Annotated in this window: 55 protein-coding genes (2 of these 55 only partly in view); 37 read left to right on the top strand and 18 right to left on the bottom strand. The window is 63.5% G+C overall.

Translation table 11 applies throughout. The features are described 5' to 3' along the window. The 5 genes from DXT74_RS03395 to DXT74_RS03415 form a co-directional block, all read left to right on the top strand. On the top strand, window positions 1-886 hold the 3' portion of the coding sequence (locus DXT74_RS03395) for a polyamine aminopropyltransferase (protein ID WP_043640407.1). It extends 626 nt beyond the left edge of the window; only the last 886 of its 1512 coding nucleotides appear in the window; the start codon falls outside the window, past its left edge; its stop codon occupies window positions 884-886. Next, window positions 886-2490: an FAD-dependent oxidoreductase gene (locus DXT74_RS03400; RefSeq protein WP_194427327.1), complete on the top strand. Its 1605-nt coding sequence runs from the start codon at window positions 886-888 to the stop codon at window positions 2488-2490. Before DXT74_RS03395 ends, DXT74_RS03400 begins: the two co-directional genes overlap by 1 nt. Before the next feature lie 188 nt (window positions 2491-2678). Further along, a complete protein-coding gene (locus DXT74_RS03405) occupies window positions 2679-3017 on the top strand; it encodes a nucleotide pyrophosphohydrolase (RefSeq protein WP_043640400.1) in 339 nt (112 codons plus the stop codon). A gap of 98 nt (window positions 3018-3115) precedes the next feature. Further along, window positions 3116-3844: an NAD-dependent protein deacylase gene (locus DXT74_RS03410; protein WP_043640395.1), complete on the top strand. Its 729-nt coding sequence runs from the start codon at window positions 3116-3118 to the stop codon at window positions 3842-3844. A gap of 305 nt (window positions 3845-4149) precedes the next feature. After that, window positions 4150-4953, top strand: a complete 804-nt coding sequence (locus tag DXT74_RS03415; RefSeq protein ID WP_043640392.1) for a mechanosensitive ion channel family protein — start codon at window positions 4150-4152, stop codon at window positions 4951-4953. 61 nt (window positions 4954-5014) lie between these two features. On the opposite strand, the gene DXT74_RS03420 is transcribed toward DXT74_RS03415, so the two are convergent. The 3 genes from DXT74_RS03420 to DXT74_RS03430 all read right to left on the bottom strand — a co-directional run bounded on the left by DXT74_RS03420 (window position 5015) and on the right by DXT74_RS03430 (window position 10125). After that, window positions 5015-5548, bottom strand: coding sequence for a DUF2059 domain-containing protein (locus DXT74_RS03420; protein ID WP_194427328.1), 534 nt, complete (start codon window positions 5546-5548; stop codon window positions 5015-5017). Between the two features lie 219 nt (window positions 5549-5767). Beyond that, window positions 5768-6319, bottom strand: coding sequence for a hypothetical protein (locus DXT74_RS03425; RefSeq protein ID WP_043640386.1), 552 nt, complete (start codon window positions 6317-6319; stop codon window positions 5768-5770). Between the two features lie 329 nt (window positions 6320-6648). Next, a complete protein-coding gene (locus DXT74_RS03430; protein ID WP_194427329.1) occupies window positions 6649-10125 on the bottom strand; it encodes an indolepyruvate ferredoxin oxidoreductase family protein in 3477 nt (1158 codons plus the stop codon). Between the two features lie 590 nt (window positions 10126-10715). Here DXT74_RS03430 and rarD point away from each other — a divergent pair. From rarD to DXT74_RS03455, 5 genes are all read left to right on the top strand, one after another. After that, window positions 10716-11630 carry an EamA family transporter RarD gene (rarD, locus tag DXT74_RS03435; RefSeq protein ID WP_043640379.1) on the top strand — a complete coding sequence of 305 codons (915 nt, stop codon included), beginning with the start codon at window positions 10716-10718 and terminating at the stop codon, window positions 11628-11630. Between the two features lie 301 nt (window positions 11631-11931). Further along, on the top strand, window positions 11932-12207 hold the full coding sequence (locus tag DXT74_RS03440; protein ID WP_019100417.1) for a hypothetical protein: 276 nt from the start codon (window positions 11932-11934) through the stop codon (window positions 12205-12207). A gap of 223 nt (window positions 12208-12430) precedes the next feature. Further along, window positions 12431-12622: a hypothetical protein gene (locus DXT74_RS03445; RefSeq protein ID WP_179140781.1), complete on the top strand. Its 192-nt coding sequence runs from the start codon at window positions 12431-12433 to the stop codon at window positions 12620-12622. Then, a complete protein-coding gene (locus tag DXT74_RS03450) occupies window positions 12616-13176 on the top strand; it encodes a GNAT family N-acetyltransferase (RefSeq protein ID WP_194427330.1) in 561 nt (186 codons plus the stop codon). Before DXT74_RS03445 ends, DXT74_RS03450 begins: the two co-directional genes overlap by 7 nt. 383 nt (window positions 13177-13559) lie before the next feature. Further along, on the top strand, window positions 13560-15434 hold the full coding sequence (locus tag DXT74_RS03455; protein ID WP_194427331.1) for a M3 family metallopeptidase: 1875 nt from the start codon (window positions 13560-13562) through the stop codon (window positions 15432-15434). Between the two features lie 191 nt (window positions 15435-15625). On the opposite strand, the gene DXT74_RS03460 is transcribed toward DXT74_RS03455, so the two are convergent. From DXT74_RS03460 to DXT74_RS03470, 3 genes are all read right to left on the bottom strand, one after another. Further along, a complete protein-coding gene (locus DXT74_RS03460; protein WP_194427332.1) occupies window positions 15626-16186 on the bottom strand; it encodes a hypothetical protein in 561 nt (186 codons plus the stop codon). A 68-nt stretch (window positions 16187-16254) separates the two neighbouring features. Further along, on the bottom strand, window positions 16255-17124 hold the full coding sequence (locus tag DXT74_RS03465; RefSeq protein ID WP_194427333.1) for a D-hexose-6-phosphate mutarotase: 870 nt from the start codon (window positions 17122-17124) through the stop codon (window positions 16255-16257). A gap of 35 nt (window positions 17125-17159) precedes the next feature. Then, window positions 17160-17576, bottom strand: coding sequence for a DUF962 domain-containing protein (locus DXT74_RS03470; RefSeq protein WP_043640366.1), 417 nt, complete (start codon window positions 17574-17576; stop codon window positions 17160-17162). Window positions 17577-17733: 157 nt separating this feature from the next. On the opposite strand from DXT74_RS03470, the gene hutC reads away from it, so the two are divergent. The 6 genes from hutC to hutH all read left to right on the top strand — a co-directional run bounded on the left by hutC (window position 17734) and on the right by hutH (window position 26071). Beyond that, the gene (hutC, locus tag DXT74_RS03475; protein ID WP_019104164.1) at window positions 17734-18450 is read left to right on the top strand and encodes a histidine utilization repressor; all 717 of its coding nucleotides are present in this window, start codon (window positions 17734-17736) and stop codon (window positions 18448-18450) included. Window positions 18451-18691: 241 nt separating this feature from the next. Continuing rightward, a complete protein-coding gene (hutI, locus tag DXT74_RS03480; protein ID WP_194427334.1) occupies window positions 18692-19939 on the top strand; it encodes an imidazolonepropionase in 1248 nt (415 codons plus the stop codon). Window positions 19940-19954: 15 nt separating this feature from the next. Continuing rightward, complete coding sequence (hutG, locus tag DXT74_RS03485; RefSeq protein ID WP_114154891.1) at window positions 19955-20878, top strand: formimidoylglutamase; 924 nt, start codon at window positions 19955-19957, stop codon at window positions 20876-20878. 75 nt (window positions 20879-20953) lie between these two features. Continuing rightward, window positions 20954-22627: a urocanate hydratase gene (gene hutU, locus DXT74_RS03490; RefSeq protein WP_019104161.1), complete on the top strand. Its 1674-nt coding sequence runs from the start codon at window positions 20954-20956 to the stop codon at window positions 22625-22627. Window positions 22628-23015: 388 nt separating this feature from the next. Then, the gene (locus DXT74_RS03495; RefSeq protein WP_043640356.1) at window positions 23016-24401 is read left to right on the top strand and encodes an amino acid permease; all 1386 of its coding nucleotides are present in this window, start codon (window positions 23016-23018) and stop codon (window positions 24399-24401) included. Window positions 24402-24541: 140 nt separating this feature from the next. Further along, window positions 24542-26071, top strand: a complete 1530-nt coding sequence (gene hutH / locus DXT74_RS03500) for a histidine ammonia-lyase (RefSeq protein WP_043640353.1) — start codon at window positions 24542-24544, stop codon at window positions 26069-26071. Window positions 26072-26597: 526 nt separating this feature from the next. On the opposite strand, the gene DXT74_RS03505 is transcribed toward hutH, so the two are convergent. Beyond that, window positions 26598-27353 (bottom strand): BPSS1780 family membrane protein, encoded by a 756-nt coding sequence (locus DXT74_RS03505; RefSeq protein WP_052370748.1) that lies wholly within the window; start codon window positions 27351-27353, stop codon window positions 26598-26600. 439 nt (window positions 27354-27792) lie between these two features. On the opposite strand from DXT74_RS03505, the gene tkt reads away from it, so the two are divergent. The 10 genes from tkt to DXT74_RS03555 all read left to right on the top strand — a co-directional run bounded on the left by tkt (window position 27793) and on the right by DXT74_RS03555 (window position 38563). Continuing rightward, window positions 27793-29778: a transketolase gene (gene tkt / locus DXT74_RS03510; protein ID WP_194427336.1), complete on the top strand. Its 1986-nt coding sequence runs from the start codon at window positions 27793-27795 to the stop codon at window positions 29776-29778. A gap of 131 nt (window positions 29779-29909) precedes the next feature. Further along, on the top strand, window positions 29910-30920 hold the full coding sequence (gene gap, locus DXT74_RS03515) for a type I glyceraldehyde-3-phosphate dehydrogenase (RefSeq protein ID WP_043640348.1): 1011 nt from the start codon (window positions 29910-29912) through the stop codon (window positions 30918-30920). Window positions 30921-31106: 186 nt separating this feature from the next. Continuing rightward, complete coding sequence (locus DXT74_RS03520; protein WP_194427337.1) at window positions 31107-32222, top strand: zinc ribbon domain-containing protein; 1116 nt, start codon at window positions 31107-31109, stop codon at window positions 32220-32222. Continuing rightward, window positions 32209-33384, top strand: a complete 1176-nt coding sequence (locus DXT74_RS03525) for a phosphoglycerate kinase (RefSeq protein ID WP_043640344.1) — start codon at window positions 32209-32211, stop codon at window positions 33382-33384. The genes DXT74_RS03520 and DXT74_RS03525 overlap by 14 nt, the downstream gene beginning before the upstream one ends. 94 nt (window positions 33385-33478) lie before the next feature. Beyond that, complete coding sequence (locus DXT74_RS03530; RefSeq protein WP_043589187.1) at window positions 33479-34108, top strand: LysE family translocator; 630 nt, start codon at window positions 33479-33481, stop codon at window positions 34106-34108. 86 nt (window positions 34109-34194) lie between these two features. After that, window positions 34195-35259, top strand: coding sequence for a class II fructose-bisphosphate aldolase (gene fba, locus DXT74_RS03535; RefSeq protein ID WP_043640341.1), 1065 nt, complete (start codon window positions 34195-34197; stop codon window positions 35257-35259). Window positions 35260-35397: 138 nt separating this feature from the next. Further along, the gene (moaD, locus tag DXT74_RS03540; protein ID WP_019103633.1) at window positions 35398-35649 is read left to right on the top strand and encodes a molybdopterin converting factor subunit 1; all 252 of its coding nucleotides are present in this window, start codon (window positions 35398-35400) and stop codon (window positions 35647-35649) included. 2 nt (window positions 35650-35651) lie between these two features. Next, window positions 35652-36110: a molybdopterin synthase catalytic subunit MoaE gene (moaE, locus tag DXT74_RS03545; protein ID WP_194427338.1), complete on the top strand. Its 459-nt coding sequence runs from the start codon at window positions 35652-35654 to the stop codon at window positions 36108-36110. Beyond that, window positions 36107-36691, top strand: coding sequence for a molybdenum cofactor guanylyltransferase MobA (mobA, locus tag DXT74_RS03550; RefSeq protein WP_194427339.1), 585 nt, complete (start codon window positions 36107-36109; stop codon window positions 36689-36691). Before moaE ends, mobA begins: the two co-directional genes overlap by 4 nt. A gap of 180 nt (window positions 36692-36871) precedes the next feature. Continuing rightward, on the top strand, window positions 36872-38563 hold the full coding sequence (locus tag DXT74_RS03555) for a bifunctional metallophosphatase/5'-nucleotidase (protein WP_196783818.1): 1692 nt from the start codon (window positions 36872-36874) through the stop codon (window positions 38561-38563). A 1-nt stretch (window position 38564) separates the two neighbouring features. On the opposite strand, the gene DXT74_RS03560 is transcribed toward DXT74_RS03555, so the two are convergent. Continuing rightward, the gene (locus DXT74_RS03560) at window positions 38565-39179 is read right to left on the bottom strand and encodes a 3'-5' exonuclease (RefSeq protein ID WP_043640329.1); all 615 of its coding nucleotides are present in this window, start codon (window positions 39177-39179) and stop codon (window positions 38565-38567) included. 138 nt (window positions 39180-39317) lie between these two features. Here DXT74_RS03560 and DXT74_RS03565 point away from each other — a divergent pair, with 138 nt between their 5' ends. Beyond that, window positions 39318-39929, top strand: a complete 612-nt coding sequence (locus DXT74_RS03565) for an EAL and HDOD domain-containing protein (RefSeq protein WP_052370745.1) — start codon at window positions 39318-39320, stop codon at window positions 39927-39929. 26 nt (window positions 39930-39955) lie between these two features. Here DXT74_RS03565 and DXT74_RS03570 read toward each other — a convergent pair whose 3' ends face one another. Continuing rightward, window positions 39956-40756, bottom strand: coding sequence for an ABC transporter substrate-binding protein (locus DXT74_RS03570; RefSeq protein ID WP_196783819.1), 801 nt, complete (start codon window positions 40754-40756; stop codon window positions 39956-39958). 365 nt (window positions 40757-41121) lie between these two features. Next, a complete protein-coding gene (locus DXT74_RS03575; protein WP_194427341.1) occupies window positions 41122-42549 on the bottom strand; it encodes a DEAD/DEAH box helicase in 1428 nt (475 codons plus the stop codon). Between the two features lie 380 nt (window positions 42550-42929). On the opposite strand from DXT74_RS03575, the gene DXT74_RS03580 reads away from it, so the two are divergent. Further along, window positions 42930-43616, top strand: a complete 687-nt coding sequence (locus tag DXT74_RS03580; RefSeq protein ID WP_052370738.1) for an MliC family protein — start codon at window positions 42930-42932, stop codon at window positions 43614-43616. Window positions 43617-43938: 322 nt separating this feature from the next. After that, window positions 43939-44475 (top strand): YaeQ family protein, encoded by a 537-nt coding sequence (locus DXT74_RS03585; RefSeq protein ID WP_019103624.1) that lies wholly within the window; start codon window positions 43939-43941, stop codon window positions 44473-44475. Between the two features lie 5 nt (window positions 44476-44480). On the opposite strand, the gene DXT74_RS03590 is transcribed toward DXT74_RS03585, so the two are convergent. From DXT74_RS03590 to DXT74_RS03605, 4 genes are all read right to left on the bottom strand, one after another. Continuing rightward, window positions 44481-44636 (bottom strand): hypothetical protein, encoded by a 156-nt coding sequence (locus DXT74_RS03590; protein ID WP_019103623.1) that lies wholly within the window; start codon window positions 44634-44636, stop codon window positions 44481-44483. After that, the gene (locus tag DXT74_RS03595; RefSeq protein ID WP_194427342.1) at window positions 44633-44836 is read right to left on the bottom strand and encodes a hypothetical protein; all 204 of its coding nucleotides are present in this window, start codon (window positions 44834-44836) and stop codon (window positions 44633-44635) included. The genes DXT74_RS03590 and DXT74_RS03595 overlap by 4 nt, the downstream gene beginning before the upstream one ends. Window positions 44837-44928: 92 nt before the next feature. After that, the gene (locus DXT74_RS03600; protein ID WP_194427343.1) at window positions 44929-45540 is read right to left on the bottom strand and encodes an FMN-binding negative transcriptional regulator; all 612 of its coding nucleotides are present in this window, start codon (window positions 45538-45540) and stop codon (window positions 44929-44931) included. After that, window positions 45537-45836, bottom strand: coding sequence for an antibiotic biosynthesis monooxygenase (locus tag DXT74_RS03605; RefSeq protein ID WP_194427344.1), 300 nt, complete (start codon window positions 45834-45836; stop codon window positions 45537-45539). The genes DXT74_RS03600 and DXT74_RS03605 overlap by 4 nt, the downstream gene beginning before the upstream one ends. 114 nt (window positions 45837-45950) lie before the next feature. Here DXT74_RS03605 and DXT74_RS03610 point away from each other — a divergent pair, with 114 nt between their 5' ends. Both DXT74_RS03610 and DXT74_RS03615 read left to right on the top strand, forming a co-directional pair. Continuing rightward, the gene (locus tag DXT74_RS03610) at window positions 45951-46481 is read left to right on the top strand and encodes a GNAT family N-acetyltransferase (protein WP_194427345.1); all 531 of its coding nucleotides are present in this window, start codon (window positions 45951-45953) and stop codon (window positions 46479-46481) included. Between the two features lie 51 nt (window positions 46482-46532). Then, window positions 46533-47030: a M48 family metallopeptidase gene (locus tag DXT74_RS03615; RefSeq protein ID WP_043640245.1), complete on the top strand. Its 498-nt coding sequence runs from the start codon at window positions 46533-46535 to the stop codon at window positions 47028-47030. Window positions 47031-47239: 209 nt separating this feature from the next. Here the strand turns inward: DXT74_RS03615 and DXT74_RS03620 are convergent, their stop codons facing one another. After that, window positions 47240-48238, bottom strand: coding sequence for a sulfate ABC transporter substrate-binding protein (locus DXT74_RS03620; RefSeq protein WP_194427346.1), 999 nt, complete (start codon window positions 48236-48238; stop codon window positions 47240-47242). A gap of 211 nt (window positions 48239-48449) precedes the next feature. On the opposite strand from DXT74_RS03620, the gene DXT74_RS03625 reads away from it, so the two are divergent. From DXT74_RS03625 to DXT74_RS03650, 6 genes are all read left to right on the top strand, one after another. Further along, a complete protein-coding gene (locus DXT74_RS03625) occupies window positions 48450-49022 on the top strand; it encodes an alpha/beta hydrolase (RefSeq protein ID WP_043640241.1) in 573 nt (190 codons plus the stop codon). Between the two features lie 174 nt (window positions 49023-49196). Beyond that, on the top strand, window positions 49197-50147 hold the full coding sequence (locus DXT74_RS03630) for a substrate-binding domain-containing protein (RefSeq protein ID WP_194427347.1): 951 nt from the start codon (window positions 49197-49199) through the stop codon (window positions 50145-50147). A gap of 114 nt (window positions 50148-50261) precedes the next feature. Then, window positions 50262-50804, top strand: a complete 543-nt coding sequence (locus tag DXT74_RS03635) for a DUF2059 domain-containing protein (RefSeq protein WP_019103452.1) — start codon at window positions 50262-50264, stop codon at window positions 50802-50804. Between the two features lie 146 nt (window positions 50805-50950). After that, on the top strand, window positions 50951-51754 hold the full coding sequence (locus DXT74_RS03640; protein WP_043640304.1) for an ABC transporter substrate-binding protein: 804 nt from the start codon (window positions 50951-50953) through the stop codon (window positions 51752-51754). Between the two features lie 75 nt (window positions 51755-51829). Then, window positions 51830-52696 carry an NYN domain-containing protein gene (locus tag DXT74_RS03645; protein WP_194427348.1) on the top strand — a complete coding sequence of 289 codons (867 nt, stop codon included), beginning with the start codon at window positions 51830-51832 and terminating at the stop codon, window positions 52694-52696. A 239-nt stretch (window positions 52697-52935) separates the two neighbouring features. Continuing rightward, window positions 52936-53454, top strand: a complete 519-nt coding sequence (locus tag DXT74_RS03650) for a GNAT family N-acetyltransferase (RefSeq protein ID WP_019102489.1) — start codon at window positions 52936-52938, stop codon at window positions 53452-53454. A gap of 105 nt (window positions 53455-53559) precedes the next feature. On the opposite strand, the gene pyrI is transcribed toward DXT74_RS03650, so the two are convergent. From pyrI to DXT74_RS03665, 3 genes are all read right to left on the bottom strand, one after another. Further along, entirely contained in the window at window positions 53560-54018 is a 459-nt protein-coding gene (pyrI, locus tag DXT74_RS03655; RefSeq protein WP_043589228.1) for an aspartate carbamoyltransferase regulatory subunit, read from the bottom strand. A 20-nt stretch (window positions 54019-54038) separates the two neighbouring features. Further along, complete coding sequence (gene pyrB, locus DXT74_RS03660; RefSeq protein ID WP_043640231.1) at window positions 54039-54959, bottom strand: aspartate carbamoyltransferase; 921 nt, start codon at window positions 54957-54959, stop codon at window positions 54039-54041. Window positions 54960-55267: 308 nt separating this feature from the next. Then, window positions 55268-55769, bottom strand: partial view of a LysE family transporter gene (locus DXT74_RS03665; RefSeq protein ID WP_194427349.1) — the 3' portion only. 113 nt of this gene lie beyond the right edge of the window; the window shows 502 of its 615 coding nt (coding positions 114-615); its start codon lies beyond the right edge, outside the window; the stop codon is at window positions 55268-55270.

Consider the following 55769-nt stretch of genomic DNA (forward strand, 5'->3'; position numbering starts at 1 on the left):
CTTCCTGGCCTCCGATCACCTGACGCGCTGGAGCGAGAAAGCCGTGTACGGAGACGAGATCATCCACGCCGAGACCACGCCCTACCAGCGCTTAGTGATCACCAAGTGGAAGAGCGATTTGCGGCTTTACATCAACGGCAATCTGCAATTCTCCAGCCGCGACGAACACCGCTACCACGAGGCGCTGGTGCATCCGGTGCTGGCCAAGCTGCCATGGGCGCGCAATGTGCTGGTGCTGGGCGGCGGCGATGGCCTGGCGGTGCGCGAGATGCTGAAATACCGCAATATCCAGCGCATCACTCTGGTGGACCTGGACCCGGCGATGACCCGGCTGTTCAGCCGTTCCGAACCGCTGCGCGCGCTGAACCAGGGGTCCTTGACCGATCCACGCGTCACCGTGGTCAACGACGACGCCGCGCGCTGGCTGGAGCAGGACCACGGCAGCTTCGACGCCGTCATCGTCGATTTCCCCGATCCGTCCAATTTCGCGCTGGGCAAACTGTATTCGGTGCCGCTGTACCGGCTGCTGGCGCGCCACCTGGCGGAAAACGGCCTGGCGGTGGTGCAGTCCACCTCGCCGATGCACGCCCCGCGTTCGTTCTGGAGCGTGGACGCCACCTTGCGCGCCGCCGGCCTGCATACCACGCCTTACCACGCCTACGTGCCTTCCTTCGGCGAATGGGGCTTCATTATCGCCGCCAAGAAGCCGGGCTATACCCCGCCGGAGCGCTACTCGGTGCCGCTGCGCTTTCTGGACAAGGAGGCCACGCGCCAGATGTTCTTTTTCCCGCCCGACATGCCGCGCTGGAAAGTCTTGCCCAATGAGCTGAACAATCAGCAATTGGTGCACTACTTCGAGCAGGACTGGTCGCAGGTGCTGCGCTGATGCGGCGGCGCGAGGTCTTGCGGCTGGCGGCGGCGCTGGCCGGCCTGCCCCTGTTGTCCGGTTGCGAGCGCGTGTTGCGGCTGGGCGTGCCCTTGCGCTTGAACCGGCCGGGCATGGCCGCCGGCCACCGGCTGCGCGGCGGCATGACGCCGCCGCCGCCCCGCGACGAGCGCCGCTGCCGCGTCGCCATCGTCGGCAGCGGCGTGGCCGGCCTGTTCGCCGCCTGGCGGCTGCGCAAGGAGGGCTTCGACGATGTGGTGGTGCTGGACGGACCGGAGCCGGACGGCAACGCCGCCGCCGGCGCCTTCGGCGGCTATCGCTACCCAACCGGCGCCCACTATTTGCCGTTGCCCTCGATGGAGTCGCGCCATGTGCGCGAGCTGCTGGCAGAGATGGGGGTGATCGAGTCCGATCCCTTCGGCGCGCGGCCGCGTTTCGACGAACGCGTGACCGTGCACGCACCGGACGAGCGGCTGTGGGTGAACGGCCACTGGCAGGAAGGCCTGCTGCCGCGGCTGGGCATGGGCGCGGACGAACTGGCGCAGCAGCGGCGTTTTCTCGCCCAAACCGCCGCCTGGCGCGAACAGCGCGGCCGCGACGGCCGCCGCGTGTTCTGCGTGCCGGTGGCTTTGTCCTCGCAAGACCCGGCCTGGACCGCGCTGGACCGGCTGAGCTTCGCGGACTGGCTGCGCGCCAACGGCTACACCGCGCCGGGCCTGCTCTGGTATCTGGATTACTGCTGCCGCGACGATTACGGCAGCGCGCTGGCCGCCACCTCGGCCTGGGCCGGCCTGCATTATTTCTGCAGCCGCGGCGGGCTGGGGGCCAATGCGGAAGAAGGTGCGGTGCTGACCTGGCCGGACGGACTGAATCCGCTGATACGCCATCTGCGCGCCCGCATCGGCGCTGAGCGGCAATGGCCGGGCGTGGCTTGGCGGACGGCGCCGGCGGGGGCCGGCATGGCGGTGGATTATCTGGACGCGGCCGGCGACAGCCGGCGCCTGCTGGCCGAGCGGGTCATCCTGGCGACGCCCTTGCATGTCAGCCTGCACCTTAGCGGTCAATTGCCGGAGTTGGGCTTCGAGCGCCGCCACCTGCCGCCGCGCGCGCCGTGGCTGATAAGCAATTTCCTGATCGACCGTTTTCCGGCGGAGCCGGCCGCTGCGCCGCTGGCCTGGGACAATGTGGTGTACGGCAGCCGCGGGCTGGGCTATGTGGTATCCACCCACCAGCTGATCCGCGCCGCCAAGCCGGAGCGCAGCGTGTTCACCAGCTACCACGCCTTCGCCGACCTGGCGCCGGCGGATGCGCGTAAAATGCTGGAAGCCGCCAGCGCCGAGGATTTGTTTGCCACCGCCGCCGCCGATCTGCAGACCGTCTACGGCTGGCGTTTCCGTCAGTCGCTGCTGCAGGTGGAGCTGACCGCTCGAGGTCATGCGATGGCCAGCCCGGTGCCGGGTTTTTTGTCCAACCCTGGCTTGCAAGCCTTGCGCGCGGCCGACGGCCCGTTGCTGTTCGCCCATTCCGATCTCAGCGGCCTGTCGCTGTTCGAAGAAGCCGCGTGGTGGGGGGAGCAGGCGGCCTTGAAGGTGCTTGGCGCATGAGAGCCTGTTCAACGCAGCTGCGCTTCGTGAGACGTGATACGGCGGGAACCGCATTCGAAATGCTCATATTCCACTGATCATTCCGCTTTCTCAGCCGCAAGGCCGTGTCTCGCTCTTGTTTGCGAGTCCTTTGAACCGGCTCTGAGGCTGCAAGCGCCTGATGTTCCACGTGAAACCCGGATAGAACGATGAGCGAAACCCTGATCTCTACTGAAAAACTCACCGCCGCATTGCAGCGTTTTGCCGATGAACGCGACTGGAATCGCTACCATACGCCGCGCGGTCTGATGCTGGCCTTGGTGGGAGAGGTGGGCGAACTGGCGGAAATCTTCCAGTGGCTGAGCGACGAGGAGGCCGCCTCGCTGCGCGAGGACCCGGCGCGCTTCACCCATCTGCAAGAGGAAATTGCCGATGTGTTGCTCTATCTGACGCGGCTGGCGATGGTGACGGGCGTGGATCTGGACGCGGCGGTCCGCGACAAGATGGCCAAGAACGCCATCAAATACCCTGTGCCAACGGCCGGCTGAGCCTAGGTGATGAAAACGGCTAAGCTGAAGCCACGGTACGCGAGTACACGACGCGGCCAGCTTCTATAGTGGATTCAATCAATAGCTGGAATGCATAAATGTCCGAGCAAATCAACCGCCTGCGCCAGATGCTGGAGCAGGCGGAAACCATTGTGGCGCTGACAGGCGCCGGCATGAGCACCGAGTCCGGCATCCCCGACTTCCGTTCCGCCAACGGCCTATGGTCGCGCAGCATGAGCCTGGCCGAGGTGGTGTCCATCGATTATTTCCGCCGCGATCCGGAGTCGTTCTGGCAGGCCTTCCGCGAGATCTTCCGCATCAAGTTGATTGGCGATTACCAGCCCAACGCCGGGCACCAATTCCTGGCGGAACTGGAGCAACAGGGCAAGCGGGTGACGGTGCTGACCCAGAACATTGACGGTCTGCACGCACGCGCCGGCAGCGGCGAAGTATTGGAGCTGCACGGCAGCTTGTTGACCGCTAGTTGTCCCAGTTGCGACACCACCCACGCGCTGGATTACGTGTTGCACCATCCTTTGCCGGTCTGCCGGTTCTGCCATGACGTGCTCAAGCCGGACGTGGTGCTTTACGGCGAGGCGGTGCCCTTGATCGAATTAGCGTTCGACGCCGCCTTGAAGGCAGACCTGCTGTTGGTGATGGGTTCGTCGCTGGAGGTGTCGCCGGTCAACTTGATTCCTTTGGAAGCCGCGCAGGCCGGCGTGGCCACCGCCTTGATCAATTACACGCCCACGCGCATGGACCACGTCTTCGACCTGCGCATCATGGGCGGCATTGGGGAGACCTGCCGCGCCTTGGCCGGGGCCTGAGAATCTGTTCAAAGTCCGCTGCGCTGAGTGGAACGCCGCACGGTGAGCGCTCCTTCGAAATGCTCATGTACCGCTCGACCATTCCGCTTTCTCAACTGTTTTCGCCTTGTCCCGCTCTTGCTCGCGAGGCGTTGAACAGGCTCTGAAGGGCTGTTCGCTCCGGCTTGCGGGATTTGGACAGACGCGGAGTGCGCGGGCGGCGGAATAAGGGCGGCGAATCTTCGCATTAAAATTCATTTGGTATTTCTGTGGCAAGCTCCTATCTTTAAACATGTTGCAAAACCGTTGAAAAGGGGAGTTTACAAATGGATGCCATTAACTGGAGTCACTGGGCCGATCTGGCGGTGAAAATCGGCCTCAACATTTTGTCGGCCATCTTGCTGTGGCTGGTAGGCCGCTGGCTGATCAATTTCGCTACCCGGATGCTGGACGCCAAGCTGGCCAGCAAGTCGCTGGACCACACTATTCGTCAGTATGTGAAGTCTTTCCTGGATGTGACGCTAACCATTGTGCTGGTGATCGGCATCCTCGGTTTCTTCGGGGTGCAGACCACGACCTTCGCCGCAGTGATCGCCGCCGCCGGCGTGGCGGTTGGCATGGCCTGGAGCGGCTTGCTGGCCAACTTCGCCGCAGGCATCTTCCTGGTAGTGTTGCGGCCGTTCAAAGTGGGCGACTTGGTGGGGGTGGCCGGCGTCGTCGGCACGGTCAAGCACATCGGTCTGTTCGCCACCGCGGTGGATACGCCGGACGGGGTGCTGACCCTGATCGGCAACAACAAAATCTTCTCCGATACCATCCAGAACTTCAGTGTCACCGAGCAGCGTCGGGTAGACCTGAAAGCCCAGTTGGCCGCCAGCGCGGACCACGCCGCGGCGATAAGCTTGTTGCGGGAAACGGTGGCCAAGGTGCCCAATGTGCTGGCCAGTCCGGCGCCGGACGTGGGCCTGCTGGAGTTCACGCCCTTGGGGCCAGTGCTGGCGGTGCGGCCTTATTGCAAGCCTCAGGACTATTGGCAGGTGTATTTCGATAGCAATCGCGCGATTCGCGAAACTCTGGTCGCCGGCGGTTTCCCGGCGCCGGAACAGGCGATGGTGGTGCGTCAGAGCTGAGCGCTGCGGGAGCAATGCGACAACGGGGCCGACGGCCCCGTTTTGCTGCGTGCTTACCGGTTTAGCCGGCGCCGTTCTGGCGCGCGAATTCGTCTGTCTGCCGCTTGAGTTCGGGCAGCAAGCGCTTGCCGATGTCCTCCATCAGCACAGGGCCGGTCTCCGCCAGGATTTTGGGCATCAGCCGTAACATCTTGCTGCCGGTCGGGGTTTGGTAGAAGGCGTTCATTTCGCGGATCTCAGCGACGTTGAAATTTCTGCTCAAGGCCTGGACCTGTACTTCATTCATCAATTTGCGCGTTTCTGGGGAGCGGAAATAGGCCTGCTGGATTTTCAGAACCTGCTGCAGGAAGGCGCCGACCTTGTTTTTGCAGCCAGGCGTTTGCGCGCAGTCCGGCAGGTTTTGCCACAGCTGTTGCTCCATCTGCTGCTGCATGGTGGCCTCCATCTGCTGCATCGTTTGCACGATCATCTCGTCGTAGCGCATGGTTTGCAGCAATGCCTTGGCGGCGACGACACTGTCTTCGGCGGCGAGCGAGGGGGAGGAGTGAAGCAGGACGGCGCTCAGGCCGGCGGCGAGAAGGGGGCGAAGGCGCATGGCCGTTTCCTCATCTTGGATGAAACGGCCATGCTGATGGCTTGGGTGAGCAGCGTCAACCGGGCGGTTCGTCTCAGAACCTGTTTACGATCTGCTACGTGTCGTGGAGCGTTGCACGGTGAATACGACTTCAAAATGCTCATGTACCACCTGCGCATTCCGTTTCTTCAGCCGTTTGCGCCTTTTCTCGCTCTAGCGTGCGGGATGTTAAACACGTTCTCAGGAGGCCGGCGGGAAATCGCCCATATCCTGGCATTGCTCCACCCACAAGGTGTCCGGTCCGGAGTTGGGGATGTACACCTGATTGACCGGCGACGGCGGGTAATTGGCGTCCGGCGCGCAATCGGCGCTTTGGCCGGTGCCCACCGCCACTTGCGCCCCCACTTTGAGTTGGCAGCGCACCATGCGATTGAGCTGGCTCCAGCTTGGGCAGATGGCGTTGGCGGCGCGGTAGGCGGCCACCGAGCCTTGCGGCTGGCTGAAAGACCACCAGCGGCCCAGCCGCGAATTGACCTTATTGTTGTCGTACACGCGGTAGACCGTCACGGTTTGATCCGCCGGCTCCTGGCGTCGCACCTGGCCGGTGCACAAGCCGCCTTTGCCGGGCTGTCCCAATGCGCTGTTCAGCAGATCGGGATTGTCCACCGCGGCCATGCCGGGCAAGGCCGGCTGGATCTGGCCGACACAGCGGTCGTTGCCGGGCGTGGCCGCGCATCCGAGCAGGAGCGCGCAGGCGGAAGCGAGCAGCCAGTGGCGAGGAGTCAGGGGCATGGAGGGTCTCCTTATTGGATCGTTCGAGTTTTTGGGTTGGCGGCAGTACACCATTTTTGATATTAGAAAATGCGATTGGCATTTTCAATTTGAAACAGGCATAGCCGGCAGAAAGAACGGGCAGGAAAAAAAGAGGGCGTCGACCATGGTCGACGCCCGCAAGCTGTAGGAACACTCGGGTACTACGTTTACAGCAACTTCAATCCGTTCAACTTAGACCTGCTAACAAAACCCCTGATACTGCATTCCGCCCCCCTTGCCGTACGACTGGTATTGCCTGCGTCGGCGCGTCTTGCCTCAGCCGTAAAACTGAGTTTTGTTAGCGGCTCTTAGGCCACCTGGCGGTTCTTGCCTCCCGGCCTCAGTTCGCTCAGCAACTGCGCCTGTTTGCTCTTGGCTTGCTGGTAGTTGCGCTCCTTGATGTGGCCGAAGCCGCGCACGCCTTCCCAGGTTTTCACCAGCTCCACCGCGCGCGGCAGCGCATCCAGCGTCAGTCCGCTCAGCAAGTCTTCCACCTGCCGCTCAAACTCGCCGATCAGCCGACGCTCCAGCTTGCGGTCGGCCTGCCGGGCAAACGGGTCCAGCAGGGTGCCGCGCAGGAAGCGCAGCTTGGCCAGCCACTTCATGCCGGTCAGCAGCCAGGGGCCGAATGCCACTTTGCGCTGCTGCCCGCCGGTAATCCAGCCGGCGCCGATGTGGAAGCGTAGCTGGTAATCGCCGTCAAACTGCTGCGCCAGCTCGCGCTGGAAGCCGCCGTCTGTGTAGAGCCGGGCCACTTCGTACTCGTCCTTGTACGCCAGCACATGGTAGTAATTCTTGGCCACCGCCAGCGTCAGCGCGCTGCTTGCCGGGTTCAACGCTTCCTCGGTCTGACGCACCCGCGCCACCAGCGCCTTGTAGCGTTCGGCCAGCGCCGCGTTCTGATAGGCGGTCAGAGCGGTGGCGCGATGGTGTAGCACGGCGTCGGGAGTTTCACGTGGAACGAAGGCCACCACCGCCGACGGGCTGACCAGCGCTTCGATTCGCGCCGGATCGTGGGCGGCGTGACGGCCCCAGCTGAAGGCGTCCTGGTTGAACTTGACCGCGGCGCCGTTCAGACGCACCGCTTCCATGATTGCTTCCAGCGTCACCGGCACCAAGCCCTTTTGCCAAGCGTAGCCAAGCATGAACATATTGCTGGCGATGGCGTCGCCCAGCAGGGAGGTGGCCAGCCGGGTGGCGTTGACCTCGCTATAGCGGCCGGCGCCGACAGATTCGACGATGGCGTCCTTCATCGCCTTGCTGGGGAAGCGCACATCCGGGTTCTTAAGGAAGGCGCTGGTTGGCGATTCGTAGTTGTTGACGATGGCGTGGCTGAAGCCGTCGCGCATTTTGGCCAGCGCCTCCTCGGCGGCGGTCACCACCAGGTCGCAGCCCAGCACCAGGTTGGCGTCGCCGGCGGCGATGCGCACGGCGTGCAGCTTGTCCTGGCTGTCGGCGATGCGCACATGCGACCACACCGAGCCGCCTTTTTGCGCCAGGCCGGCCATGTCCAGCACGGTGACGCCTTTGCGGTCCAGATAGGCCGCCATGCCCAGCACCTGGCCTATGGTGACCACGCCGGTGCCGCCCACGCCGGTGACCATGATGCTGAACGGTTCGTGGAGTTGCGGGATCGTCGGTTCCGGCAGTGTGGGCATCGCGCTCAGGCTGGCGCTGCTGCCGGCGGATTTCTTCAGCTGGCCGCCTTCCACGGTGACGAAGCTGGGACAGAAGCCTTCTACGCAGGAGTAGTCCTTATTGCAGCTGGACTGGTCGATCTTGCGCTTGCGGCCCAGCGGGGTTTCCACCGGCAGCACCGACAGACAGCCGGATTTCTGACCGCAGTCGCCGCAGCCTTCGCATACCTGCTGGTTGATGAAGGCGCGCTTGGCGGGGTCGGGGAAATCGCCGCGTTTGCGGCGGCGACGCTTCTCGGCGGCGCAGGTCTGATCGTGGATCAGGATGCTGGTGCCCTCGACTTCGCGCAGTTCTTTTTGCAGCCGGTCCAGCTCGCGGCGGTGGAATACTTCCACGCCGGCCGCCAAGCCCTGGACGTTCTGGTATTTGTCCGGGTCGTCGCTGGTGATCACGATGCGCTTGATGCCTTCCGCCGCCAGTTGGCGGGTGATCATCGGCACGTCCAGATAACCGTCCACATGCTGGCCGCCGGTCATCGCCACCGCGTCGTTGTACAGAATCTTGTAAGTAATGTTGACCTTGGCGGCCACGGCGGCGCGTATGGCCAGCAGACCGGAGTGGAAGTAGGTGCCGTCGCCCAGGTTGGTGAAGATGTGCTTGGTGTGAGTGAACGGCGCCTGGCCCACCCAAGTGATGCCTTCGCCGCCCATCTGGGTGAAGGTTTTGGTGCTGTCGGCCTGAATCCAGTGCGCCATGTAGTGGCAGCCGATGCCGGCGACGGCGCGGCTGCCTTCCGGCACCTTGGTGCTGGTGTTGTGCGGACAGCCGGAGCAGTAGTGCGGCACGCGGGCGATGGATTCGCGCGGTTTGACCAGCTGGGCTTCCTTGTCGTCGTAGAACTTCAGCCGGTCGTGGATGATGGGGCTGTCGAAGATCAAGGCCAGCCGGCCAGCGATGGCGCGCGCTATCATCGCCGGAGTCAGTTCGCCGGCGGCCGGCAGCAGCCAGTCGCCGTGCGGCAGCGCCCATTCGCCTTTTTCTGCGAACTTGCCCACCACGCGCGGGCGCACGTCGTCGCGCCAGTTGTACAGCTGCTCTTTCAGCTGGTATTCGATGATCTGGCGTTTTTCCTCCACCACCAGGATTTCTTCCAGTCCTTCGGCGAACTGGCGCACGCCTTCCGGCTCCAGCGGCCACACCATGCCCACCTTGAAGATGCGCAGGCCGATGTCGGCGGCCAACGCCTCGTCTATGCCCAGATCATCCAGCGCCTGCATCACGTCCAGATAACTCTTGCCACAGGTGATGATGCCCAGCCGCGGCTTGGGCGAATCCAGAGTGATGTGGTTCAGATTGTTTTCGCGCGCGTAAGCCAGCGCCGCGTACAGACGGTGGTGCAGTACGCGTTTTTCCTGCGCCAGCGGCGCGTCCGGCCAACGGATGTTGAGGCCGTCCTCGGGCAAGGGAAAGTCTTGCGGAATCTTGAACTGCAGCCGCTCCGGCGAGATGTCGACGATGGCCGAGCTTTCGATGGTGTCCGAGATCGCCTTGATGGACACCCAGCAACCGGAATAGCGGCTCATCGCCCAGCCGTGCAGGCCGTAATCTATGATTTCCTGCACCCCGGACGGGCTTAGCACCGGAATCATGCTGGCGGCCAGGATGTGGTCGGATTGGTGCGGAAAGGTGGAGGATTTGGCCGCGTGGTCGTCGCCGGCCACCAGCAGCACCCCGCCGTAACGGCTGGTGCCGGCGGCGTTGCCGTGCTTGAGCACGTCGCCGGAGCGGTCCACGCCCGGGCCCTTGCCGTACCACAGGGAATAGACGCCGTCGTATTTGGCGCCATCGAACATATTCACCTGCTGAGTGCCCCAGACCGCGGTGGCGGCCAGGTCCTCGTTAAGGCCGGGATGGAACACAACATTGTGCTCCTGCAGGTATTTGCCGGCCTTCTGCATGGTTTGGTCTACGTTGCCCAGCGGCGAGCCGCGGTAGCCGGTGACGTAGCCGGCGGTATTCAGCCCGGCGGCGCGGTCCAGCTGTTGTTGCAGCATGGGCAGGCGCACCAGCGCCTGAATCCCGGTCATCAGCACCTGGCCGGTGGGGGCCGTGTATTTTTCTTCCAGGTCTGCGTGGCGGATCGACATGGTTTCTCCTCCTGTCATTCTCGGGCGCGTCCCGCGGGCGCTTGCGCCGCGCTGTGGACGTCCCATCGCTTGTGGCGATGGGGCCGGCCTGCGCCTTGTGGGCGCGTGCGGCCGGCCTTCTCCTTAAGTTTTAGACCCGCTGGCCCGACGCCACCGCCCCTAAGAACATATTTACGATCGTAAACAGCCTCTACCCAGGGCGGCGGCTCGGTGTGTCTGCGCCCGCCGCATGGTTGCGGTCTATGCGGCGCCGACGGCTTCTCCTTTGTTGTCAGCGGTTGAGCTCTATCTCCAGCCGGTGTTGTTTTTGATCGCCGGCTGCTTGGCATGTCGGCGCGGTCCCTGGTCCGGGGCTGGATTCTAGAGTCTTTTCTCTATTTGATCGGACTATAAGTTACGTTTACGTCAACGTCAAAGAGATTGACTGATGTGGACGTCGACTGCGGCGATTGTGCCAGCGCAGCATGCTTGCCATCTGGAAAGTCATTGTTTTAAATAATGAACAATCTGTTGATTGAATAGCGGTTTTTCCGCTGTGGCAATTTGGTTAAGCTGTCATCCTGACCCCCTCCCTTGCTGTGTGAAATTCCATGAGTTCAAATTCTTCTACTTCCGAAAGCGGCCGCGGCGTCGTTTTCACCGTTGCCGCCTTCATCTGTTGGGGTCTGTTTCCTCTGTACTGGAAGCCGCTGCACGATGTCCCGGCTTTGCAAATTCTGTGCCACCGCATTGTTTGGTCGGCGGTGTTCGTCGCTGCGGTGCTGACCGTGCGCAATCATTGGGGCTGGCTGCCGGCGGCGGTGCGCGAACCCCGCAAGCTGGGCATTTTCGGCCTGTCTTCCTTGCTGCTGTCGTTGAACTGGCTGATCTACATCTGGGCGGTGAACGCCGGCCACGTGGTGGAGGGCAGCCTGGGTTACTTCATTAATCCGCTGTTCAACGTGCTGCTGGGCAGGCTCTTTCTGTCCGAGCGTCTAAGCGGTTTGCAGAACACCGCCTTGCTGCTGGCAGCGGGCGGCGTGGCCTGGATCACCTACAGCGCCGGGGCGTTGCCGTGGATCGCGCTGTCGCTGGCGGCCACCTTCGGCCTGTACGGTCTATTGCGTAAGAAAGCGCCGCTGGCTTCGCTGGAGGGGCTGGCGTTGGAAACCTTCCTGATGACGCCGCTGGCGGCGGGTGCCTTAGTCTGGTTCGAATGGCAGGGACAGGGGGCTTTCGGTCATGGTTCCGCCGTGCAGACCAGCTTGCTGATCGGCGCAGGCGTGGTGACCGCGGTGCCTTTGTTGCTGTTCGCCGCCGGCGCGCGCCGGCTCAAGCTGGCTACGGTGGGAGTGATTCAGTACATCGGCCCCAGCATCCAATTGGCGTTGGGCGTGTTGTTGTTCGGTGAAGCGTTCGACAGCGGTCGTGCCATCGGCTTCGGCCTGATCTGGGCGGCATTGCTGTTGTACTCCATCGCCGGATTACTGCAAATGTGGCAGGGGCGGCGCGCCGCAGCGGCCTGAGTTTTCCCCCGCCAGAGCAGCCCGCGTTTCGCAAGAAACGCGGGCTGTTTTCATTAGGAGAGTTTGCTATAAACCACTCAATGGGCCGTCGCCGGGCACTTCCGGTTCCGGCCCATTGCCGAGCCGAATCCGGCCCGTGTCCGCAGTTCCATAGCTCCGAGCGCGGCCGCACCGCGCCGCCGATGCATCGTTATGATGCCGTTGCCGCCCTGATTGCCCCAAAAACAAGCATTCGCTCCGAGCCGCCTTCGTGCTGCCGGCGGCGGAGTGACATGGTCAATATTTTGCAAGGAGGCGCGTCATGGCGCTCTATCTGGTTAGCGTGGTTTTCTTTGGTTCGGACCTTTTGATCCGCTTGGCCCTGCGCGCGCGTTCCCGCGCCTGGGTGGGCGCGGCCTTGGCGGCGGGTTTGTTGCTGGCTTGCATGCTGTATCCGATGCTGAGCGATTGGGCCTTGCCCTATATGCCGGACGAGCACGGCATGCAGATTTACGCGGCGCTGGTGGGCCTGCAACTGGGGCTGACCGACGCGGCCATTTCCACGAGCCTTGCCCGTTATCTGGGCTGGTGGCGCTGAGCGACGAGGCTGGACGGCCGCGTCGGAGGGCGTGGCCGCTGCTGTTTTCTTGTCATGCCATTAGAATGTTTCACGCAGATTATGCTTGACGTCATGCCGGCCCGGTAGCAGACTGCGCAGCGTCGCCAGGCCCCACAAGCTTGACGGCGCATGCCGGACGTCTTTCCGCTCCCCGCGGGCCAGCCGTCCATGATCTTTATCGTTCTTTACAGGTTACGCCATCATGGCATTGTTCTTTATTCCCCTGTCGCGTCACTTGCTGCGCGACATCCTCGGCAACGACCACGCGGCGTCGGTCGATAAGGCATGGCAAGAAAGCCAGGCTCAGCACCAAGATCAACAAAGGCAACACCAGCGCCAGGAGCTGGAACAGCGCATTCACCGGCTGAGGCTGGAGAAGGGCGGCTTATGTTGAGCCCCTTGCTCTACAGTCGGCGCCTGATGCTGCGCGATTTCCGCCCGGACGATCACTCGGCCTACGCGATGGCGCGCAGCGGCCGCGAGTTCGCTCGTCATTACCCGCCTGAAGAAGTGACGCCGGCGCGCAGCGGGCAATTGTTGCTGCGCTTTTTGGAACAGCAGCGCGACTCCCCCCGCCGTGGCTGGCAGCTGGCCATTGTGCGCGGTGAAGACAAGGCGCTGCTGGGCTCGGTGGGCTTGCGCGGGCTGGAGCGCGGCGGCGAAGCCGGCTTCGACATCGAGCTGGCCGAATCGGCCTGGGGCCAGGGCTACGCGCTGGAAGCGGCGCGGATGATGCTGGACTTCGGCTACCGTCAGCTGGGCTGGCACCGAATCTGGGCCGATTGCGCGCCGGGCAACATCGCCATGTTGCAATTGGCGCGACGGCTGGGTTTCGTGGTGCAGCCGCTGGGCGCGGAGCCGCGGCTGAGTTTGCTGTTGTCCGCGGTGCCGCCTCCGTTCTCGGGTCCTCGGCGCGAAGTGCTGCAATGGGCCGCCGCCAGTTGTTAGGCCCGCTAAAAAACCCCTGACGCTGCGTTGCGCCGACTTGTCGCACTCATTGTACTGTCTGAGTCGGCGCGCCTGGCCTCAGCCATAAAACTGAGTTTTGTTAGCGGCTTTTAGAGCCTGTTCAAAGTCTCGCGAGCAAGGGCGAGACAAGGTGAAAACCGTTGAGAAGGCGGAGTGTGCGCTTGGTACATGAGCATTTCGAAGGGGTACTCGCCATGTAAAACTCCACAACGCGCAGCAGATCGTGAACAGGCCCTTAACGATGGGCGCGGCCTGCGCTTGACCCATGTGGAACGCTCGCGCACACTCAATGCAAATTTCATAAACAGACTGTCCCGGCCTGCCGCAAGCGGCTGATGGACAGCGCAAAGGAGAGTAGCAAGATGACAGCGATTGCCGAACTGCGCGCGGAGTTCGATCAGCTCAACCGCGATTACCTGGCGGTGCACAAAACCAAGGAAGACCTGTTCTGGGACACCTATATGGCGGTGTCCGACGACCACGACGGTTTCGCCCGCGCCGAAGCCGACTACAAGGCCTTTATCTCCAGCCCGGAGCGGCTGGCGGCGGTGCGCGCGGCCTTGGATCGTTTGCAGGCGCAGCCGGCCGGCGCGGAGCGCGACGCCTTGCTGCACGGCTATCAGGGCTGGCTGGCGCTGTTTGAAAGCAACATCATCGACAGCGCGGCGGCGCAGGAACAGATGCGCCGGCTGATCGAGATGGAGGCCGGGTTGTTCGCCAAGCGCCGCGACCTTGCGCTCAGCCACATCAACGAGCGTGGCGAGCGCGAAGAGGCGACGCTCACCATGCTGGCCATCAATATGGCCACCAACCCGGATCTCGCCGCGCGTAAAAGCTCGCACGACGCCTTGCTCGACCTGGAGCGCTGGGTGCTGGACAACGGCTTTCTCGACATCGTCAAACAGCGCAATGCGCTGGCGCGCAGCCTGGGCAGCGCCGATTATTTTGAGTACAAGGTGCGCAAGAACGAGCAGATGACGTCGGATGAGCTGTTCGCCGTGCTCGACGATTTCGAAGCGCGCACCCGCGACGCGAATCAGCGGGCGCTGCGGCGCTTGGCCGACGACAAAGGCGCGGACGCGCTGCTGCCGTACAATCTGCGCTTTCACATGAGCGGCGACGTGACTCGGCAGATGGATCCCTATCTGCCGTTCTCCAAGGCGGTGGAACGCTGGGTGCTGAGTTTTCGCCGGCTGGGCGTGCAGTATCGGCAGGCCACCATGCAGCTGGACTTGGTGGAGCGCAAAGGCAAGTATCAGAACGGTTTCTGCCACGGGCCGGTGCCGAGCTTCTACGACGACGGCCGCTGGGTGCCGGGCCGGATCAATTTCACCGCCGACGCCACGCCGGATCAGGTGGGCAGCGGCGCGCGGGCGATCAATACCTTGTTCCACGAAGGCGGCCATGCCGCTCACTTCGCCAATGTGATCCAGAACGCGCCGTGCTTCTCACAGGAGTTCGCGCCCACCTCGATGGCTTACGCCGAAACTCAGAGCATGTTCTGCGACAGCCTGCTGAACGACGCCGATTGGCTGAAGCGCTACGCCCGCAACGCCGCGGGCGAGGCGATGCCGGACGCGCTGATCCGCGCGCGCATCGAGGCGACCCAGCCTTTCTTCGCTTTCTCCGAGCGGTCCATCGCCGTGGTCGCTTACTTCGAGCGTGAGCTGTACCGGCTGCCGGAAGCGGAACTGACGCCGGAGACGGTGTTGGCGCTGGCGCGCCGCTGCGAGCGCGAGATCCTGGGCGTCGAATGCGGCCCGCGGCCACTGTTGGCGATTCCGCATTTGTTGAACCAGGAGTCGGCGGCGTCTTATCACGGCTATTTGCTGGCGCATATGGCGGTGTATCAGACCCGAGCCTACTTCCTGCGCGAATACGGCTACCTGACCGACAACCCGGCGATCGGCCCGCTGCTGGCCGAACATTACTGGGCCCCGGGCAACAGCCTGGATCACGACGCCACTTTGCTGAGCCTGACTGGCGAGCATTTCAACGCTCGATACCTGGCGGAGGCCTGCGACCTCAGCGTGGACGAGGCCTGGCGCGAAGCGGAGCGGCTGATCGCCGCCGCCGCGGAACGGAACTACGCGCGGGATTACCCGGAGCGGCTGGACGCGACGATACGGCTGGTGCACGGCGCCGAGCTGATCGCCGACAACACCGCGGGGGAGGCGGAAATGTGCCGTCGTTTCGAGGCGTGGGTGGGGGAGCGTTATCCGGCCGCGGCGCACTAAGAGCCTGTTCATAATCTGCTGCGCTGCGGCGATACGGCGTTGAAACCCGCTTCGAAATGCTCATGTACAGTATGTGCATTCCGCTTTTCGCTAGTTTTCGCCTTGTCTCGCCTTAGCTGGCGAGATCGTAAACAGGCTCTATAAGAACGCAAAAACGGCAGCCCGCGGGCTGCCGTTGTCTTTGTCTTCGCTCAAGCCTGGCGGTAAATCAGCCGGCCCTCAAACAGTAGTTCGCTGGCGTCCAGCCGGGCGTCGCCGCTGGGCGGCGCGGCGCGCTCGAACACGAAGCGCTGGCCCTGATATTCGATCCAGGCGTTGATCGGCTCGCCCTGGAAACGGCCCAGCACTTCCTCTGAACGGGTGACGAAGGCGTTGTCGGGCAGCACGAAGCCTTGCTGCGGGGTTTCCGCCGGGGCGTCTTCCAGCGCCCAGTTGTCGTCGCCGGGCGGTTGAGGATCGTTGCGGGTGGCCATTTGCAGCCACATGCGGAAGGCCCAGTGCGGGAGAAGCACGCGGTGAACGCGTTTGTCGTCGGTAATCACGCAACGCACCGGAAAGCCGGCGCCGCAGGACGGGCAGCGCGCCTGGGCCGCGAGGAAGATCTTGTCCTGCTGCTTGCTGGCGATACCTTCCATATGCTCCGAGCTCACCATCGCACGGCAGTTGGGGCAGTGTTTACCGAAACGGCGCACGCTGTTGCCGTTGGCAAAGGAAATCGGCAGGAAACGGGAAATCTTGTCGGGTCTGGCCATCGCTAGGGGTTCCGGAACTGAAAAACGCGGTCCGCCGGGCTAGGCGGCCGCGGCGGTTTCGGCCCTCATTATACCCCGGCCTCGGCATGGAAGGGCTCCAGCGTCAAACGGCACGCCATGCGATGGCTGGCTCCGGGAGCCAGCTCTCGGGCATCGTCGCCGGCGTTGGCGGTTTCCACGCAGACGAAATCAAGCCAGGCGGTTGTCGGCAAGTCGCCCAGCAAGGCCGTCTTCTCCGCTGCCGGGTTCCATACCACCACGCTGCCGGCGCCTTCCGCTGTGACGCGAATGCAACGCTGCCAGACCGGGTCGCGGAGCAAGGCGGGCCGCTCGCTGTAAACAATGCTGTCCACTTCGCCGTGAAAGCGGAATTCACCGTCTGGCCAGCGGCTTTCGCGGCCTGCCACCTTGTCGTGACAGCGTGCGCCGTCCAGGCCGGACAATGTGGCCTGACGCGCGTCGCCCACCGCCAGATAGCTGTGCAGCGCGGCGCTCAGCCGCAGGGGACGATCCCCGTGGTTGCAGGTGCTTAGCGCCGCCTCCACCGCCGTGCTCAGCCGGTATTCTATTTCCGCCGTCAGGCCGTCGTGTTCGGGGCCGGAGAGTTTCACGTGGAACGCGCCGGCGTCTTCCCGCACCTCGTCCAGACGCCAGGCTTGCGTGCGCGCCACGCCGTGGGCCGGCTGCGTCGGGTCGTCCGGATGCGGGCCGAACCAGGGCCAGCACAGCGGCACGCCGCCGCGTATGGCCTTGCCCGGCTGGTAGCGCGCCTGCGGCGACAAATACAGCAAGGGCTGCTCGCCGGCGGCGCGGAAGCTGAGCAGTTGGCCGCCCAGCAAGGATATTTCCGCGTGGAAATCCGCTGTGGCAATCACGAGAATATCGACGCCGGGCGCGCGGTTGGACAGCGAGGCGGCGGGAGGCAGGACGACGGACATACGGGTTTCCGGGCAAAAAAACCGATGATAGCGCGCTATAGCCAGCGGCGCAGCGTCCACAACGGGCCTATCAGCAGGAATTGCAGGTCGCGAAGGAAGGAGGGCTTCTTGCCTTCGATCGCGTGGCCGACGAACTGGCCGATCCAGGCGACGACGAACAGCGCCAGAGAGAGGAGGGCCAGCGGCAGGCCCGCGCGCGCCGCGGCCTCCAGCGCCAGCAGCATGGGCAGGCACATCGCCGCCATGGCCAGCGCAGGGGTTCGGCCCAGCCGCCAATAGAAGGCCAGGCCGGCGGCCACCGCCAGCCAGGCCGGATTCAGCGGCGCCGGGACGCTGGAGAGCAAACCCAACAGTGCGAACACGATGGCGGGCACGCAGATTTTGTGGATGCGGATATTGACGGGATGGCGGTGACTGAGATCATACTCTTGCAACCATTGCTCAAGCGTCATGTCAGGCCTCGCTAACGGGCGACGGACTTCCATCTTGGCGCAGACGCGGGACGGCGGCAATGCTCGCGGCCGGTTTTGTCTGCGCTGGATCAGGGGCTTGCGAGCCGCCTTGGGCTACAATCCTTTTGCCAACCGTTCAATCTTCTGGGTTCCCAAGGTGTCATCCACAGCACAACCGCGTTATCTGCGCATCAAGGAATACATCCTTGAAGGCATCCGTTCCCGCCAGTTTCTGCCCGGCGGCAAGATTCCGCCCGAGCTGGAGTTGGCGCGCCAGTTCCAAGTGTCGCGCATGACCGTCAACAAGGCGGTGCGCGATCTGGCCGAAGCCGGCATTCTGCTGCGTTTCGCCGGCGACGGCACTTATGTGGCCGAGCGCAAAGCCGAATCGCCTTTGCTGGACATCAACAATATCTCCGAGGAAATCGAGGCGCGCGGCCACCGCCACAGCGCCGACGTTTACGAACTCAAGGCCGTGCTCGCCACCGAGGACGTGGCTTTGCGCCTGGGGGTGAAGGAAGGCAGCACGGTATTCCGCTCCTTGATCGTGCACCGTGAGGACGACGTCGCCATCCAGTTGGAAGACCGCTACGTCAACCCGGCCTTCGCGCCGGATTACCTGGAACAGGATTTCAGCAGCCGCACGCCCAACGACTACCTGATGAAAAATTGTCCGCTGACCGATATCGAGCACAGCGTGGAAGCGGTGCTGCCCAGCGCGGCGGAGCAGGCAATGCTGGACATGACGGCGCGCGAACCCTGCCTGTTGGTTTTACGCCGCACCTGGTCGCACAAGAAGCTGGTCAGCTTTGCGCGGCTGACCCATCCGGGCTCGCGCTACAAGCTGCGTTCGCAAACCCGGGTCAAGCGCTAAGCGCTCGCGCCGTAGCGCCTGCTGGCGCGCCGTGTTGCAATGTATATACAAATAAGCGTTGAGTTTTCGCGTTCGTACAAGCCGCCTTTGGGCGGCTTTTTTTGTTGCCATGCAGCATCAAATGATTGTCCTATAAGCAAAATCTGCCAATTTGGCTATTTACAAAAATCACGGCTCCAAACTTGACAGGGGGTTTGGATAGGATTAATTGTATATACAAATAACCCGCAGCGAGCCCACCATGAGTCAAGCCGAAACGGATCGCCGCAGCCTGTGGATCAACGCCAGGCTGGCGACGATGGACCCCAGCCTCCCGGCGCCTTACGGCGCGTTGGAAGGCCATGCGCTTTTGCTGGAAGCCGGCCGCATCGTCGCGTTGCCGGCGGCCGCCGACATTGACCCCGCGGGCTTCGACGGCGCGGTGATCGACGCCAAGGGCGCTTGGATCACCCCAGGCTTCATCGATTGTCACACCCACTTGGTTTACGGCGGCAACCGCGCCGCCGAATGGGAAAAGCGCCTCAACGGCGTGCCTTACCAACAGATCGCCGCCGAGGGCGGCGGCATTGTCTCCACCGTGCGCGCCACTCGGGCGCTGGACGAAGCCGGCCTGGCCGCCGCCGCTAAGCCGCGGCTGCGCGCGCTGATGGCCGAGGGCGTGACCACGGTGGAAATCAAGTCCGGCTACGGCTTGAGCCTGGAAGACGAACTCAAGCAGTTGCGTGCGGCGCGGCGTTTGCGGGACGAACTGCCGGTGGAGGTGTCCGCCACCCTGCTGGCCGCCCACGCCTTGCCGCCGGAGTTCGCCGGCCGCGCCGACGCCTACATCGACCACATCGTCGACGCCATCCTGCCTGCCGCAGCCGGCGCCGGCTTGGCCGAGGCGGTGGACGCTTTCTGCGAAAGCGTGGGATTCAGCCCGGCGCAGACCCGCCGCGTGTTCGAGGCGGCGCGCGCCCACGGCCTCAAGATCAAAGGTCATGTCGAGCAGCTGTCCAATCTGCACGGCGCCGAACTGGTGGCCGAGTTCGGCGGCTGGTCCGCCGATCACGTTGAATACCTGGACGCCGCCGGCGTGGTCGCGTTGAAGGCCGCCGGCACCGTGGCGGTGCTGCTGCCGGGCGCCTTCTATTTCCTGCGCGAGACCCGGAAACCGCCGGTGGAACTGCTGCGCGCCGCCGGCGTGCCGATGGCGGTGTCCACCGACCTCAATCCCGGCACCAGCCCGTTCGCCTCCATCCGGCTGGCGATGAACCAGGCCTGCGTCCTATTCGGCCTGACGCCGGAAGAGGCGCTGGCCGGCGTTACCCGTCACGCGGCGCAGGCGCTGGGCCGCGGCGGCAGCCACGGCCGGCTGGCCGCCGGCCATGTAGCCGACTTGTTGGTGTGGGACATCGATTCGCCGGCCGAGATCGTTTACGGCCTGGGCGACAATCCTTTGCGTCAGCGCGTGTTCCGCGGCGTGGCGCAGCATATGAAAGGCTGTTGAAGCATGAGCGTGGACATGACTGTTTGGAGCGGCCGGATCGACGCCGGCGAGGGCGATCTGGCGCGGCGCTGGCATCAAGTGGCGCAGCCCTACGCTGCCGGGCTGGAGCCGGGCGTCGGCATCGTCGGCTTTGCCTGCGACGAGGGCGTGCGCCGCAACCAGGGTCGCGTCGGCGCGGCCGCCGGGCCGACGGCGATCCGCAAAGCGCTGGCCAATCTGGCCTGGCACCAGGCGCTGCCTTTGTGCGACGCCGGCGACGTGGCCTGCGCCGACGGCGACCTGGACGCCGCGCAGGCGCGGCTGGGCGAACAAGTGCGGCGGCTGCGCGTCGACGGTCATTTCCCGCTGGTGCTGGGCGGCGGTCACGAAACCGCCTACGGCACTTGGCGCGGCTTGGCGGCGGCGCATCCGGGCAAGGTGATCGGCATTGTCAATTTCGATGCCCATTTTGACCTCCGCGAAGCGGCCGAAGCCACTTCCGGCACGCCGTTCGCCCAAATCGCCGCCGACTGCGCGCAAGCCGGCCGGCCTTTCCACTATCTGTGCCTGGGCGTGGCAGAGCCGTCCAACACCCAAGCACTGTTCGCCCGGGCCCGCGCGCTGGGCGTGCAATGGACCTTGGACAGCGACATGACGCTGGATACCTTGTCCACGGTGCGCGGCGCGATGATGGCCTTCGTCGATCAGGTGGACATCGTCTACCTGACCATAGATCTGGATGTATTGCCCGCCAGCGTGATGCCGGCGGTTTCCGCTCCCGCCGCCATGGGGGTGGCGCTGCCAGTGGTTGAGGCCCTGGTCCGGCGCCTGGCCGAAAGCGGCAAATTGGCGGCCGCCGACCTGGTGGAATTGAACCCGGCCTTCGACATCGACAGCCACGGCGCCAAGACCGCCGCCCGGTTGGCATGGAGCATAGGCCGGCATCTGAAACAAGCCTGAACCCGATAGTAGCGATAGCGTCATTCCCCGCCCGCCGGGTCACAACCGGCGGCGGGCTTACAAAGGAGAATACCGATGTCCGACCCGCGTTTTGATCCGACCCGCCACATCCGCGCGCCGCGCGGAGCCGAATTGACTTGCAAGAGCTGGCTGACCGAAGCCGCCTACCGCATGATCCAGAACAATCTGGACGCGGAAGTGGCCGAGCACCCGCAAAGCCTGGTGGTGTACGGCGGCATTGGCCGCGCCGCCCGCGACTGGAAGTGCTACGACACCATCCTGGACGTGCTCAAGCGTCTGGAGGACGACGAAACCCTGCTGGTGCAATCCGGCAAGCCGGTGGGCGTGTTCAAGACCCACGCCGACGCGCCGCGCGTTTTGATCGCCAACTCCAATCTGGTGCCGCACTGGGCCAATTGGGAGCACTTCAACGAGCTGGATAAGAAGGGCCTGATGATGTACGGCCAGATGACCGCCGGCTCGTGGATCTACATCGGTTCGCAAGGCATTGTGCAGGGGACCTACGAAACCTTCTTCTCCGTGGCTAACCAGCACTTCGACGGCAAGCCGCAAGGCCGCTGGATTCTGACCGGCGGCCTGGGCGGCATGGGCGGCGCCCAGCCGCTGGCCGCCACCATGGCCGGCTTCAGCATGATCGCCGTCGAATGCGACGAGACCCGCATCGATTTCCGTCTGAAAACCCGTTATGTGGACCGCAAGGCCAAGACCCTGGACGAGGCGCTGGCCATCCTTGACGAGGCCAAGCACAGTGGCAAGGCGGTGTCTGTGGGCCTGTTGGGCAACGCCGCCGACGTGTTCACGGAGCTGGTTGAACGCGGCATCACTCCGGACGTGGTCACCGACCAGACCTCGGCCCACGACCCGGTGCACGGCTATCTGCCGCAGGGTTGGACGGTGGAGCAATGGCGCGCCAAGCAGAAAACGTCCGCCGCCGAAATCACCGCCGCCGCCAAGCAGTCGATGGCGGTGCAAGTGCGCGCGATGCTGACTCTGCAACAACGCGGCGCCGCCACGCTGGACTACGGCAACAACATCCGCCAGATGGCGCTGGAAGAAGGCGTGGCCAATGCGTTCGACTTCCCCGGCTTCGTGCCGGCCTATGTGCGCCCGCTGTTCTGCGAAGGCATCGGCCCCTTCCGCTGGGTGGCGCTGTCCGGCGATCCGGAAGACATCTACAAGACCGACCAGAAGGTCAAGGAATTGATTCCGGACGATCCGCACCTGCATAACTGGCTGGATATGGCCAAGGAGCGCATCAGCTTCCAGGGCTTGCCGGCGCGTATTTGCTGGGTGGGCCTGAAGGACCGCGCCCGTCTGGGCCTGGCCTTCAACGAGATGGTCAAGAACGGCGAGCTCAAAGCGCCCATCGTGATTGGCCGCGACCACCTTGACTCCGGTTCGGTGGCCTCGCCCAACCGCGAGACCGAAAGCATGAAGGACGGTTCCGACGCCGTGTCCGATTGGCCTTTGCTGAACGCCTTGCTCAACACCGCCGGCGGCGCCACCTGGGTGTCGCTGCATCACGGCGGCGGCGTGGGCATGGGCTTCTCCCAGCACTCCGGCGTGGTCATCGTCTGCGACGGCAGCGACGCCGCCGCCAAGCGGGTGGGCCGCGTGCTGCGCAACGACCCGGGTACCGGCGTGATGCGTCACGCCGACGCCGGCTATGAGATCGCCGAGAACTGCGCGAGAGAGCAGGGATTGGACCTGCCGATGCTGAAGCGCTGAGAACTTATGTTCTGAAGGTAGGGATGCCGCCGCCGCGCTCACGCAGGCGGCGGCTGACGGCAGCCGGGAAGGCCCGGCTGCCGTGGCTCCGCACGACAAGCTTGTACAAATAAGCGGCGGAGCAGGCAATCGTCTTGCAAAGGAAAAAAACGGTCATGTTGTTCTTGCGCGTTCGTTAGAGACGCGCCGGCGCGCTCGCGCCCGCAGTCCACATGGTTTCGTCATGACCTGGCGCTGATTCCGCGTCTTGGTCTTGTGATCCGTCCACGCTGGCTCTACAGTTTGCCGGCGCTGGGTTGCGCAACGAAACATGTCGGGCCGCGGAATGCGGCGTAGCGGGCGCATCCGCGTTCGGCCGGCAAGCGCAGCCATGCCCAGGAGGAGAGAGATGCAGACACAAACACTGACGCGCGGTCTGACCGCCCGTCACATCCGTTTCATGGCGCTGGGGTCGGCCATCGGCACCGGCTTGTTCTACGGTTCGGCGGCGGCGATACAGATGGCCGGTCCGGCGGTATTGCTGGCTTATTTGATCGGCGGCGCGGCTGTCTACATGGTGATGCGCGCGCTGGGCGAGATGGCGGTGCATAACCCGGTGGCGGGCTCCTTCGGTCATTACGCCACTAGCTACCTTGGCCCCTTGGCCGGGGTGATCACGGGTTGGACCTACGCTTTCGAGATGATCATCGTCTGCCTGGCCGATGTGACCGCCTTCGGCATCTATATGAGTTTGTGGTTTCCGGAAGTGGACCGTTGGATCTGGGTGCTGAGCATCATCTTCTTCATTGGCGCCTTGAACCTATGCAGCGTCAAGGTGTTCGGCGAAATGGAGTTCTGGCTGTCCATCGTCAAGGTGGGGGCCATTGTTGCGATGATCATCGGCGGCGTGGCCATCATTCTGTTCGGCTTTGGCAGCGCCGAGGCCAGCGGTCTGCACAATTTGTGGTCGCACGGCGGCTTTATGCCCAATGGCTGGGGCGGGGTGGTCGCCTCGCTGGCGGTGGTGATGTTCGCCTTTGGCGGCATCGAAATCATCGGCATTTCCGCCGGCGAGGCGCAGGACCCGCAGCGCACCATTCCGCGCGCGATCAATGCGGTGCCGGTTCGCATTCTGTTGTTCTACGTGCTGACGCTGACTGTGCTGATGTCCATATTCCCATGGCCGCAGATCGGCAGCCAGGGCAGCCCCTTCGTGCAGATTTTCGAAAGCCTGGGCATTCCCGCCGCCGCGCACATTCTCAACGCGGTGGTGATCTCGGCGGCGATTTCGGCGATCAACAGCGACATTTTCGGCGCTGGCCGCATGCTGTACGGCATGGCGCGTCAGGGCCAGGCGCCGCAGAGCTTCGCCAAGCTGTCGGCCAACGGCGTGCCGTGGATGACGGTGCTGGTCATGGCCGCCGCCTTGCTGGCAGGCGTGGTGCTCAACTACCTGATGCCCAAGGATGTGTTCTTGTTGATCGCCTCCATCGCCACCTTCGCCACGGTGTGGGTGTGGCTGATGATCTTGTTGTCTCAGGTGGCGATGCGCCGCCAGATGAGCAAGGAGCAGGCCGCGGAACTGAAATTCCCGGTGCCGTTCTGGCCGTACGCCCCGCTGGCGGCGATTGGCTTCATGCTGTTCGTGATCGGCGTGCTTGGTTACTTCGAGGATACCCGCTCCGCGCTGTTGGTGGGCATGGTGTGGGTGGCGCTGGTGGTGGCTGGACATTTCCTGTGGAGCCGAGTGCTGGCGCCCGGCGTGGAGGCGCAGGCTCAGCGCGACGCCGCATAAAGGCTAGGCGCAAGGTTTTTATCCGGCGGGCGCGGGCTCGCCGGAACATTCAAGCCGCTTGCCGGCAGAGCGCGATAACACCAAAACAGCGCTCACCGCGGCGAGCGGCGCTGCAAACGTTTTAGAAGGAGAATCTCAAGATGGTATTGAACATTGTTCCCGGCACGCTCAGCCTGGCCGAGCTGCGTCGCGTTTCACGTGAAACCGGTTTGCAACTGCAACTGGATCCGTCCAGCCACGCCGCCATCGACGCCTCCGCCGCCACCGTGGCGCGGGTGCTGTCCGAAGGCCGCACCGCTTACGGTATCAACACTGGTTTCGGCTTGCTGGCCAACACCCGCATCGCGCCGGAAGAGCTGGAATTGCTGCAGCGCTCCATCGTGCTCTCCCACGCCGCCGGCATCGGCGCGCCGATGGACGAATCCACCGTGCGGCTGGTGATGGCTTTGAAGATCAACTCGCTGGCGCGCGGTTTTTCCGGCATCCGCCGGTTGGTGATCGAAGCGCTGATCACCCTGTTTAACCAACGCATCTACCCGGTGATTCCGCAGAAGGGCTCAGTGGGCGCGTCCGGCGATTTGGCGCCGCTGTCGCATATGAGCGCGGTGCTGATCGGCGAGGGTGAAGCCTTCGTCAACGGCACCCGCGTGCCGGGCGCGGTGGCAATGCGTTCCGCCGGCCTGGAGCCGATTACTCTGGCGCCCAAGGAAGGCCTGGCTTTGCTGAACGGCACTCAGGCATCCACCGCCTTCGCGCTGGAAGGCCTGTTCGCCGCGGAAGACCTGTACGCCTCGGCCTCGGTGGCCGGCGCGCTGTCAGTGGAAGCCGCGCTGGGCAGCCGCACGCCGTTCGACGAGCGCATCCACGCGGTGCGCGGCCACGCCGGCCAGATCGACGCCGCCCGCATTTACCGCAGCCTGCTGGAGCATAGCGAGATCGAGCGTTCGCATGAGAACTGCGGCAAGGTGCAGGATCCGTATTCACTGCGCTGCCAGCCGCAAGTGATGGGCGCCTGCCTGACCCAGATTCGCCAAGCCGCCGCGGTGCTGACGGTGGAAGCCAACTCGGTGTCCGATAACCCGCTGGTGTTCGCCGCGGACAACGACATCCTGTCCGGCGGCAACTTCCACGCCGAGCCGGTGGCCTTCGCCGCCGACAACCTGGCCTTGGCGCTGGCCGAAATCGGCTCGCTGTCCGAACGCCGGATGGCGCTGCTGATCGACAGCAATCTGTCCAAGCTGCCGCCCTTCCTGGTTAACAACGGCGGGGTCAACTCCGGCTTCATGATCGCCCAGGTCACCGGCGCGGCCTTGGCTTCGGAAAACAAATCGCTGGCGCATCCTGCCTCGGTGGACAGCCTGCCTACCTCGGCCAACCAGGAGGACCACGTGTCCATGGCCACTTTCGCCGGCCGCCGTCTGCGCGACATGGCCGGCAACACCGCCGGCATCCTGGCGGTGGAACTGCTGGCCGCTTGCCAGGGCGTGGACTTCCGCGCGCCGCACAAGACCTCGGCCAAGCTGGAAGCGGCCAAGGCGGAGTTGCGCGAGCAAGTGAGCTTCTACGACAAGGACCGCTACTTCGCGCCTGACATCGAGAAAGCCGCCGCGCTGGTGGCCAGCGGTTCCTACAACCGCTTCGTCGAGCCCGGCCTGCTGCCGTCGCTGTAATAACTTGTTCACAGTCTCGCGAGCAAGGACGAGACAAGGCGGAAACAGCTGAGAAAGCGAAGTGTTTTCAACGCCGTCTCGCCGATGCGCAGTAGACCTTGAACAGGTTCAGCCGCCAACCGCGTAAACGGAAAGCGGAGCTTGTAAAACGCCGGCTCCAGGTTTTGCCTGGGCCGGCGCGCTTGTTTCCGGCAAACCGGCGGCGATGCCGATAATCATGAGCCATCAGACCCTGATGCGTGTCGGGGCGAGCCCGGCGCTGCCGACTTTCCTGTACTTCAACCCGCCTTTGCTGGGCTTTGGCTGGATCGCCGCGATACTGCCGTGAGGGCATGAAAAAGCCCCGCTGAGCGGGGCTTGATTGAAGAGGCGAGCCGCGTTTAGAGCCAGCTCAAAGTCCCGCGAGCTAGGGCGAGACAAGGCGAAAACGGCTGAGGAAGCGGAATGGTCAAGTGGTACATGAACATTTCGAAGCTGTGCTCACCGTGCCACGTCTCACGACGCGCAGCAGACTTTGAACAGGTTCTTAAAACACCACCGGCTCGTCCGGCCGCGCCGGCGCCGCCGACTGGCCGAAAATATCCTTCCAGCCGGTGTATGCGGTCACGTACAGCACCGGGAACCACAGCAAGAGGCCAAGGCCCAGCGGAATCATCGCGATGAAGGCCAGTACCGCCAGCATCAGGCCGCTCACTAATACCGCGCCCCAGTTGGCGAGGCCGGCTTGCAGGCTGGCGCGGATCGCCTGCCACGGGCCGGCCTGGTTCAGCGTCACCAGCGCCGGCGCGAACCAGTAAGCCAGGCTGACCAGGAACACGGCCACGCCGCCGATGAAGGCGGCCAGCGCGATAGGACCGGCGATCACCGGGATCGCGTTGGGGTCGCTCTTGGCCACGCTTACCCCCATCGCGCCCATCAACAGGCCCAGCGCGATGCCGATGACGATCAGGATGGCCAGGTACAGCATGCCCACATTGATCAGCGGGCGCAGCGCGGTCTTGAAGCCGGCGAACAAATCACCCAACTCCAGCTCCGATCCCTGCTCGCATTTCTTCGCCGCCAGGATGAAGCCGGCGGCGAACACCGGCGCCAGGAAGAAGGACAGCGGGCCGCCCAGCAAGGGGATCATGCTGACGATGAAATTGATCACCAAATAGGCCAGCGCCAGCAAAATCCAGGTCAGCGGCTGCTGGCGGACAATGTAGAAGGCCTCCACGATCCAGCGCCAGCCGCGCCCGAAAGCGACTTTGCGCGGAGCGGGTAGGGCATCGAATGATTGCATCTAAATCTCCAAAAAGGTTGTGCCAAACAAGCCGGCGGCGCTTGGCGGCGCCTGCCTGCTCGCGTCATTGCGTCGTTTGCGCGGCAAAAAGACAGAGCCAGACTGACCGCGATTTGCGACGCGGGTTTCCCCGCTTGCGCCTTTTATCCGCATTATGCCCATTTGTCATTGATAGAATCGGAAGCGGAATTATTCGCAGGCTTTTGATTCAAAATGCATTTTGCGGCTACATCGGCATTATCTTGCAAAACGGCCGCATCCGGCTATTTTTCGCATCCCTTCATGCCGCCGCGGTATTCCACATGGCGCAGCGGTTGCCGCCTATGGTGAAAATCGGCGATAATTCCATGATTTTGCGACGGTTGGTCCATGCCGGAGGCATGTTCGGGTGGCGCGGCCGTCGTCCCGGTTTCCACACAAGTCTTGAGGTTTTCCCGAAATGGTCACCCGTACCGAGCTTGCCAACGCCATCCGTTTCCTGTCCATGGATGCCGTTGAAAAAGCCAAATCCGGTCACCCCGGCGCCCCGATGGGGATGGCAGACATCGCGGAAGTATTGTGGCGCGATCACCTGAAACACAACCCGGCCAACCCCAATTGGCCAGACCGCGACCGCTTTGTGCTGTCCAACGGTCACGGTTCCATGTTGATCTACAGCCTGTTGCACCTCTCCGGTTACGACCTCTCCATCGAAGACCTCAAGCAGTTCCGTCAGCTCCACTCCAAAACTCCCGGCCATCCCGAATACGGCTACGCTCCCGGCATTGAAACCACCACTGGCCCGCTGGGTCAGGGCATCACCAACGCGGTGGGCATGGCGCTGGCCGAGAAAATGCTGGCGGCGCAGTTCAACCGTGACGGCCATCAGATCGTAGACCACCACACGTACGCTTTCCTGGGCGACGGCTGCCTGATGGAAGGCATCAGCCACGAAGCCTGCTCGCTGGCCGGCACTTGGGGCCTCAACAAGCTGATCGCCTTCTGGGACGACAACGGCATCTCCATCGACGGCCACGTGGAAGGCTGGTTCACCGACGACACGCCGGCTCGCTTCGAAGCCTACGGTTGGCAGGTAATCAAGAACGTCAATGGCCACGATCCGGTGGAAGTGGCTACCGCCATCGCCACCGCGAAGAAGGAAGGCGCGCGTCCGACGCTGATCTGCTGCAAGACCACCATCGGCTTCGGCGCGCCCACCAAGCAGGGCAGCCACGATTGCCACGGCTCGCCGCTGGGCGCGGCCGAAATCGCCGCCGCGCGCGAAGGCTTGAACTGGCCGCACGCGCCGTTCGAGATTCCGGCCGAGATCTACGCCGAGTGGAGCGCGCGCGACAAGGGCGCGCTGGCGGAAATCGAATGGAACAAGCGCTTCGACGCCTACCGCGCCGCTTATCCTGAACTGGCCGCCGAATTCAGCCGCCGCATGCAGGGCGAGCTGCCGGCCGGTTGGGAAGAGACCAAGGCCGCCGCCTTGGCCAAGATCGCCGACGCCGCGCAGACCGTGGCCACCCGCAAGGCCAGCCAGATCGCGCTGGAAGCGCTGTCTCCGGCGTTGCCGGAATTCGTCGGCGGCTCCGCCGACCTGACGGGTTCCAACCTGACCAACTGGTCCGGCTCCAAGTGGATAGACCACGACGGCCAGGGCAACTACATCAGCTACGGCGTGCGCGAGTTCGGCATGGCCGCCATCATGAACGGCATGACCCTGCACGGCGGCCTGCGCCCGTACGGCGGCACCTTCCTGATGTTCAGCGAATACGCCCGCAATGCCCTGCGCATGGCTTCGCTGATGAAGATCAACCCGATCTTCGTGTTCACGCACGATTCCATCGGCCTTGGCGAAGACGGCCCCACCCACCAGCCGGTGGAACAAGTGGCCACGCTGCGCTACATCCCCAACCATCACACTTGGCGTCCGTGCGACACCGTCGAAACCGCGGCGGCCTGGGCCCACGCCGTCGAGCAGAAGACCACGCCGAGCAGCATGGTGCTGAGCCGTCAGAACCTGCCCTTCGTCGCCCGCGACGCGGCGCAATTGGCCGCCATCCAGAAGGGCGGCTACGTGCTGCGCGACGCCGCCGGCGCCCGCGCGGTGCTGATCGCCACCGGTTCCGAAGTGGAACTGGCGCTGAAAGCGCAGGACGCGCTGGCGGCCGAAGGCATCCCCGTGCGCGTGGTGTCCATGCCCTGCACCAATGTGTTCGATCGGCAAGACAAGGCCTGGCGCGATAGCGTGCTGCCGGCCGGTTTGCCGCGACTGGCGATCGAAGCCGGTCATCCGGACTTCTGGCGCAAATACGTGGGTCTGGAAGGCGATGTGGTCGGCATTGACCACTTCGGCGAATCCGCTCCGGCCCCGCAGTTGTTCCAGGCCTTCGGTTTCACCGTCGACAATGTAGTGGCCAAGACCAAAGCCCTGCTGTGATGTAAAGACAGGCCATTGCGAAAGCAATGGCCTTTTGTTCGCCGTTTCATGTAGTGGACGCACTACACAACACGCGGAGCGCCGGCCGGGAAGCTGGGCGCTCCGGATCGTCCCCCAGGAGATTTAGAAGCATGACTATCCGCATCGCCATCAATGGTTACGGCCGCATCGGCCGCCAGGTACTGCGCGCCATCTACGAAAACCAGCTGCACGACGATTTCAAAGTAGTGGCCGTCAACGCCACCGGCGATCTCAACATCAATGCCCATCTGACCAAGTTCGACACCGTGCACGGCCGCTTCCCCGGCGAGGTCGAGCAAGACGACGCGCACCTGATCCTGAACGGCGACAAGATCCCGTTCTTCAGCACCCGCAACCCGGCGGAACTGCCGTGGAAGGAACTGGATGTGGATCTGGTGCTGGAGTGCACCGGCGCCTTCACCAGCAAAGACAAGTGCCAGGCCCACCTGGACGCCGGCGCCAAGAAGGTGCTGATCTCCGCGCCGGGCGGCGATGATGTCGACGCCACCATCGTTTACGGCGTCAACCACGATGTGTTGAAGCCGGAAATGACCGTGGTGTCCAACGCCAGCTGCACCACCAACTGTCTGGCTCCGGTGGCCAAGGCGCTGCACCAGGCCATCGGCATCAAGAAGGGCCTGATGACCACCATCCACGCCTTCACCAACGACCAGGTGCTGACCGACGTCAAGCACAAGGACCTGCGCCGCGCCCGTTCCGCCACCGACAATATGATCCCGACCAAGACCGGCGCGGCCAAGGCCGTGGGCCTGGTGCTGCCGGAGCTGAAAGGCAAGCTGGACGGCTTCTCGGTGCGCGTGCCCACCATCAACGTGTCGCTGGTGGACCTGACTTTCAGCGCCGCGCGCGACACCACCAAGGACGAAGTCAACGACATCCTGAAGGAAGCCGCCAACGGCGCGATGAAAGGCATTCTGGGCTACAACACCTTGCCGCTGGTGTCCGGGGACTTCAACCACACCGAGGAAGCCTCCACCTTTGACTCCACGCTGACCAAAGTCACCGGCGGCAATATGGTGAAAGTGCTGGCCTGGTACGACAATGAATGGGGTTTCAGCTGCCAGATGCTGCGCACCGCGCGTGCGATGTTCGCTTGCTGATGACGATGTGATTCGGAAAATCCGGGCCGGCGCGCCACGCCGGCCCGGATTTTTTGCGTCTGCTAGCGCCGGCGCTACATCCACCGGCATTTGATTGGTGTTAAGGTAGGGCCGTTTTTTTGGCATACACTTGCCTGGCGATCATGAATATCGCTTCCGCTGAACTCGCCGTCACAGGAAAGCAGCATGCGACAGAACCAAGCATTGTCCCGCCCTGAGAAATGGGTCCGGCTGGCCTCCTGGCTGGTGGCTTTGGTGTTCGCCGGCTTTTTGTCCAACCTGGGCGAGCTGGTGATCCGCGACCTTTTCTACGTGCCGGACGGCGGCCCGCCGCAGCTGGAAGCGCTGCAACAGCAAGCCGGCGTTGCGCCGTTGCGGCAACGGCAGCAGGCGCTGCAGCGTCAGAACGACGCCCAGCGCCTCCAGCTGGAAAACCTCGGCGCCACCCGAGAACAGCTGGAGCGCAATTACCAGACCCAGCGCAAGGGCCTGGCCAATTGGCTGGCCAGCCGCGCCGCCAGCGCCGATCCGCGGCAAAGCGCCGAAGTCAGCCGCCGTACTCGGGAACTGGACGCCCTTCAGGCGCAAATCCTGCAATGGCAGCAGAAGGAAGACCGGGCGAGCGACGGCCTGCGTGCGTTGGAGCACAGCCGGCAGGCCCTGCAGAGCCAGATCGACAAGGCCGAGGCCGTCGCCCAGGATCGTTATCAGCAGGCCTACCAGCGTTTTGAGTTGAAAGTGTTCCTGCTGCGGCTGGCGGTTATTCTGCCGCTGCTATTGCTGGCGGTATGGCTGTTCAGCCGTTACCGGACTCATCGCTACTGGTTCTTCGTTTACGGCTTCGGGCTGTTCGCCTTGTTCGCCTTCTTTGTCGAGCTGTTGCCCTATCTGCCTAATTTTGGCGGTTACGTGAGGCTGGCGGTGGGCATTGCGCTGACGGTGTTTGCAGGACTGCGCATGATTCAGGCCTTCCAGCGCTACGCGGAGAAGAAGCGCGCCGAGCTGCAGCAAAGCCAAAGCGAGCGCGCGCGCCATGTGGCTTACGCCCAGGCCTTGGGCGCCTACCAGAAGAAAACTTGCCCATCCTGCGACCATCAATACAATATTGCCGGCGACGACGCCGACTACTGCGTGCATTGCGGCCTGCAGCTGTTCCGCAGCTGCGGCTGCGGCGCGCGCAATTTCGCCTTTTTTCCGTACTGCAAAAAATGCGGCCGCCCCGGCGCCAAGCCGGAGTCTGCGCCGATGAATCAATCGACAAGCGAATCCAAACCCGAGCGAGCGAACGATGAAATTCAATAAACTTTCCGAACAGGCCCTGGCCGGCAAGCGCGTGCTGATCCGCGTGGACATGAACGTGCCGGTGAAAAACGGCGTCATCGGCGACGATACCCGCATCCGCGCCAGCCTGCCGTCCATCGAGCTGTGCCTGAAGGCCGGCGCTGGCGTCATCCTGATGACCCATTTGGGCCGCCCCACTGAAGGCGAGCCCAAGCCGGAAGACAGCCTGGCGCCGGTGGTGGAGCGCTTGTCCGGCCTCTTGGGCAAGCCGGTGCGCCTGGTGGCGGACTGGCAGTCCGGCTTCAGCGTGGCGCCGGGCGAAGTGGCGATGCTGGAGAACGTGCGCCTGAACAAGGGCGAGAAAAAGAACAACGCCGATCTGGGCCGCGCCTACGCCGCCTTGTGCGACGTTTTCGTCAACGACGCCTTCGGCACCGCTCACCGCGCGGAAGCCTCCACCCACGCGGTGGCCCAGTTCGCGCCGGCCGCCTGCGCCGGCGTGCTGCTCTCCGCTGAGCTGGAAGCGCTGGGCAAGGCGCTGCAAGCGCCGGCGCGGCCTCTGGTGGCCATCGTCGCCGGCTCCAAGGTGTCCACCAAGCTGACCATTCTGGAATCTCTGGCCGACAAGGTTGACCAGCTGATCGTGGGGGGCGGCATCGCCAACACCTTCTTGCTGGCCGAAGGCAAGGCCATCGGCAAATCGCTGGCCGAGGCCGAACTGGTGGAGGAAGCCAAAAAGGTGATCGCCAAGATCCGCGCCCGCGGCGGCGACGTGCCGCTGCCGGCCGACGTGGTCTGCGCCAAGGAGTTCGCCGAAACCGCCGCCGCCGTGACCAAGAGCGCGGCCGAGGTGAGCGCCGACGACATGATTCTGGACATCGGCCCGGATTCGGCGCGCGAACTGGCCGCCATCATCGCCAAGGCCGGCACCGTGGTATGGAACGGCCCGGTGGGTGTGTTCGAGTTCGAACAGTTCGGCGGCGGCACCAAGACCCTGGCTCAGGCCATCGCGGCCTCGCCGGCCTTCTCCATCGCCGGCGGCGGCGATACGCTGGCGGCGATCGCCAAGTACGGCATCACCGACGACATCAGCTATATCTCCACCGGCGGCGGCGCTTTCCTGGAGTTCCTGGAAGGCAAGGAGCTGCCGGCGGTAGCTATCCTGGCCGAGCGCGCTAGCTGAGGCCAGGGAAAAAGGCTATCAGGATGAATGGCTTGCGTTACACTGTTTTATTCCTCGCCGTTTCATGCTGATGGCCCACCCGCCGGAGATACTCATGTCGCTCAATACTTGGTTGCTGTTCGTCACCACCGTGTTTTTCGTCTCGGCCACGCCCGGCCCCAATATGCTGCTGGCGATGACCCACGGCATCCACTACGGGGTGCGGCGCACGCTAATGACGTGTTTTGGTCTGATGACGGCGCTAGGTTTGATCATGTTCGGCTCCGCCGCTGGCCTGGGCGCGGTGCTGGCCACCTCCGAACTGCTGTTTTCCTTGGTAAAATACGCAGGCGCCGCCTATCTGATCTATCTGGGAATCAAGACTTGGCGCAGCCAGCCGCAGCCGGTGGAGGAAATCCGCGAGGCGGCGACCGGGAAGCACACGCCCTGGGGCATGTTCCGCACGGGCTTCCTGGTGGCGATGAGCAATCCCAAGGCCTTTATTTTCTTTACCGCGTTGTTCCCCCAGTTTATGAACGCGCAACAGCCGCAGGGGCCGCAGCTGGCGATCCTGGCGGCGACGTTTTACGTGATCGAGGCGTCCTGGCAGCTGGCTTACGCCGGCGGCGGCGCGCGTTTGGCCGGCTGGTTGAATAGCGCGCGGCGTCTCAAGCTGGTCAACAAGGTATCCGGCGGCGCTTTTGTCGGCGCCGGCGTATTGTTGTCCAGCGTGTCCAGACACTGAATTGATGAATTCGCCTCGGGCCGCGGCGCGGTCCGGGCGCCAACCATGCTCCGCTCAGGCGGAGCAGTTTGCGGAGATTGAACACCATGGCTCTCGTTTCCATGCGTCAGCTGCTGGACCACGCAGCGGAATTCGGCTACGGCCTGCCGGCCTTCAACGTCAACAACCTGGAGCAGATGCGCGCCATCATGGAGGCCGCCGACAAGGTGAACGCTCCGGTGATCGTGCAGGCCTCCGCCGGCGCGCGCAAATACGCCGGCGCGCCCTTCCTGCGCCACATGATCCTGGCCGCGGTGGAAGAATTCCCGCACATCCCGGTCGTGATGCATCAGGATCACGGCACCAGCCCGGACGTGTGCCAACGCTCGATCCAGCTTGGTTTCTCCTCGGTGATGATGGACGGTTCGCTGAAGAGCGACGGCAAGACCCCGGCCGACTATGACTACAACGTCGACGTCACCCGCACCGTGGTCAACTTCGCCCACGCTTGCGGCGTGTCGGTGGAGGGCGAGATCGGCTGCCTGGGCAGCCTGGAAACCGGCATGGCCGGCGAAGAGGACGGCGTGGGCGCCGAGGGCGTGCTGGATCACAGCCAGTTGCTGACCGATCCGGAAGAAGCGGCCCAGTTCGTCAAGGATACCGGCGTGGACGCATTGGCCATCGCCATCGGCACCAGCCACGGCGCTTACAAGTTCAGCAAGAAGCCCACCGGCGACGTGCTGCGCATCGACCGCATCAAGGAAATCCACGCCCGCATCCCCAACACTCACCTGGTGATGCACGGTTCCTCCAGCGTGCCGCAGGAATGGCTGCAGATCATCAACGAGTTTGGCGGCGATTTGGGTGAAACCTACGGCGTGCCGGTGGAAGAGATTGTGGAAGGCATCAAGCACGGCGTGCGCAAGGTCAACATTGACACCGACCTGCGCCTGGCCTCCACCGGCGCCATCCGTCGCTTCCTGGCCCAGCACCCGGCCGAGTTCGATCCGCGCAAATACCTGAAAGTGTCCACCGATGCGATGCGCGACATCTGTATCGCCCGCTACGAGGCCTTCGGCTCTGCCGGCCAGGCCAGCAAGATCAAGGCGATCAACCTGGACACCATGGCCAATAAATACCTGAAGGGCGAACTGGCGCAGATCGTCAAGTAAGGATCTGCCTTTTTGCCCGGACCAGCCCGCCGCGAGCGGGCTTTTTTGCGGGCGGGCGTCTAGCCACCTTGACGTATTGGAGGCCCGGCCCGGATTGCTTACACTGCGGTATCCGCTTAATGCGCACAGAGGCAGGCGATGAAACTGAATCTTTTGTATTTTGCCCGCTTGCGGGACGAGTTTGGTCTGGAGAGCGAACACTTGGACAGCGACGCGGCCACGGTGGAGGAGCTGCTGGTGGAGTTGCGGCTGCGCGGCGAGGTCTGGGCGCGGGAGCTGGCCGCTGACCGGGTGTTCCGCGTGGCGGTGAACCAGCAGATGGCGCGCTTGGACTCCGCTTTGAGCGACGGCGACGAGGTGGCGGTGTTTCCGCCGGTGACCGGGGGATGAGCATGGGGCCGTTCACGGTGCGGGTGCAGCCGCAGCGTTTCAGCGCCGGCGCGGAAATCGACGCGCTGTCCGGCAACCCGGCTTGCGGCGCGGTGGTGAGCTTCAGCGGGCTGGTGCGGGATTACGGCGACAGTCGCGATGTGACAGCGCTGGAACTGGAACACTATCCGGGCATGACCGAAAAAGCGTTGGAAGCCATTGTGGCGGAGGCGCGCCGGCGCTGGCCGTTGCAGGCGGCCACCGTCATCCACCGCGTTGGGCGGCTGAGTCTGGGCGAGCCCATCGTGCTGGTGGTGGTGGCCAGCAGCCACCGCCGCGACGCTTTCGCCGCCGCGGAATTCCTGATGGACTACCTGAAGCAGGACGCGCCGTTCTGGAAAAAGGAAATTCTGGCCGATGGCAGCGCGCGCTGGGTGGAAGCCAAAAACAGCGACGCTCAAGCGGCGGAACGCTGGCAATGAGCCACCAGGCGCTGATTCTGGCCGGCGGCCGCGCCACGCGCATGGGCGGCGTCGACAAGGGCCTGGCGATGTTGTCCGGGCAGCCTCTGCTGGCGCACGCCTTGGCGGCGCTGGCCGCGCAGACGCCGCTGGCGAAACGGGTATGGATCTCGGCCAACCGCAATCTGGACGCGTACGCAGGTTTCGGCTGTCCGCTGCTGCCGGATAGCCTGCCGGACTACCCGGGACCGTTGGCCGGAGTGCTGGCGGCCTTGGAGCGCGACGACGGCGCGGTCTGGTTGGTGATGCCTTGCGACGCGGTGCGGCTGCCGGCGGATTTCTCGCGTCGTTTGCTGGCGGAAGTGGCGGCTGGCCGCCAAGCGGCCAGCGCGAGGGACCGCGAAGGCTGGCATCCCAGCCTGCTGGCCCTGGGGCCTGGTCTGCGCGCCGGTCTGGCCGCCTATCTGGCCGGCGGAGGCCGTTCCATCCGCGGCTGGCTGGGCGGACTGGACCATGTCGAAGTCGCGTTCGACCATCTCTTCCCCAATCTCAACACCGCGGACGCGCTGGCGGCGCTTGAGGCCAAGCCGGGCGAAAACTGAGGCCGCATGGCGATTTGTTTCGCATCACGAAAGTTTTAACTCTTTGTCATTTTGTTTTGCTATAGTGCGCGCGATCGGAGCGTCTATCGCGGTCCATGGCAGTGGACGGGCGTCTCCTCATTTCGGTCGCGGCCGGCGGCGTCGGCGCGAGCGACAACAAACAAGACAAGGATGCGTTTCGTGAAACTGAAAACCATGAGCCTGTGTCTGGCGGCGAGCCTGGCGTTGTTCGGCTGTTCCTCCGGCTCCGGCAGCTGGGGGCCGGGCGATCAGACCACCGGCGTTTCGCGCCAGCCGGTGGCGGTGAAGATGATCGCCTTCAACGATTTCCACGGCAATCTGGAGATGCCGGGCCAACTGACGGTGCCGGATCCGGCCGATCCAAGCAAGACTGTCAAGATCAACGCCGGCGGCGTCGACTATCTGGCGGCCTGGGTGCAGTCGCTGCGCGCCAAATCGCCCAATACCGTGGTGGTGTCGGCCGGCGATCTGATCGGCGCCAGCCCGCTGGTGTCCGGCTTGTTCCACGACGAGCCCACCATCGAGGCAATGAATTTACTGGGCCTGGACCTCAATGCCGTGGGCAACCACGAGTTCGACGACGGCCAGCAGGAACTGCTGCGCATGCAGAACGGCGGCTGCAAGACGGACGCGCCCACGACTTCCTGCCAGAACGGCAAATTCGCCGGCGCCAAGTTCAAATTTCTGGCGGCCAACGTCAAGAAAAGCGATGGCGGCACCTTGTTCCCTGCCTATGAAATCAAGAAGTTCGGCGGCATTCCGGTGGCTTTCATCGGCATGACTTTGAAAGGCACGCCGGAAATCGTGTCGCCGGACGGCATCAAGGGCCTGAGCTTCCAGGACGAGGCGGCCACGGTGAACCAACTGATTCCGCAGCTGAAGCGACAGGGCGTCTCCGCCGTGGTGGTGGTGGTGCACGAGGGCGGCTATCAGAGCGGCAATTTCAACGAGTGCAATGGCGTGTCCGGCCCCATCGTCGACATCGTCAAAAAACTGGATCCGGCTGTGAAGCTCGTGGTCACCGGCCACACCCACCAGGCCTACAACTGCGTGATCGACGGCCGCCGGGTGACCAGCGCCAAGAATTACGGGCAGTTGTTCACCGAAATCGACTTTGTGCTGGATCCGGCCACCCGTGACGTCACGCCCGGTTCGATTCAGGCGCAGAACCGAGTAGTGGCCCGCGAAATCGCGCCGCTGGCCTCGGTCAGCAATCTGGTCAAGCTGTATAAGGATCTGGTGGCCCCGGTGGCCAATCGGGTAGTGGGCCAGGCCGCGGGCATTTTGGATCGCACCCCGTCGGCGGCCGGCGAAACCGAGTTGGGCGACGTGGTGGCCGACGCGCAATTGGCGGCGGGCGCGGCTCAAGGCGCGGTAGTGGCTTTCATGAATCCGGGCGGAGTGCGAGCCGACATTATCCCCGGCGCCGGCGGCAATGTGACGTACAGCCAATTGTTCACCACTCAGCCGTTTGGCAACGTGATGACCACCTTGACTCTGACCGGCGCGCAGATCGATCAGCTGCTGGAGCAGCAATGGAGCGATCCGTCCAAGGGCAAGATTCTGCAAGTATCCAAGGGCTTCAGTTATAGCTGGAGCCAGGCGGCGCCAGTGGGCAACAAAGTGGACATCGCCAGCATCAAGATCAACGGCATCGCTATTGATCCCTTGGCCAGCTACCGGGTGCAGGTCAATAACTTCATCGCCGGCGGCGGCGACGGTTTCACTGTGTTGACTCAGGGCAGCAACCGGGTGGGCGGCGGCGTGGACGTGGACGTGCTGGAGAGTTATTTCGCCGGCGCGTCGCCGGTGGCGGTGCCGGCGCTGAACCGGATCACGCGTCTGCCTTGAGTTAGGGCGTTGGGGGCAGCCGTCCGCGCGCTTCCAGCGCGCGGAACACCCGCAGCGCCACCCAGGCGTCGTTGCCGGCGTAAGCTTGTTGCGCCGGCGTCAGCGGCAGTTTGGACCAGTTAGTGGTGGACAGTTTCTTGGATTTGCGGAAGTACTGGCCGAACAGCCGCGCCACCGCCTGCACCGCGCCGACGGTGATGCGCGGGTCGTCGCTGTCGAAGCAAGACACCAAGTCCAGCACTCGGCCGCAACGTATGCCCAAGCGCTGCTTCAGCAGCGACTGATCCGAACTGAGTTCGAAGCCCACCAAGAGCCGCTGAGGGTCTTCCAGCAGGGTTTTCAGCTCCGGCGCGCACTGGCCGTCCTGCACCGGGAACAGCCAGGCGCCGTCGTCGCAGGCCAACTGTATCAGGTGAGGGCCGGTCGGTTTTTCGCCTTTGTGGAAAGTGGGGCGGGATTCGGTGTCGAAGCCCAGCACCGCGCAGCCGCCCAGCTCCCGCAACGCGGCGGCGGCCAGTTCCGGCGTGGCGGCCAGCCGCACCTGCTCCGGGGTCAAGCCGGCGAACAGCGGCAGCGCTTTTATCTCCTCTCGAGGAATTTGTCGGGTTGGCAACATGGCGGTCTCGCTGACTTGAGGGTAATTTGCAACCTTACCGCATTTAATGGCGGTGGTCAGGCATAAGCTGTCATATTTTTTGACGGTCCCAGCAGGAGATGCCCAACAACGGTGGAAATATCCTGTAGTATCGTCGGCATGCCTAATTCTTCACGTTATCTTGGCCGGCAGGCAATCGTTGATCGCCAGCAGCAACTGGTGGCCTATGAACTATTGTTCCGTTCCAGCCCGGCCAATTTCGCCTTGGTGCGCGACGATCTGCTCGCCAGCGCCGAGGTGTTGCGCAACGCCTTCGGTGAACTGGGCAACGTGGATGTGTTGGGTCAGTTTCCCGGTTTCATCAACGCTAGCGCGGATTTGTTGCAAGACGCCATCCTGGACCAATTGCCGGCGGAACGGCTGGTGCTGGAAATACTGGAAACGGTCACCGTCACCGAGGCCTTGCTGCAACGGATGGCGCTGTTGCGCCAGCGCGGCTTCCGCCTGGCGTTGGACGATGTGATCCACTTGGGGCCGGACCAGACCGCGATGCTGCCGCTGGTGGACATTGTCAAAGTGGACGTGGCTGCGGTGGAAACAGAGCGCCTGCCGGCGCTGATGGCGCAGTTGAGCGATTTCGACGGCATTTTGCTGGCGGAAAAGGTGGATAGCCGCGAACAGTTCGAACGCTGCCGGGATTTGGGTTTCCGCTGGTTCCAGGGCTATTTCCACGGCCGGCCGGTGGTGTTGAGCAGCACGGACGCGCCGTAGCGCCACATCCTCTGCACCGGCCCTGTTCACTGGGCCTTGATCGGTTTGTGGTAGGCCAGGCTGGCGGCTCGGGTCTCCGCCACAATGCGATCAAACTCCCCGCTGTCCTGCAAGGCCTTCAAGCCGCGATTGAAACGCTCCACCAATTCCGGGCCCTGGCGGTGTTTGCGCCAGATCACCACATGCAGCGGCGCCACCCAGAACGATTTGCTTTGCGGCTCCAATTGCTGAGCCAGCCGGGGCGGGAAGTTGCGGGCGATAAGGTATTGACCCACTTCCGCGTCGATGGGGAACAAGTCGATGCGGCCGGCCAGCAGTTTGCGCAGATTGGTGACGTCGTCCGGCGCCATATCCGGCACTAAGTGGCCGGACTTGACCTGCTGATTGAATTCGTCTGAATAGAAATTGCCGACTGTGACGCCCACCCGCGCGTGGCGCAGATTGGACAAGTCGTTCCAGGGGAAGGTGGCGTTGCGGCGCTGGAAAAACACCATGCGCGCATGCAGCATGGGTTGAGTGAATAGTAGATCCTGCTTGCGTTCCGGCGTCGGCGCCCAGCCGAAGCTCCCGTCCACGGTGCCGTTGCGCGCCGATTGCAGCGTGCGGTTGTTGGGGTAGTAACGGAAGGCGACGTCGACGTTGGCGCGGGCGAACGCCTCTTTGACCAGACGCGACAAAATGCCGTCATACGGCAGTTCCTTGCCCATATAGGGCGGCCACTCCTGGTTGGACAGGGTGATTTTCAGACGTGGCGCGGCCTGCGGCTGAGCTGCCGCCAGCAGGACTACAGCCAGGCTGCCCAGCAGCCAGCTGCGAAGTCTCATCATTTCCCCGAATCCTTGCTCAATCTGTGCGCGCGGCATGCGTGCTGCCCGTACGGAGCGCGGCGTGCGCCGCGTCTCCGCTCGATATTGTTGTGGGCCTCGAGGGCCTATTGCTGAATCGTAGGCAGGTTTGGCGTCCGGCGTAAAGCGCTTCCATTGCCGCGGGGTCGGCAAAGAGGCGTTGCGGCGGCCGCGCCGCGAAGACACGGCGCCGCTTGCGCGGGCTTAGAGCCTGTTCAAAGCCTCGCGAGCAAGGGCGAGACAAGGCGAAAACGAGCGAAAAATCAGAATGGTCAAGTGGTACCTGAGCATTTTGAGGATGTTTTCAACGCCGTATCGCCGAAGCACAGCAGACTATGAACAGGTTCTTAGCGGCCTTTCGGCGGGCTGAACAAGGCCGAGCTCGGACGCGAGGCGGCGGGCTTGCTGCGCTGGCCCTGACCCTGACCTTGCGATGAGCGCTGACCAGGCTGGCCGTTTGTGGCGTTTTTGGCCTGACCCTGTCCCTGGCGCGGCTTGGACGCCGGGGAGCGATGGCCGTGGCCGGTGGGCTTGCTGTCCGGCTGGTGGCGCGGCTTGCCGCCGCCGCCCTGGCGCTGCGGTTGGCCGCGGCGATTGCCGCCGCCCATCGGAATGGGCTCGGGTTTCACCGACAGATCGGCCTCGAAGCCGGGTACCGAGAAGCGCTCGATCGATTGCTTGGTGAGCTTCTCGATATCCTTCAGGAAGTTGAACTCATCGACGCAGACCAGCGATACCGCTTTGCCTTTGCTGCCGGCGCGGCCGGTGCGGCCGATGCGGTGCACGTAGTCTTCCGGCACATTGGGCAATTCGAAGTTGACCACTTGCGGCAGTTGGTCGATGTCCAGGCCGCGCGCGGCGATGTCGGTGGCGACCAGCACTTGCAATTCGCCGCTCTTGAAGTCGGCCAGCGCGCGCGTACGTGCGTTCTGGCTCTTGTTGCCGTGAATCGCGGCGGCGGGGATGCCGGTCTTGTCCAGTTTTTCCGCCAGGCGGTTGGCGCCGTGCTTGGTGCGGGTGAACACCAGCGCCTGGAACCAGTTGTGCTCCTTGATCAGGTGGATCAGCAAGTCGGTTTTGCGGTCGCGGTCCACCAGGTGGATCTTTTGGTCCACCAGTTCGTTGGTGGTATTGCGGCGCGCCACTTCCACCAGCTTGGGGTTGTCCAGCAGGCGGTCGGCCAGGCTCTTGATCTCGTCGGAGAAGGTGGCGGAGAACAGCAGGTTCTGACGCTTGGCCGGCAGCAGGGCCAGCACTTTGCGGATGTCGTGAATGAAGCCCATGTCCAGCATGCGGTCCGCTTCGTCCAGCACCAGAATCTCAACGCCGGACAGGTCGATATTGCGTTGACCGGCATGGTCCAGCAGACGGCCCGGCGTGGCCACCAGGATGTCCAGCGGCTTGCGCAGCGCGCGGGTTTGCGGATTGATGTTGACGCCGCCAAACATCACCATGGAGGTAAGCGGCAGGTGCTTGCCGTAGGTCTGCACCGATTCTTCCACCTGGGCGGCCAGTTCGCGAGTGGGGGTCAGCACCAGCGCGCGCGGGCGGCCCGGCTGGGTGGCCGGCTTGCCCATCAGGATGTGCAGCAGCGGGAGGGTGAAGCCGGCGGTCTTGCCGGTGCCGGTCTGAGCCGCGGCCAACAGGTCGCCGCCTTGCAGCACTTGCGGGATGGCCTGGGCTTGAATCGGGGTGGGGGTGGTATAGCCGGTTTCGCTGACGGCGCGCAACAGGGGTTCGGCCAGACCGAGGTCGGCAAAGGTGAGTGTGGACATGTTTGCTCCTGCGACGGCCTATCGCAGTATGTGCGAACCAATCCAGGCTGACGGGAAAAAGTTAGGGATGCGATGGGCGCTTCGGGATGAAGCGCGCGCGGCGCGCAAAGATTGGAATTGCACGCGGGAGGCCGGAGTTTACCTTCAAATCGGCGGTTTGGGAACTTGTCGCCGCATTGTCATATCCATTTCAGCGGAATCCAAACCCGCGCAAAGCCGTTTTGACGGCTGATATTATTAATAAATGCGAATGGGTGAACTGGTATCATGTTGTCACGTCGCCGGTGCAGCGGAGCGCTGCGGCCGAGGCGGCAAGATGCCCTGTTTTGATGTGTCCGCCCGGGATGGGCGGCGAATAACGCAGTTCAGAGGAAATCGGTATGCCTGGATCCGCCCGTAGGCTGGTCGGCTTGATCATTTTGTGTCCGGCGTTGGCGCTGGCCGCCGGCAAAGGCGGCTCGGAGGGTGGTCATGGCCGCGCGGCGGCGAGCGGCAAAGCCGCCGAGGAAGCGGTGGAAGCCAACGCGCAGGTGGCAACCGATTTCAACTGCGACAAGCCGGGCAATCCGGTGGAGGCCATGGTGTGTCAGGACGAGAGCCTGACCCGGCAGGACAATCGGCTGGAGAAAGTCTACGCCCAGGCGCTGGAGCAGGCCCAGCAGGGGCGTCCGGGTGCCGAGGCCAAACTGATCGCCGAGCAGCGCCGCTGGGTAAAAAGCCTGAAGGACTGCGTCAAGACCGAGGACATGCATATGTGCCTGGGCGATGTCTACATCATGCGCATTACCCAGTTGCAGGCGGCTTGGGGATTGGCGCCGTCGCTGACGCCCTTGCGCTATGTCTGCAAGGGCAACGCCACCCGCACCGTGTTGGCTACCTTTTATCGCACTCACCCCCCCACGGTGAAGCTGGAGTACAACGGTTCCACCGCCATCTTGCATCAGGGCCTGAGCGGCAACGGCGCGCGCTACACGGCGCCGGGACTGGAGCTGTGGATCAGGGGCCGCGAGGCCAGCATTACCTGGCGCGGCGAACCTTTGGATTGTTCCAGCCAGCCTTCGCCCTAAGAACCTGTTCACGATCTGCTGCGTTGCGGCGATATGGCGTTAAAAATAAGCTCAAAATGCTCATGTATCCCTCGACCATTCCGCTTTTTCGCTCGTTTTCGCCTTGTCTCGCTCTTGCTCGCGAGATCGTGAACAGGCTCTAATCAGCCGTTCAAAGCGCGCCGCGGCGAAAACGTCCTCCGCGTGCTGCGCACCGTGCGAGCAAAGCCGCTTTTTCTGCCGTTTCCGCTGGTCTTTCCTTTGCCCGCGCAACTTTGAGCGGGCGCAACCGGCGCCGGCCCCGTACAATAGCGTCTTTATTCTGCAAAGCCGCGCACCGTCCATGGCCCTGTCCGCCACCATTTATAAAGCCAATCTTGCCGTGTCCGACATGGATCGCGGCTATTACGCCAGTCATCAGCTCACGCTGGCCCAGCACCCGTCCGAAACCGTCGAGCGCATGATGCTGCGCCTGGTCGCCTTTGCGCTCAACGCCAGTGAAACCCTGCAATTCAGCCGTGGCCTGAGCGCAGACGACGAGCCGGAGTTGTGGCAGAAAAGTTATGCCGACGATATCGAACTGTGGGTAGAACTGGGCGAGCCGGATGAAAAACGGCTGAAGAAAGCGTGCAGCCGCGCCGAGCAAGTGGTGCTGTACAGCTATGGCGGCCGCGCCAGCGAGGTGTGGTGGCCGCAGATCGAGAACAAGCTGTCCCGGCTGGACAAGCTCAGCGTGTTCCGCGTTGAGCCGGCCACGTTGGCGGAATTGGTCGCCATCTGCCAGCGCAGCATGCAGTTGAGCGCCACCATCCAGGATGGCCAGCTGTGGCTGGCCGACGAATCAAGCAATGTGCTGGTGGAGCCGCTGCGGCTCAAATAAGGCGCTCAGCCGCGCAGCCAGGCGCTTAGCCGCGCCAGCCAGCCTGAGTGTGCCGTGCGCGGCAGCCGCGCTTTGCGTTTGAGCCAGGGCATGCGTTGATGACGGGCCGCGTAGGCATTCAATAGCCGGCGGTGGCGCAGCGCCAGATCGCCGCGTTTCATCGCCGCGCGCTCACCAGCCGCCACCAGGCGAGCAAGGACGCGCGCCAGCCGAGTTTCGGCTCGGCCCGGCAGCGCGTTGCCGGAAAACGGGTTTCGAGTATGTAGCGGCGCAGCGCCAGCGGCGTCGGATCCTCGTCCGGCAGGTAGTCCGGAATGCCGCGCGTCGGCAAGGCGCGACGGACAGGTTTGTTTGAGGTCATGGCAAAGGTTTCCAAGTGGAACACTTGGCTGAATGCTAGGCTCCGACGCGTAAAAAGAGGCTAAAGAAGCTGCGGTCTCCGATAAAAAGCGGCTAGTCGCGCCGCGCGTCGCGCATCGCGCGCGCCAAGGCGTCGTTTTCGCCTCCCATGCGCTCCAGCGCCGCGCTCACGCCGTTCCGGTCCGCCGCGCTGCGGTTCTGGCTCAGCTTTTCCTTGATATCCCAACGCTTCACTCGTAGCCGGAAGCCGACGACTGCGCGCTGCATGGCCTGGATGGCCGGGTTTTCGCTGGGTAGCCGCCAGCCGGATTCGCCTTCGAAAAAGCGTACCTGTCGCTCCAGCTGGCTCAGCAAGGCCGCGCCTTCCATTTCCTCCGCCACGCCGTGCGCATGCGCTGCCCGGTAGTTCCAGGTAGGCACCTGGGCGCCGCCGGCAGCGCACCAGGCCGGCGACACATAACCATGTTCCCCGTGAAACAATGCCACGCTGCTGCTGCCGCGCAGCAACGCTTGAGTGTGCGGGTTGGCGCGCGCCAGATGGCCGAGCAGGCAGTCTGGCTGTTCAGGATCGGCCAGCAAGATCAGATGGCTGATCCAGGGCTCGCCGTCGGTCTGAGGCGTGATCAGGGTGGCGAAGGGGTGGGCGGCCAGCAGTTCCGCCAGCGCGGCCGGGCGGCCCGAGAAAGCGTCTGGCGTATACATCATGGCGTCGGCTCCCATTCATAGCTGCGTTCGATGCGCGCCACTTCCACCCGATACTGGCGATACCAACGTTCGCGCCCCAGCTGCTGCGCCAGCATATGGTCGGCGTGGACTTTCCACGCGCGGATGCTCTCGGCGTCAGGCCAGTAGGATAGAGCGATCTCTTGGCCGTCCTCAGAGGCGGAAACAAAGGCAAGACAGCCGAAGCGTTCCAGCGCCAGCTGGCGCATTTGCCGCGCCACGGCGAAGTATTCGTCATCCAGTTGCCGCGTGGCCGCGCGGAAAATCACGACATGCATGCAAGACCTTCCTGGAGTAAGGTGGGGGAATCGGCATTGTCTTGATTGCCGGCGGCCTTGGCCAGAACCAGTTTGGCCGCTGGCGTGGAACCACCGCGACTAGGAGGAGCGAAGATGACCAATAACCTATTGCTGCGCGCGGCGGATGCTGGGGATGTGGAGCGGATCACCGCGCTGCACGTCGCCAGCTGGCGGCGGCATTACCGCGGCATCCTGCCGGATGAGTATCTGGACCTACGCGCTTGGGACGAGCGCCTGCTTGTGTGGCAGCGGCGTTTCGCCGCCGCGCGTCCGCCCTGGGTACAGCTGGCGCTGTGGCAGGGAGAGCCGGTGGGCTTCGTTTGCCTATTGCCGGACGAAGCGCCGGAGCGGGGCGTTTATCTGGACAATCTGCATGTGCAGGCCGGGCAGCAGGGGCGCGGCATCGGGCGCGCCTTGATGGCGGCGGCGGCGGCGGAAGCCTTGCGCGTTGCGCCGGGCCGGCCCTTGTTCCTGTGGGCTTACCAAGCAAATCGGGACGGCCGTGCCTTTTACCAGGCACTGGGCGGCGTGGAGTCCGCGCCCTGCGAGGTGGACACCGCCGGGGGCCGGCGCGCGCTGGCGCTCAGCTATCAGTGGGATGATCCGTCCTGTTTGTTGCTGTAACGGTTTGCGTCGCGACAACACCGGGCCGCGCAGTCGTTTTACAATGTGGCGATGTCTACTCTCAACTATTTGCAACACTATCCCTCCGCCTTGCTAGGCCAGGTTCAGGCGCTGCTGGACGCCGGGCAGCTTGGCGTCTGGTTGGCGCGCAAGTACCCGGACAGCCACGATGTGCAGACGGACAAGGCGTTGTACCAGTATGTATCCGAGATCAAGCAGCGTTATCTGAAAAACGCCGCCTTGCCGGCCAAGGTGAGCTACGACAGTCAGCAGCACCCGGTCAAGGGCACGCTGGGCACCAATACCTTCGTGTCGCGGGTGCAGGGCGGCAAGCTGAAGACCAAGAACGAGATCCGCATCGCCGCGCTGTTTCGCGACGCGCCCTTGCCGTTCCTGCGCATGATTGTGGTGCACGAGCTGGCCCATCTGAAGGAGAAGGATCACAACAAGGCTTTCTATCAGCTGTGTTGTCATATGGAGCCGGACTACCACCAGTTGGAGTTCGACATGCGGGTGTGGTTGACCTGGCGCGAAAGTCAGCAGGCCTGAGTTCTTGTCGCGGGATGAACAACAGCCCGGCTAGCCGGGCTGTTCGCATGTCAGAACCTGTTTACGATCTACTGCGCGTTGTGGGACGTTACACGGTGAGTACGGCTTCGAAATGCCCATGTACCGAATGCACATTTCGCTTCATCAGCCGTTTTCGCCTTGTCTCGCTCTGACGCGCGAGGCCTTGAGCAGGTTCTACGGGGCGGTGTTTATTTCTTGGCCACTAGTTGATCGAACACGCCGCCATCGGCGAAGTGCTTGCGCTGGGTGCTGCGCCAGTCGCCGAAAGTCTCTTGCAGCGTGAACAGCTTGACCTTGGGGAATTGGCCGGCGTATTGCGCCGCAATCTTGGCGTCACGCGGGCGGTAGTAGTTCTGCGCCGCGATGGTCTGGCCCTGAGGGGTATACAGGAACTTCAGATAAGCCTCGGCCAGCTTGCGGTTGCCCTTCTTGTCGGCCACCTTATCCACCACCGCCACCGGCGGTTCCGCCAGGATGGACAATGAGGGGGTGACAATGTCGAACTTATCCGGTCCCAGCTCTTTCACTGCCAGCACCGCCTCGTTCTCCCAAGCCAGCAGCACATCGCCCTGTCCGCGTTGTGCGAAGGTCAGCGTCGCGCCGCGCGCTCCAGTGTCGAGCACCGGCACGTGCTTGTATAGTTCGCCGACGTAGGCGCGGGCCTTAGCCTCGTTGCCGCCGGGCTGTTTCAGCGCGTAACCCCAGGCCGCCAGATAGTTCCAGCGCGCGCCGCCGGAGGTTTTGGGGTTGGGAGTGATGACCTGGACGCCGGGCTTGATCAGGTCGCCCCAATCGCGGATGCCCTTGGGGTTGCCCTTGCGCACCAGGAACACGATGGTGGAGGTATAGGGCGAGCTATTGTCCGGCAAGCGGCTTTGCCAGTTCTTGGGCAGCAGGCCCTGGTCCGCCAGCACATCGATGTCGTAGGCCAGCGCCAGCGTGGCCACATCGGCCTCCAGGCCATGCTGGATGGCCAGCGATTGTTTGCCCGAGCCGCCGTGCGATTGCTTGATGGCGACGTCGCCGCCCTGTTTTTTCCATTGCTCGGCAAAGGCCTTGTTGACGTCTTGGTATAGCTCGCGGGTGGGGTCGTACGAGACGTTGAGCAGCTCCGAGGCCAGCAGCGGCGCGGCGCCGCTGAACAAGGCGAGGGACAGCAGGGCATGGCGGAAGGTGAGTCGTGGCATGGCGATTTCCTGAGAGTGCAAGCGATGATTGCATCTAATCAGAAATGTTTTAGAGCCAGAAGTGATTGTTTTTTATCTTTAAATTCCAAATAAATCTATGCGGTGACAGCACTGCTTTAGAGGTATGGGGAATAAGTTTTTCGTTCAATATCATTTCCAAGAATATAAAAGTCATTCTACAGTGCGAGATCAACCTTTGAGGAGCTGAGCGATGGAACCTTCGCTGGCGGATTTCGACTTGATCATTCAGCCTGGCTGGCACAACTCCGGCCCGCGGCATTGGCAAAGCCACTGGCAGCGGCGTTTGAAAGCCGAGCGGGTGGAGGTAAGCGATTGGGACGCGCCGCGGCTGGACGACTGGCTGCAGGGCCTGGATCAGGCGCTTGAGAGGACGCGAAAGCCAGCCATCGTCGTTGCCCACAGCCTGGGCTGCGTAGCGGTGGCGCATTACGCGCAGCGCCATCCGCGGCGAATCGCTGGCGCTTTATTGGTGGCGCCGGCGGATGTGGAGCGGCCCTTTGTGCCGCGCGAGCTCATGGGGTTCGCGCCGACGCCGCGGCAGCCCTTGCCGTTTCCGGCCAGGATGGTGGCGAGCAGCAACGATCCGTTCTGCAAGACCCCGCGCGCGGCTCGGCTGGCGGGCTACTGGCGCACGCCCATCGCTTGGCTGCGGCAGGCCGGCCACATCAATGTGGAGTCCGGCCACTGCCAATGGGAAGACGGCTGGCTGCAACTGGAGCTGCTGGCGCAAAGGGTGCGGGCCAGCTTGAGCCAGGCGGCCTGAGTCTCCATCTGCCGCGCGTTGCGCCACGCGGCGCGCCGGGTCTTGATCAGGCCCGCAGGCCGCTGGCGTCGCCGGGGGCATTGTGGCTCCCAAGCCATTGTTCGGCGTAGTTTCGCTTCAAGCCAGGTGGTCTAAACTGGGATGGCATGTATTTCAACCCTCTCTTGAGTGGCCATGATGCCGAGCCGATTCTTCGCCTGTTGTTGGCTGTCGCTGGCTGGAGCCGTTTACGCCGCCCCCTTGAGCCGCATCGGCGTGTCCGTGGGAGCGCTGGACAACCCCTTCTATCAGCTCGTGGCGCGCGGCGCGCTGAACGAGGCGCGCGCGGCCAATCCCAATGCGCAAGTCACCACCCTGTCCGCCAATTTCAGCCTGGAGCGGCAGGAAGAACAGGTGCGGCAACTGCTGCGTCAGCAGGTGGAGCTGATTCTGCTGGTGGCCGCGGACAGCAAGGCGGTGGCGCCGCTGGTGCGTATCGCGCACCAGGCAGGGGTGCGAGTGGTGGCGGTGGACGTGGATGCGCCCGGCGTCGACGGCACGGTCAAATCGGACAATGTTCAGGCTGGCGCGCTGGCCTGCCGTTATCTGGCGGAGCAGATGCACGGTCATGGGACGATGGTGATTCAGAACGGTCCGCCGGTGTCGTCTGTCTGGGACCGGGTGGCCGGTTGTCGCCGCAGCTTGGCCGCATTTCCCAAAATCCGCTTGCTCAGCCATCAAGAGAGCGGCATGGCGTCCAGCTGGGGCGGCAAGCGGCTGATGGAGCGGCATCTGCGGCGCTACCCTATGGTCAACGGCGTGTTCTCCTGCAACGACCGCCAGGCGCTGGGGGCGGAGCAGGCCGCGCGGGAAGCCGGCCGCAAGGAGGTGATGGTGGCAGGGGTGGACGGCTCGCCGGACATCGAAAAGGCGTTGCGAGCGCAGAATCAGATTGTGGCCTCCGTCAGCCAAGCTCCGTACGCCATCGGCGCGGAGGCGGTGAAGCTGGGCCGCCAATTGCTGGATAAGCCCAACGCCAAGCCAAGCTTGGTGTTAGTGCCGGTGCAGCTGATCACTCGCGCCAATATCGGCGCTTACCAGGGCTGGCAGAGCCAGTTGCCGCCGGCCCCCGCCGCGGCGCGCTAGGCGCAGGCCCCCCGTCTTTTTTGACCTGCGGCGGCGGCGGTGTCACACTGCCGGTGTTTTCGCGTCGGCCTGGCCGACGCCAGCTGTTTCCAACTCAAAGCCAAAGGATTCCACATGTTCGCATCACGCCCGCTCAAAGCCGGCCTGGCCGCCCTGGCGCTGACTTTGCCGCTGCTGGCGCACGCCGACGCCGCCCAGGACGCCGCCGTCAAAGAGTTGTCCGCCACGCTGAACCTGAACAATATGCTGCCGGAACTGGCGCAGCGCACCACCGCCAGCGCGATGCCGCTGCTGCAGGAATACTTCGTCAAGAACAAGATCAAGTTGAGCGAAGCTCAGCAGAAGAAGGCGCAGGAAGGCTTCAAGACCTACGGCGAGAACGTGCACAAGCTGGCCAGCGATTACTTTGGCTCCAGCACTGCCAAGCAGCAGTTCGAGCAGACTGTGGCCAAGGCTTACAGCGCCCAGTTCAGCGCCGACGAACTCAAGCAGATCAATGCTTTCTACAAGACCGCAGCGGGTCAGAAACTGCTGAAACAGCAGCCGCAGATCATCAACACCATCGCCGGCGACACCTTGAAGGCCGCCGAGCCGGTGCTGTTGCCCAAGATGCGTGCCGCCGCGGAAAGCTTCGGCAAGAGCATCGCCAAAAAGTAAGCGCATCCGCGCTTCGCCGTCAAAGCCGCCCGCTGGGCGGCTTTTTGTTTGCCGCGCGCGTTTACGGATTCGTTTAGCGGCCAGCCCATCTCCTTGGCGCGCGTAGCGGCTATAACGTGTTTATCGACACGGATTATGTCATTCAAATGATCAGATCGGGCTTGTTGTGGCTGCTGTTGGCCGGGCTGGCGCAGGGCATCGCGGCAGCGCCGCCGCGCCAGGTGGTGGTTTTGGTCGACAACGGTTATCCGCCGTATTCCTATGAGAAGGACGGACGGGCAGAGGGCGTTTACAACGAAGTGTTGCGCGAGGCGTCGCAGCGCTTGTCCGGCTATCGCATTGAGCTGCGGCCTGTGCCGTGGAAGCGCGGCCTCTCCGAACTGGAGGCCGGCCGCGCGCCGGCGTTGTCTCCGCCGTACTACCGTCCGGAGCGCGACTACATGGGCTATTCGGCGCCGTTCTGGCAGGAGCAACTGGCGGTGTATTGCCGGGCGGACATCATGCGGGCGCCGCGGCCGCATTGGCCGGCGGATTTCCTGGGCCTGCGCTTTGGCAACAACGCGGGTTTCCGCCCCGGCGGCAAGGCATTCTGGCTGGCGGTGCAGCGTGGCGAGATTCATTTGGACGAGGCGCCGGACACTCAGGGCAATCTGCTGAAGCTGGTCAATGGCCGCATTGATTGTTATTTGAACGACAAGCTGTCCATTCTCTACGTGCTGGATCGGCTTCAGCGGCGAGGCGTGATCAGCGCGGAGCAACGCGGCGGACTGGCGGCGGCGGCCAGTCTGAACGGCGAGCAGGCCTATGTCGGTTTCGCCAAGCGCGGTCAACAGCATTTTCCCTATCTGGACGATTTCATCCGGCAACTGAACGCCGTCTTGGAGCAGATGAAACGCGAGGGGCGGATTGCCGCCATCGTGGAGCAGACATTGCGCGCCCCGCCGCCGTAGCCGCGCCCGGCCGCCGGTTTTGACAGCCGCGGCGGCCGGTTTTAGCATGACTCAATCGTTTTACGGAAACCAAGCATGGAAAATCGCAAACTGGCGGTATTGATCGATGCGGACAACGCGCAGTCGGCGCTGATCGCCGAGTTGCTGGCCGAGGTGGCCAAGTACGGCACCGCCGTGGTCAAGCGCGCTTACGGCGACTGGACCACCAGCCAATTGAAGAGCTGGAAGGAAGTGCTGCACCAGTACGCGATTTCGCCGATTCAGCAGTTCGCCTACACCAAGGGCAAGAATTCCACCGACTCCGCGCTGATCATCGACGCGATGGACCTGCTCTACACCGGTAATTTCGACGGTTTCTGCCTGGTGTCCTCGGACAGCGACTTTACCCGCCTGGCGACCCGGCTGCGTGAATCCGGGTTGATGGTGATCGGCCTGGGCGAGCAATCCAAGACGCCGCGGCCCTTCATCGCCGCTTGCGACAAATTCGTGTTCACCGAGATTTTGCGGCCGGAACCGGCGGTGGCCAAGATCGCGGCTGACAAGCCCAAGACGCGCAGCGCGCGCAGCCGAGCCAAGCCGCAGCCGGAGAAGGAGCGCCACCCGCTGCAGGACATGTTCACCAATGCGATCGAGGCCGTGTCCCGCGACAGCGGCTGGGCGGAGCTGTCGGTGGTGGGCACCTATCTGGCCAAGAACGATCCCTCGTTCGACCCGAGGGTCTACGGCCATTCCCGGTTGTCGCAGATGGTGAAGAAGCTGGACTTCCTGACGGTGCAGGAAAGCCGAAACGGCTCCAAACTGCATTGCGAAATCCGGCTCAAGCACGACGGCGAATCCCCCTTGGCGGCGCCCACGGCAACGCCGCCCGCGGCGGATCCGCCGCCGGAGACGCCGGCGCGCAAGAAGCGCAGCCCGCGCAAAAAGCCGACGGCTGCCGGCTGAACCGACGGCTGGTACACTGTTTGCATTTAAGAGCCTGTTCAAAATCTAGCGAGCAAGAGCGAGACAAGGCGAAAACCGCTGAGCAAGCGGAATGGTCAAGTGGTACATGAGCATTTCGAAGCGGTACTCATCGTGTCACGCCTCATGAAGCGCAGCAGATGATGAACAGACTCTAAGGATACGCGCCGGCGTCCTCGCCCGCGATCCACACAACAAGCCACATCAGCAAGGGACAGAACATGATTATCCGCGACGCCACGCTGGAAGACCTGGCGGCGATACTCGACATCTACAACGAGGTTATCGCCACCACCACCGCCATCTACAACGACGATCCCCTGTCCGCCGGCGAGTTTGCCGTCTGGTTCCAGGACCGCGCCGCGGCCGGCTATCCGGTGCTGCTGGCGGAGGAGGACGGCAAGATCCTGGGTTTCTCCAGCTTTGGCGATTTCCGCGTCAAGCCGGGCTACCGCTTCACCGTGGAGCACAGCGTGCACCTGTCCGCCGACGCGCGCGGCAAGGGTATTGGCACCGCCTTGGTGCAAGCCTTGTTTCCGCGCGCCAAGGCGCTGGGCAAGCACACCATGATAGGCGCGGTGGACGCCGCCAACGCGGGTTCTATCCGCTTCCATGAGAAATTGGGTTTCCAGCAGGTGGGCATGTTGCCGCAGGTGGGATTCAAGTTTGGCCGCTGGCTGGACCTGGTGTTTCTGCAGCGCTTTATCGACGGCGCCAGCGAGGGGCCGTCTGCGTCGTGAGCCTGAAATGAGAAGCGCCGCAGATGACTGCGGCGCTTGCTCGTGCTTTTTACCACTGTCGAACGCAGTGTTTTCTTGATATTTCTCTATTCACCCTTGTACGACTTAGCGCACCTCTGCAACGATATCCCTACTGAACACCTTTTCGCAATACTTGCATTTCATTTTTGTGTCGCGCGCCTGGGGTTTAACGTAGAAAAAGCTGGTCACCGGCTCGTTGTGCGAGATGCAGTTGGAGTTGGGGCAGGAGAAGATGCCTTCGATGGTGTCCGGCAGCGCCAGCTTGTGTTTTTTGACCACCTCGAAGTTGTCGATCACGTTAACGGTGGCCTGCGGCGCGAACAGCGCCAGTTCGTTGGCCTGTTCCTCCGACAGCGCGATGTTCTCCACCTTGATGATGTCCTTGGCGCCCATGTGACGGCTGGAAAGGTTCAGCCCCACGGTGACGCGCTCTCCGGTTTCGCTGAGTTTGAACAGACGCAGGATGACCAGCCCCTGGCCGGCCGGGATGTGGTCGATGACGGTGCCTTGCTTCAGCGCTTCTACGGTGCGGGTATATTGCATGATGGTTTCCTTTTCCTGAATCAGACGGTCTCGTTCAACACCAGCGACAGCAGCGCCTGGCGCGCATAGACCCCGTTCTTGGCTTGTTCGAAGTAATAAGCGTGCGGCGTGGCGTCCACGCTGGTTTCGATCTCGTCGACGCGCGGCAGCGGGTGCAGAATCTTCATATTGCTGCGGGCGTTGTGCAGCATGTCCGCGCGCAGCACGAACTTGCCCTGAATCTTCTTGAACTCGGCCTCGTCGAAACGCTCGCGTTGCACGCGGGTCATGTACAGCACATCCACTTGCGGAATCACGTCGTCCAAGCTGCCGACCACGGTGTACTGGATGCCTTTTTCGTCCAGCTCCTCGCAGATGTAGTCCGGCATCGCCAGTTGCTCCGGCGCCACAAAGTAGAAACGGGCGCCGAACAGCGACAGCGCCTGGGTCAGCGAGTGCACGGTACGGCCGTACTTGAGGTCGCCGACGAAGGCCACGGTCAGGTTTTCCAGCGTGCCCTGGGTTTCCCGAATAGTGAACAGGTCCAGCAGGGTCTGGGTTGGGTGCTGGTTGGAGCCGTCGCCGCCGTTGATGATGGGCACGGCGGAGAACTCGCTGGCCAGGCGCGCCGCGCCTTCCTTGGGATGACGCATCACCACCGCGTCGGTGTAGGAGCCGATGATCTTGATGGAGTCCGCCAGGGTTTCGCCTTTCTTGGCGCTGGTGTTGCCCCCGTCGGCGAAGCCGATGATGCTGCCGCCCAGCCGCTGCACCGCGGTCTCGAAGGACAGACGGGTGCGGGTGGAGGGCTCGAAGAAACAGCTCCCCACCAGCTTGTCTTTCAGCAGGTCGTTGCGAGGCTGTTGTTTCAGGCGGGCTGCCGTGGCCACCACCAGCTCCAGTTCCTCGCGGCTGAAGTCCGGTATGGAAATGATGTGTTTGCGGTAGAGGGGGTTGGCCATGGTCGCGTCCTTTCAATATTGGCTTTATGAGTCGCGGGTAAAAAAAAAGCCCCTGGAATCAGGAGCTTGTTTTATTACTGCGTCGGGGTTCGGGAACGGCAACGGCTCGCGCCAACGCCAGGTCGCCGCCGTGGCGGGCGGTGCGTCGTGCGGGAAGCGTTTTTGCGTGGGTCATTGCCTGTGGTCCGAACAAAATTGCGGGATTGTAATCCCAATTCCTGCACGACGGTAAGACCCGTGTCGCATTTATCAAAATTGATGGCAGAAAAAGGACACTTCCACCTGCGCAGCAGGCTATGAACAGCGCCTCAGCGCAGCGCGTATTTGATCCCCAGGCTGAGAAAGCAGACGCCCAGCAGGCGGTTGAGCAGCAGGCGAGCGCCGGGAGCGAAGGCGCGGCGGCGCAGGCGGCCGGCAAGCCATACCAGCAGCGCCAGGTAGAGCATATTGATCAGGCAGAATACCGCGGCCAGCTGCGCGAAGCCGGCCGGGCCGGCGCGGCCGGCTTCCAGGAATTGCGGGAAGAAGGCCATGAAAAACAGGATGGCTTTGGGGTTGGCCAGGGTGATCAACAGCGAGCGGCGGAAGCAGGCGCCGGCGCTGTGTTGCGCCGGCGCGGTCACGGCCGCGGCTCCGCCGTTGCGGCGGAACAGCAAGTTCGCGCCCAGCCAGGCCAGATAGAACGCGCCGGCGTAGCGCAGCAGTTCAAACCAGCCGGGGTGGGCGGCCAGCAGCGCCGCCACGCCGCCGCCGGCCAGCGCGATCAGGATCAGATCGCCGGCCAGCAAACCGGCCTGGGCCGCGTAGCCG

The sequence above is a fragment of the Chromobacterium sp. Rain0013 genome (genome assembly GCF_015291765.1).
GTDB lineage: Bacteria > Pseudomonadota > Gammaproteobacteria > Burkholderiales > Chromobacteriaceae > Chromobacterium > Chromobacterium haemolyticum.

Excerpts from the sequence above, each read along its gene's own strand:
- DXT74_RS03400 (WP_194427327.1), top strand. The coding sequence starts at position 886 with ATGCGGCGGCGCGAGGTCTTGCGGCTGGCGGCGGCGCTGGCCGGCCTG.
- DXT74_RS03405 (WP_043640400.1), top strand. The coding sequence starts at position 2,679 with ATGAGCGAAACCCTGATCTCTACTGAAAAACTCACCGCCGCATTGCAG.
- DXT74_RS03410 (WP_043640395.1), top strand. The coding sequence starts at position 3,116 with ATGTCCGAGCAAATCAACCGCCTGCGCCAGATGCTGGAGCAGGCGGAA.
- DXT74_RS03415 (WP_043640392.1), top strand. The coding sequence starts at position 4,150 with ATGGATGCCATTAACTGGAGTCACTGGGCCGATCTGGCGGTGAAAATC.
- DXT74_RS03420 (WP_194427328.1), bottom strand. The coding sequence starts at position 5,548 with ATGCGCCTTCGCCCCCTTCTCGCCGCCGGCCTGAGCGCCGTCCTGCTT.
- DXT74_RS03425 (WP_043640386.1), bottom strand. The coding sequence starts at position 6,319 with ATGCCCCTGACTCCTCGCCACTGGCTGCTCGCTTCCGCCTGCGCGCTC.
- DXT74_RS03430 (WP_194427329.1), bottom strand. The coding sequence starts at position 10,125 with ATGTCGATCCGCCACGCAGACCTGGAAGAAAAATACACGGCCCCCACC.
- rarD (WP_043640379.1), top strand. The coding sequence starts at position 10,716 with ATGAGTTCAAATTCTTCTACTTCCGAAAGCGGCCGCGGCGTCGTTTTC.
- DXT74_RS03440 (WP_019100417.1), top strand. The coding sequence starts at position 11,932 with ATGGCGCTCTATCTGGTTAGCGTGGTTTTCTTTGGTTCGGACCTTTTG.
- DXT74_RS03445 (WP_179140781.1), top strand. The coding sequence starts at position 12,431 with ATGGCATTGTTCTTTATTCCCCTGTCGCGTCACTTGCTGCGCGACATC.
- DXT74_RS03450 (WP_194427330.1), top strand. The coding sequence starts at position 12,616 with ATGTTGAGCCCCTTGCTCTACAGTCGGCGCCTGATGCTGCGCGATTTC.
- DXT74_RS03455 (WP_194427331.1), top strand. The coding sequence starts at position 13,560 with ATGACAGCGATTGCCGAACTGCGCGCGGAGTTCGATCAGCTCAACCGC.
- DXT74_RS03460 (WP_194427332.1), bottom strand. The coding sequence starts at position 16,186 with ATGGCCAGACCCGACAAGATTTCCCGTTTCCTGCCGATTTCCTTTGCC.
- DXT74_RS03465 (WP_194427333.1), bottom strand. The coding sequence starts at position 17,124 with ATGTCCGTCGTCCTGCCTCCCGCCGCCTCGCTGTCCAACCGCGCGCCC.
- DXT74_RS03470 (WP_043640366.1), bottom strand. The coding sequence starts at position 17,576 with ATGACGCTTGAGCAATGGTTGCAAGAGTATGATCTCAGTCACCGCCAT.
- hutI (WP_194427334.1), top strand. The coding sequence starts at position 18,692 with ATGAGTCAAGCCGAAACGGATCGCCGCAGCCTGTGGATCAACGCCAGG.
- hutG (WP_114154891.1), top strand. The coding sequence starts at position 19,955 with ATGACTGTTTGGAGCGGCCGGATCGACGCCGGCGAGGGCGATCTGGCG.
- hutU (WP_019104161.1), top strand. The coding sequence starts at position 20,954 with ATGTCCGACCCGCGTTTTGATCCGACCCGCCACATCCGCGCGCCGCGC.
- DXT74_RS03495 (WP_043640356.1), top strand. The coding sequence starts at position 23,016 with ATGCAGACACAAACACTGACGCGCGGTCTGACCGCCCGTCACATCCGT.
- hutH (WP_043640353.1), top strand. The coding sequence starts at position 24,542 with ATGGTATTGAACATTGTTCCCGGCACGCTCAGCCTGGCCGAGCTGCGT.
- DXT74_RS03505 (WP_052370748.1), bottom strand. The coding sequence starts at position 27,353 with ATGCAATCATTCGATGCCCTACCCGCTCCGCGCAAAGTCGCTTTCGGG.
- tkt (WP_194427336.1), top strand. The coding sequence starts at position 27,793 with ATGGTCACCCGTACCGAGCTTGCCAACGCCATCCGTTTCCTGTCCATG.
- gap (WP_043640348.1), top strand. The coding sequence starts at position 29,910 with ATGACTATCCGCATCGCCATCAATGGTTACGGCCGCATCGGCCGCCAG.
- DXT74_RS03520 (WP_194427337.1), top strand. The coding sequence starts at position 31,107 with ATGCGACAGAACCAAGCATTGTCCCGCCCTGAGAAATGGGTCCGGCTG.
- DXT74_RS03525 (WP_043640344.1), top strand. The coding sequence starts at position 32,209 with ATGAAATTCAATAAACTTTCCGAACAGGCCCTGGCCGGCAAGCGCGTG.
- DXT74_RS03530 (WP_043589187.1), top strand. The coding sequence starts at position 33,479 with ATGTCGCTCAATACTTGGTTGCTGTTCGTCACCACCGTGTTTTTCGTC.
- fba (WP_043640341.1), top strand. The coding sequence starts at position 34,195 with ATGGCTCTCGTTTCCATGCGTCAGCTGCTGGACCACGCAGCGGAATTC.
- moaD (WP_019103633.1), top strand. The coding sequence starts at position 35,398 with ATGAAACTGAATCTTTTGTATTTTGCCCGCTTGCGGGACGAGTTTGGT.
- moaE (WP_194427338.1), top strand. The coding sequence starts at position 35,652 with ATGGGGCCGTTCACGGTGCGGGTGCAGCCGCAGCGTTTCAGCGCCGGC.
- mobA (WP_194427339.1), top strand. The coding sequence starts at position 36,107 with ATGAGCCACCAGGCGCTGATTCTGGCCGGCGGCCGCGCCACGCGCATG.
- DXT74_RS03560 (WP_043640329.1), bottom strand. The coding sequence starts at position 39,179 with ATGTTGCCAACCCGACAAATTCCTCGAGAGGAGATAAAAGCGCTGCCG.
- DXT74_RS03565 (WP_052370745.1), top strand. The coding sequence starts at position 39,318 with ATGCCTAATTCTTCACGTTATCTTGGCCGGCAGGCAATCGTTGATCGC.
- DXT74_RS03570 (WP_196783819.1), bottom strand. The coding sequence starts at position 40,756 with ATGATGAGACTTCGCAGCTGGCTGCTGGGCAGCCTGGCTGTAGTCCTG.
- DXT74_RS03575 (WP_194427341.1), bottom strand. The coding sequence starts at position 42,549 with ATGTCCACACTCACCTTTGCCGACCTCGGTCTGGCCGAACCCCTGTTG.
- DXT74_RS03580 (WP_052370738.1), top strand. The coding sequence starts at position 42,930 with ATGCCTGGATCCGCCCGTAGGCTGGTCGGCTTGATCATTTTGTGTCCG.
- DXT74_RS03585 (WP_019103624.1), top strand. The coding sequence starts at position 43,939 with ATGGCCCTGTCCGCCACCATTTATAAAGCCAATCTTGCCGTGTCCGAC.
- DXT74_RS03590 (WP_019103623.1), bottom strand. The coding sequence starts at position 44,636 with ATGAAACGCGGCGATCTGGCGCTGCGCCACCGCCGGCTATTGAATGCC.
- DXT74_RS03595 (WP_194427342.1), bottom strand. The coding sequence starts at position 44,836 with ATGACCTCAAACAAACCTGTCCGTCGCGCCTTGCCGACGCGCGGCATT.
- DXT74_RS03600 (WP_194427343.1), bottom strand. The coding sequence starts at position 45,540 with ATGATGTATACGCCAGACGCTTTCTCGGGCCGCCCGGCCGCGCTGGCG.
- DXT74_RS03605 (WP_194427344.1), bottom strand. The coding sequence starts at position 45,836 with ATGCATGTCGTGATTTTCCGCGCGGCCACGCGGCAACTGGATGACGAA.
- DXT74_RS03610 (WP_194427345.1), top strand. The coding sequence starts at position 45,951 with ATGACCAATAACCTATTGCTGCGCGCGGCGGATGCTGGGGATGTGGAG.
- DXT74_RS03615 (WP_043640245.1), top strand. The coding sequence starts at position 46,533 with ATGTCTACTCTCAACTATTTGCAACACTATCCCTCCGCCTTGCTAGGC.
- DXT74_RS03620 (WP_194427346.1), bottom strand. The coding sequence starts at position 48,238 with ATGCCACGACTCACCTTCCGCCATGCCCTGCTGTCCCTCGCCTTGTTC.
- DXT74_RS03625 (WP_043640241.1), top strand. The coding sequence starts at position 48,450 with ATGGAACCTTCGCTGGCGGATTTCGACTTGATCATTCAGCCTGGCTGG.
- DXT74_RS03630 (WP_194427347.1), top strand. The coding sequence starts at position 49,197 with ATGATGCCGAGCCGATTCTTCGCCTGTTGTTGGCTGTCGCTGGCTGGA.
- DXT74_RS03635 (WP_019103452.1), top strand. The coding sequence starts at position 50,262 with ATGTTCGCATCACGCCCGCTCAAAGCCGGCCTGGCCGCCCTGGCGCTG.
- DXT74_RS03640 (WP_043640304.1), top strand. The coding sequence starts at position 50,951 with ATGATCAGATCGGGCTTGTTGTGGCTGCTGTTGGCCGGGCTGGCGCAG.
- DXT74_RS03645 (WP_194427348.1), top strand. The coding sequence starts at position 51,830 with ATGGAAAATCGCAAACTGGCGGTATTGATCGATGCGGACAACGCGCAG.
- DXT74_RS03650 (WP_019102489.1), top strand. The coding sequence starts at position 52,936 with ATGATTATCCGCGACGCCACGCTGGAAGACCTGGCGGCGATACTCGAC.
- pyrI (WP_043589228.1), bottom strand. The coding sequence starts at position 54,018 with ATGCAATATACCCGCACCGTAGAAGCGCTGAAGCAAGGCACCGTCATC.
- pyrB (WP_043640231.1), bottom strand. The coding sequence starts at position 54,959 with ATGGCCAACCCCCTCTACCGCAAACACATCATTTCCATACCGGACTTC.